Annotated in this window: 49 protein-coding genes and 2 pseudogenes (2 of these 51 running past the window's edge); 24 read left to right on the top strand and 27 right to left on the bottom strand. The window is 67.6% G+C overall.

What is annotated here, in order from left to right:
• The 4 genes from ACSQ3Y_RS24560 to ACSQ3Y_RS24545 form a co-directional block, all read left to right on the top strand.
• Positions 1 to 443, top strand: partial view of a class I SAM-dependent methyltransferase gene (locus ACSQ3Y_RS24560; RefSeq protein ID WP_436179177.1) — the 3' portion only. It extends 385 nt beyond the left edge of the window; the window shows 443 of its 828 coding nt (coding positions 386-828); its start codon lies beyond the left edge, outside the window; it ends in the stop codon at positions 441 to 443.
• Between the two features lie 34 nt (positions 444 to 477).
• Positions 478 to 927: a ribonuclease HI gene (gene rnhA / locus ACSQ3Y_RS24555; protein ID WP_427999908.1), complete on the top strand. Its 450-nt coding sequence runs from the start codon at positions 478 to 480 to the stop codon at positions 925 to 927.
• Positions 928 to 1,070: 143 nt separating this feature from the next.
• Positions 1,071 to 2,486, top strand: a complete 1,416-nt coding sequence (locus ACSQ3Y_RS24550) for an efflux RND transporter periplasmic adaptor subunit (protein ID WP_057205700.1) — start codon at positions 1,071 to 1,073, stop codon at positions 2,484 to 2,486.
• A 43-nt stretch (positions 2,487 to 2,529) separates the two neighbouring features.
• Positions 2,530 to 5,679, top strand: a complete 3,150-nt coding sequence (locus tag ACSQ3Y_RS24545) for an efflux RND transporter permease subunit (RefSeq protein WP_427999909.1) — start codon at positions 2,530 to 2,532, stop codon at positions 5,677 to 5,679.
• A gap of 12 nt (positions 5,680 to 5,691) precedes the next feature.
• Here the strand turns inward: ACSQ3Y_RS24545 and ACSQ3Y_RS24540 are convergent, their stop codons facing one another.
• Positions 5,692 to 7,104: a sigma-54 interaction domain-containing protein gene (locus ACSQ3Y_RS24540; RefSeq protein WP_436179176.1), complete on the bottom strand. Its 1,413-nt coding sequence runs from the start codon at positions 7,102 to 7,104 to the stop codon at positions 5,692 to 5,694.
• Positions 7,105 to 7,259: 155 nt separating this feature from the next.
• Here ACSQ3Y_RS24540 and ACSQ3Y_RS24535 point away from each other — a divergent pair, with 155 nt between their 5' ends.
• Both ACSQ3Y_RS24535 and ACSQ3Y_RS24530 read left to right on the top strand, forming a co-directional pair.
• Entirely contained in the window at positions 7,260 to 8,867 is a 1,608-nt protein-coding gene (locus ACSQ3Y_RS24535) for an AMP-binding protein (protein ID WP_436179175.1), read from the top strand.
• 37 nt (positions 8,868 to 8,904) lie between these two features.
• Positions 8,905 to 9,666: an enoyl-CoA hydratase/isomerase family protein gene (locus tag ACSQ3Y_RS24530; protein WP_436179174.1), complete on the top strand. Its 762-nt coding sequence runs from the start codon at positions 8,905 to 8,907 to the stop codon at positions 9,664 to 9,666.
• A 29-nt stretch (positions 9,667 to 9,695) separates the two neighbouring features.
• Here ACSQ3Y_RS24530 and ACSQ3Y_RS24525 read toward each other — a convergent pair whose 3' ends face one another.
• Genes ACSQ3Y_RS24525 through ACSQ3Y_RS24515 form a run of 3 tightly spaced genes read right to left on the bottom strand, consistent with a single transcriptional unit; the run spans position 9,696 to position 11,781 of the window.
• A complete protein-coding gene (locus ACSQ3Y_RS24525; RefSeq protein ID WP_057205710.1) occupies positions 9,696 to 10,337 on the bottom strand; it encodes a glutathione S-transferase family protein in 642 nt (213 codons plus the stop codon).
• Positions 10,338 to 10,372: 35 nt separating this feature from the next.
• Positions 10,373 to 11,251, bottom strand: a complete 879-nt coding sequence (locus ACSQ3Y_RS24520; protein ID WP_427999912.1) for a helix-turn-helix transcriptional regulator — start codon at positions 11,249 to 11,251, stop codon at positions 10,373 to 10,375.
• Positions 11,252 to 11,277: 26 nt separating this feature from the next.
• On the bottom strand, positions 11,278 to 11,781 hold the full coding sequence (locus ACSQ3Y_RS24515; protein ID WP_057205714.1) for a YbhB/YbcL family Raf kinase inhibitor-like protein: 504 nt from the start codon (positions 11,779 to 11,781) through the stop codon (positions 11,278 to 11,280).
• A gap of 243 nt (positions 11,782 to 12,024) precedes the next feature.
• On the opposite strand from ACSQ3Y_RS24515, the gene ACSQ3Y_RS24510 reads away from it, so the two are divergent.
• Positions 12,025 to 12,507 carry a VOC family protein gene (locus tag ACSQ3Y_RS24510; protein WP_200961171.1) on the top strand — a complete coding sequence of 161 codons (483 nt, stop codon included), beginning with the start codon at positions 12,025 to 12,027 and terminating at the stop codon, positions 12,505 to 12,507.
• Positions 12,508 to 12,704: 197 nt separating this feature from the next.
• Positions 12,705 to 13,955, top strand: coding sequence for an MFS transporter (locus tag ACSQ3Y_RS24505; RefSeq protein ID WP_235516245.1), 1,251 nt, complete (start codon positions 12,705 to 12,707; stop codon positions 13,953 to 13,955).
• On the opposite strand, the gene ACSQ3Y_RS24500 is transcribed toward ACSQ3Y_RS24505, so the two are convergent.
• Entirely contained in the window at positions 13,952 to 14,965 is a 1,014-nt protein-coding gene (locus tag ACSQ3Y_RS24500; protein ID WP_436179173.1) for a LacI family DNA-binding transcriptional regulator, read from the bottom strand. The two genes, ACSQ3Y_RS24505 and ACSQ3Y_RS24500, sit on opposite strands and share 4 nt — an antisense overlap.
• A gap of 421 nt (positions 14,966 to 15,386) precedes the next feature.
• On the opposite strand from ACSQ3Y_RS24500, the gene ACSQ3Y_RS24495 reads away from it, so the two are divergent.
• The 5 genes from ACSQ3Y_RS24495 to ACSQ3Y_RS24475 all read left to right on the top strand — a co-directional run bounded on the left by ACSQ3Y_RS24495 (position 15,387) and on the right by ACSQ3Y_RS24475 (position 21,212).
• Positions 15,387 to 16,346, top strand: coding sequence for a Bug family tripartite tricarboxylate transporter substrate binding protein (locus ACSQ3Y_RS24495; RefSeq protein ID WP_057269581.1), 960 nt, complete (start codon positions 15,387 to 15,389; stop codon positions 16,344 to 16,346).
• A 65-nt stretch (positions 16,347 to 16,411) separates the two neighbouring features.
• Positions 16,412 to 17,563 (top strand): L-talarate/galactarate dehydratase, encoded by a 1,152-nt coding sequence (locus tag ACSQ3Y_RS24490; RefSeq protein WP_436179172.1) that lies wholly within the window; start codon positions 16,412 to 16,414, stop codon positions 17,561 to 17,563.
• Positions 17,564 to 17,606: 43 nt separating this feature from the next.
• Positions 17,607 to 19,214, top strand: coding sequence for a galactarate dehydratase (gene garD, locus ACSQ3Y_RS24485; RefSeq protein ID WP_427999915.1), 1,608 nt, complete (start codon positions 17,607 to 17,609; stop codon positions 19,212 to 19,214).
• 67 nt (positions 19,215 to 19,281) lie between these two features.
• The gene (locus ACSQ3Y_RS24480) at positions 19,282 to 20,397 is read left to right on the top strand and encodes an SMP-30/gluconolactonase/LRE family protein (protein ID WP_427999916.1); all 1,116 of its coding nucleotides are present in this window, start codon (positions 19,282 to 19,284) and stop codon (positions 20,395 to 20,397) included.
• A gap of 44 nt (positions 20,398 to 20,441) precedes the next feature.
• On the top strand, positions 20,442 to 21,212 hold the full coding sequence (locus ACSQ3Y_RS24475) for an SDR family oxidoreductase (protein ID WP_427999917.1): 771 nt from the start codon (positions 20,442 to 20,444) through the stop codon (positions 21,210 to 21,212).
• A gap of 4 nt (positions 21,213 to 21,216) precedes the next feature.
• Here the strand turns inward: ACSQ3Y_RS24475 and ACSQ3Y_RS24470 are convergent, their stop codons facing one another.
• The gene (locus ACSQ3Y_RS24470) at positions 21,217 to 21,561 is read right to left on the bottom strand and encodes a metalloregulator ArsR/SmtB family transcription factor (protein WP_057205732.1); all 345 of its coding nucleotides are present in this window, start codon (positions 21,559 to 21,561) and stop codon (positions 21,217 to 21,219) included.
• A 94-nt stretch (positions 21,562 to 21,655) separates the two neighbouring features.
• On the opposite strand from ACSQ3Y_RS24470, the gene ACSQ3Y_RS24465 reads away from it, so the two are divergent.
• Together ACSQ3Y_RS24465 and ubiG are read left to right on the top strand one after the other, a co-directional pair.
• On the top strand, positions 21,656 to 22,036 hold the full coding sequence (locus ACSQ3Y_RS24465; protein ID WP_427999919.1) for a thiol-disulfide oxidoreductase DCC family protein: 381 nt from the start codon (positions 21,656 to 21,658) through the stop codon (positions 22,034 to 22,036).
• 47 nt (positions 22,037 to 22,083) lie between these two features.
• Positions 22,084 to 22,788, top strand: a complete 705-nt coding sequence (gene ubiG / locus ACSQ3Y_RS24460; protein WP_427999920.1) for a bifunctional 2-polyprenyl-6-hydroxyphenol methylase/3-demethylubiquinol 3-O-methyltransferase UbiG — start codon at positions 22,084 to 22,086, stop codon at positions 22,786 to 22,788.
• A gap of 6 nt (positions 22,789 to 22,794) precedes the next feature.
• Here ubiG and ACSQ3Y_RS24455 read toward each other — a convergent pair whose 3' ends face one another.
• The 8 genes from ACSQ3Y_RS24455 to ACSQ3Y_RS24420 form a co-directional block, all read right to left on the bottom strand.
• Positions 22,795 to 23,121 (bottom strand): thioredoxin family protein, encoded by a 327-nt coding sequence (locus ACSQ3Y_RS24455; protein ID WP_057269573.1) that lies wholly within the window; start codon positions 23,119 to 23,121, stop codon positions 22,795 to 22,797.
• Positions 23,122 to 23,210: 89 nt separating this feature from the next.
• Positions 23,211 to 24,500, bottom strand: a complete 1,290-nt coding sequence (moeA, locus tag ACSQ3Y_RS24450; protein ID WP_057269572.1) for a molybdopterin molybdotransferase MoeA — start codon at positions 24,498 to 24,500, stop codon at positions 23,211 to 23,213.
• A complete protein-coding gene (gene mobA / locus ACSQ3Y_RS24445; RefSeq protein WP_057269571.1) occupies positions 24,497 to 25,138 on the bottom strand; it encodes a molybdenum cofactor guanylyltransferase MobA in 642 nt (213 codons plus the stop codon). Before mobA ends, moeA begins: the two co-directional genes overlap by 4 nt.
• A 55-nt stretch (positions 25,139 to 25,193) precedes the next feature.
• Positions 25,194 to 26,330, bottom strand: coding sequence for a GTP 3',8-cyclase MoaA (gene moaA / locus ACSQ3Y_RS24440; RefSeq protein ID WP_057269672.1), 1,137 nt, complete (start codon positions 26,328 to 26,330; stop codon positions 25,194 to 25,196).
• Between the two features lie 63 nt (positions 26,331 to 26,393).
• Positions 26,394 to 27,155, bottom strand: coding sequence for an SDR family oxidoreductase (locus ACSQ3Y_RS24435; protein ID WP_427999921.1), 762 nt, complete (start codon positions 27,153 to 27,155; stop codon positions 26,394 to 26,396).
• 61 nt (positions 27,156 to 27,216) lie between these two features.
• Complete coding sequence (locus ACSQ3Y_RS24430; RefSeq protein WP_436179171.1) at positions 27,217 to 27,804, bottom strand: DUF2889 domain-containing protein; 588 nt, start codon at positions 27,802 to 27,804, stop codon at positions 27,217 to 27,219.
• A 51-nt stretch (positions 27,805 to 27,855) separates the two neighbouring features.
• Entirely contained in the window at positions 27,856 to 29,289 is a 1,434-nt protein-coding gene (locus ACSQ3Y_RS24425; protein ID WP_057205750.1) for an aldehyde dehydrogenase family protein, read from the bottom strand.
• Positions 29,290 to 29,381: 92 nt separating this feature from the next.
• On the bottom strand, positions 29,382 to 30,086 hold the full coding sequence (locus ACSQ3Y_RS24420) for a Crp/Fnr family transcriptional regulator (RefSeq protein ID WP_436179170.1): 705 nt from the start codon (positions 30,084 to 30,086) through the stop codon (positions 29,382 to 29,384).
• A gap of 100 nt (positions 30,087 to 30,186) precedes the next feature.
• Between ACSQ3Y_RS24420 and ACSQ3Y_RS24415 the strand changes: the two genes are divergently transcribed.
• Positions 30,187 to 30,714: a DUF962 domain-containing protein gene (locus ACSQ3Y_RS24415; RefSeq protein ID WP_057205755.1), complete on the top strand. Its 528-nt coding sequence runs from the start codon at positions 30,187 to 30,189 to the stop codon at positions 30,712 to 30,714.
• Between the two features lie 115 nt (positions 30,715 to 30,829).
• Positions 30,830 to 31,705: a bile acid:sodium symporter family protein gene (locus tag ACSQ3Y_RS24410; protein ID WP_436179169.1), complete on the top strand. Its 876-nt coding sequence runs from the start codon at positions 30,830 to 30,832 to the stop codon at positions 31,703 to 31,705.
• Here the strand turns inward: ACSQ3Y_RS24410 and ACSQ3Y_RS24405 are convergent.
• The 6 genes from ACSQ3Y_RS24405 to ACSQ3Y_RS24380 all read right to left on the bottom strand — a co-directional run bounded on the left by ACSQ3Y_RS24405 (position 31,700) and on the right by ACSQ3Y_RS24380 (position 39,765).
• The gene (locus ACSQ3Y_RS24405; RefSeq protein WP_436179168.1) at positions 31,700 to 33,991 is read right to left on the bottom strand and encodes a DUF1631 family protein; all 2,292 of its coding nucleotides are present in this window, start codon (positions 33,989 to 33,991) and stop codon (positions 31,700 to 31,702) included. The genes ACSQ3Y_RS24410 and ACSQ3Y_RS24405 overlap by 6 nt on opposite strands.
• A 65-nt stretch (positions 33,992 to 34,056) precedes the next feature.
• Positions 34,057 to 35,223 (bottom strand): ABC transporter permease, encoded by a 1,167-nt coding sequence (locus ACSQ3Y_RS24400; protein WP_436179167.1) that lies wholly within the window; start codon positions 35,221 to 35,223, stop codon positions 34,057 to 34,059.
• Entirely contained in the window at positions 35,223 to 36,398 is a 1,176-nt protein-coding gene (locus tag ACSQ3Y_RS24395; protein WP_436179166.1) for an ABC transporter permease, read from the bottom strand. Before ACSQ3Y_RS24395 ends, ACSQ3Y_RS24400 begins: the two co-directional genes overlap by 1 nt.
• A gap of 46 nt (positions 36,399 to 36,444) precedes the next feature.
• Entirely contained in the window at positions 36,445 to 37,467 is a 1,023-nt protein-coding gene (locus tag ACSQ3Y_RS24390; protein WP_436179165.1) for an HlyD family secretion protein, read from the bottom strand.
• 2 nt (positions 37,468 to 37,469) lie between these two features.
• Positions 37,470 to 38,921, bottom strand: coding sequence for a TolC family protein (locus tag ACSQ3Y_RS24385; RefSeq protein ID WP_436179164.1), 1,452 nt, complete (start codon positions 38,919 to 38,921; stop codon positions 37,470 to 37,472).
• A gap of 22 nt (positions 38,922 to 38,943) precedes the next feature.
• Positions 38,944 to 39,765, bottom strand: a complete 822-nt coding sequence (locus ACSQ3Y_RS24380; RefSeq protein WP_436179163.1) for a metal-dependent hydrolase — start codon at positions 39,763 to 39,765, stop codon at positions 38,944 to 38,946.
• 117 nt (positions 39,766 to 39,882) lie between these two features.
• On the opposite strand from ACSQ3Y_RS24380, the gene ACSQ3Y_RS24375 reads away from it, so the two are divergent.
• The gene (locus tag ACSQ3Y_RS24375; RefSeq protein ID WP_436179162.1) at positions 39,883 to 40,488 is read left to right on the top strand and encodes a TetR/AcrR family transcriptional regulator; all 606 of its coding nucleotides are present in this window, start codon (positions 39,883 to 39,885) and stop codon (positions 40,486 to 40,488) included.
• A gap of 7 nt (positions 40,489 to 40,495) precedes the next feature.
• Here ACSQ3Y_RS24375 and ACSQ3Y_RS24370 read toward each other — a convergent pair whose 3' ends face one another.
• Positions 40,496 to 40,882 (bottom strand): VOC family protein, encoded by a 387-nt coding sequence (locus ACSQ3Y_RS24370; RefSeq protein WP_057205772.1) that lies wholly within the window; start codon positions 40,880 to 40,882, stop codon positions 40,496 to 40,498.
• Positions 40,883 to 40,961: 79 nt separating this feature from the next.
• Positions 40,962 to 43,037, bottom strand: a complete 2,076-nt coding sequence (locus tag ACSQ3Y_RS24365) for a sodium-translocating pyrophosphatase (protein ID WP_179681242.1) — start codon at positions 43,035 to 43,037, stop codon at positions 40,962 to 40,964.
• Between the two features lie 276 nt (positions 43,038 to 43,313).
• On the opposite strand from ACSQ3Y_RS24365, the gene ppa reads away from it, so the two are divergent.
• Both ppa and ACSQ3Y_RS24355 read left to right on the top strand, forming a co-directional pair.
• Positions 43,314 to 43,856, top strand: coding sequence for an inorganic diphosphatase (gene ppa / locus ACSQ3Y_RS24360; protein WP_057205776.1), 543 nt, complete (start codon positions 43,314 to 43,316; stop codon positions 43,854 to 43,856).
• 191 nt (positions 43,857 to 44,047) lie between these two features.
• On the top strand, positions 44,048 to 45,871 hold the full coding sequence (locus ACSQ3Y_RS24355; protein WP_436179161.1) for a methyl-accepting chemotaxis protein: 1,824 nt from the start codon (positions 44,048 to 44,050) through the stop codon (positions 45,869 to 45,871).
• 88 nt (positions 45,872 to 45,959) lie between these two features.
• Here the strand turns inward: ACSQ3Y_RS24355 and ACSQ3Y_RS24350 are convergent, their stop codons facing one another.
• Complete coding sequence (locus tag ACSQ3Y_RS24350) at positions 45,960 to 46,772, bottom strand: alpha/beta fold hydrolase (protein ID WP_057205778.1); 813 nt, start codon at positions 46,770 to 46,772, stop codon at positions 45,960 to 45,962.
• Between the two features lie 298 nt (positions 46,773 to 47,070).
• On the opposite strand from ACSQ3Y_RS24350, the gene ACSQ3Y_RS24345 reads away from it, so the two are divergent.
• Together ACSQ3Y_RS24345 and ACSQ3Y_RS24340 are read left to right on the top strand one after the other, a co-directional pair.
• Complete coding sequence (locus ACSQ3Y_RS24345; protein WP_436179160.1) at positions 47,071 to 47,592, top strand: chemotaxis protein CheW; 522 nt, start codon at positions 47,071 to 47,073, stop codon at positions 47,590 to 47,592.
• Positions 47,593 to 47,670: 78 nt separating this feature from the next.
• Positions 47,671 to 49,458 carry a methyl-accepting chemotaxis protein gene (locus ACSQ3Y_RS24340; protein ID WP_436179159.1) on the top strand — a complete coding sequence of 596 codons (1,788 nt, stop codon included), beginning with the start codon at positions 47,671 to 47,673 and terminating at the stop codon, positions 49,456 to 49,458.
• 376 nt (positions 49,459 to 49,834) lie between these two features.
• Here ACSQ3Y_RS24340 and ACSQ3Y_RS24335 read toward each other — a convergent pair whose 3' ends face one another.
• The 4 genes from ACSQ3Y_RS24335 to ACSQ3Y_RS24320 all read right to left on the bottom strand — a co-directional run bounded on the left by ACSQ3Y_RS24335 (position 49,835) and on the right by ACSQ3Y_RS24320 (position 52,516).
• On the bottom strand, positions 49,835 to 50,056 hold the full coding sequence (locus ACSQ3Y_RS24335; protein WP_436176463.1) for a hypothetical protein: 222 nt from the start codon (positions 50,054 to 50,056) through the stop codon (positions 49,835 to 49,837).
• On the bottom strand, positions 50,043 to 51,686 hold the full coding sequence (gene tnpC, locus ACSQ3Y_RS24330; RefSeq protein ID WP_436179158.1) for an IS66 family transposase: 1,644 nt from the start codon (positions 51,684 to 51,686) through the stop codon (positions 50,043 to 50,045). The genes ACSQ3Y_RS24335 and tnpC overlap by 14 nt, the downstream gene beginning before the upstream one ends.
• Positions 51,687 to 51,788: 102 nt before the next feature.
• The gene (tnpB, locus tag ACSQ3Y_RS24325; RefSeq protein WP_055392902.1) at positions 51,789 to 52,127 is read right to left on the bottom strand and encodes an IS66 family insertion sequence element accessory protein TnpB; all 339 of its coding nucleotides are present in this window, start codon (positions 52,125 to 52,127) and stop codon (positions 51,789 to 51,791) included.
• Positions 52,124 to 52,516: a transposase gene (locus ACSQ3Y_RS24320; protein WP_436176461.1), complete on the bottom strand. Its 393-nt coding sequence runs from the start codon at positions 52,514 to 52,516 to the stop codon at positions 52,124 to 52,126. The genes tnpB and ACSQ3Y_RS24320 overlap by 4 nt, the downstream gene beginning before the upstream one ends.
• A 426-nt stretch (positions 52,517 to 52,942) precedes the next feature.
• Between ACSQ3Y_RS24320 and ACSQ3Y_RS24315 the strand changes: the two are divergent.
• Both ACSQ3Y_RS24315 and ACSQ3Y_RS24310 read left to right on the top strand, forming a co-directional pair.
• A pseudogene (locus tag ACSQ3Y_RS24315) lies at positions 52,943 to 54,652 on the top strand (methyl-accepting chemotaxis protein).
• A gap of 78 nt (positions 54,653 to 54,730) precedes the next feature.
• A pseudogene (locus ACSQ3Y_RS24310) lies at positions 54,731 to 55,367 on the top strand (methyl-accepting chemotaxis protein) (its annotated part continues 284 nt past the right edge of the window); the annotation flags it as partial.

Below are 55,367 nucleotides of genomic sequence, written 5' to 3'. Positions count from 1 at the left end.
GCGTGCTCGTACCCGAAGGGCGCGTGGTCATCAGCGGCCTGAACCCCATGAGCCTGTGGGGCCTGCGCCAGCGGCGTGCGCGGCTGTACGGCAGCTTTGGCCGCGGCTCGCTCTATCTGCCCGACGTGGGCGAGTTCATCGGCTACCGCCGCCTGCGCGACTGGTTGCGGTTGTTGAGCTTCGAGGTCGAATCGGCCCGGTTTGGCTGTTATTGTCCTGCGGTGCGCAGCAGCCAGTGGATCGAGCGCTTTGGCTGGCTGGACCCGCTGGGCGAGAAGTGGTGGCCGATTTTCGGCGCCGGGTACTTTCTGGTGGCCGTCAAGCGCGTGCACGGCATGCGCCTGCTGGAGCCCGCGTGGCGCACCGCGCGCCAGCGCAACGCAGCCACCGTGCCCGTGGCGCACCGCACCCCCTCGCCACCGGGCGCTACGCACCGGCGCTGATGACCATGAACATGAAGAAGAACAGGAATCCATTTTGAACGAGGTCGTGATTTACACCGACGGTGCCTGCAAGGGCAACCCCGGCCCTGGTGGCTGGGGCGTGCTGCTGCGCGCAGGCACATCGGAGAAGGAGCTGTTTGGCGGCGAGCTGGGCACCACCAACAACCGCATGGAGCTGCTGGCCGTGATCGAGGCGCTTGCTGCCTTGAAGCGCCCCTGCGCCGTCACCCTGTACCTGGACAGCGAGTACGTGCGCAAGGGCATCACCGAGTGGATCCACGGCTGGAAGGCCCGCGGCTGGCGCACCGCCAGCAAGGCCCCGGTGAAGAACGTGGAGCTGTGGCAGCGCCTGGACGCCCTGGTCGCCAGCGGCGGGCACCGCATCGACTGGCGCTGGGTCAAGGGCCACTCGGGCGACCCCGGCAACGAGCGCGCCGACCAACTGGCCAACAAGGGCGTGGACAAGGCGCTGGGCCGCAGCTGAGACCACGCGGAAGACTGGGGCGGCGGTTGACTGTCTCCAATCCCCCACCCCTGAAGTAGCCGGGGGCTGCAGATTTGGATACACACTGATACATTGGCAGATTGCCCGCGCCCGGGCTTCACCGATCTCACTGCTGCTGATCCATGGCGTCCAAAACCCGTTACATCGTTGTTGCTGTCGTCGGCATCGCTGCCGCATCGGGGGCCGCATGGTGGCTTCAGCGCCCTGCCGCGCCGCCCAAGACGGACAGCGCGTCTGCACCTGCGGGGGGCAATGGCCCCTCGGCTGGCGCGCGGGGGCCGGGCGGGCAGGGCGGCGCGGGCCGGGTGGTGGCGGTGGAGGCCGCGCCCGTGCGCCAGATGGCGCTGCGCGACGATGCCGAGGCCGTGGGCAGCCTGCGCTCGCGCCGCAGCGTGGTGCTGCGCCCCGAGGTCAGCGGGCGCATCACCCAGCTCAATTTCACCGACGGCCAGCGCGTGCGCCAGGGCCAGGTGCTGGTGCAGTTTGACGACCAGTTGCCCCGAGCCCAGGTGCAGCAAAGCCAGGCCGAGCTGTCCATCGCCCAGGCCAACCACAAGCGCAACCAGGAGCTGGTGGCGCAGGGCTTCATCAGCCAGCGCTCGGTCGACGAGAGCGCCGCCAACCTCGAAGTCGCCCAGGCCAAGCTCTCGCTGTCGCAGGCCACGGCCTCGCGGCTGCGCATCCTGGCGCCGTTCGACGGCATTGCCGGCATCCGCGGCGTGAACGTGGGCGACTACCTCAAGGACGGCGCCGACATCGTCAACGTGGAAGACCTGGACGCGGTGTACGTGGACTTCCGCCTGCCCGAGCGCCTGCAGGGCAAGGTGCGCACCGGCCAGACGGCGCGCGTGGTGTTCGACGCGCTGCCCGGCGTGCGTTACGCCGCCGTGGTCCAGGCCATCAACCCGCAGATCGACGCCGATGGCCGTGCCGTGGCCGTGCGTGGCTGCATCGACAACCGCCGCCTGCAGTTGCGCCCCGGCATGTTCGCGCGCGTGACCACGGTGTTCTCCGAACGTGCCAACGCCCGCGTGGTCCCTGAGGAGGCCATCGTGCCCGAGGGCAGTAACGCCTTCGTCTACAAGGTGATCGAAGGCAAGGAGCCCGGCACCCGCGTGGCCCAGCGCACCGCCGTGACGCTGGGGGCGCGCGCCCCTGGCCTGGTGGAGGTGGTGGACGGCCTGGCCGCCGACGACCTGGTCGTCACCGCAGGGCAGCAGCGTATCCAGCGCGACGGTACCGCCGTGCGCGTGGTGGTGCTGGGCCAGCCGGAGGCTGGCAAAGGCAAAGGCGCTGCCGCCGGGCCGGCACGCGCAACGTCGAGTGCGGCTTCGGAGGCTGCCCCCATGGCCGATGCGCCGGCGTCCGCCGCACTTTCCGTGGGCAAGCCCGCAACTGCGGCCCCCGTCACTGCACCGGCACCCGCTGCGGCGCCGGTCGCCGCCCTGGTGGAGCCACTGCCCGGCCCCAACCCCTGCCAGGTGGCAGGCACCTCTTCGGGCCGCTCGGCACCCATGGTGCCGGGCAAGCCCGCCTGAGCGGCCTGCAGCCCCCTTCACCGCACCCTGCTGACGTACTGCCATGCAACTCGCTGAACTCTCGATCCGCCGGCCGGTGCTGGCCACCGTGCTGTCGCTTTTGGTGTTGCTGGTCGGGGCGGTGAGCTTCACACGCCTGTCGGTGCGTGAATACCCCAAGATCGACGAGCCTGTGGTCACGGTCAGCGTGCGCTACGCGGGGGCCTCGGCCGAGGTGATCGAATCGCAGGTCACCAAGCCACTCGAAGACTCGATCGCCGGCATCGACGCGGTGGACGTCATCACCTCCATCAGCCGCGCCGAGCAAAGCCAGATCAGCGTGCGCTTTCGCCTGGAGAAAGACGCCGACAACGCCGCTGCCGAGGTGCGCGACCGCACCGCCCGCGTGCGCAACCGCTTGCCTGACGCGGTGGACGAGCCCGTGATCGCCAAGGTCGAGGCCGACGCCTCGCCCGTGATGTGGCTGGCCTTCAGCAGCGACACGCGCACGCCGCTGGAGATCAACGACCTGCTCAACCGCATCGTCAAGCCGCGCCTGCAGACCGTGACCGGCGTGGCCGACGTGCCCATCTACGGCGAGCGCCGCTACGCCATGCGTGTGTGGCTGGACCCCGAGCGCATGGCCGGCTACCGCCTGACCACGCAGGACGTGGAAGACGCCATCCGCCGCAACAACCTGGAGCTGCCCGCCGGCCGCATCGAGTCGCAGCAGCGCGAGTTCAGCGTCACCTCGCAGACCGACCTGGCCAGCCCGGCGCAGTTCGCAAGCGTGGTGATCCGCACCGTCAACGGCTTTCCGGTGCGCATCCGCGACGTGGCGCGGGTGGAGGAGGGCGCCGCCAGCGACCGCAGCCGCGTGCGCCTGAACGGGCGCGAGGCCATCTCCCTGGGCGTGATCCGCCAGGCCACGGCCAACCCGCTGGAGCTGTCGGCCGGCGTGCGCGCCATGCTGCCCACGCTCAAGGCCGACCTGCCGCCGGACATCGCCATCGACATCGCCAACGACAACTCGCTGTTCATCGACCGCTCGGTGAAGAGCGTCTACACCACCATCGCCGAGGCCGTGGTGCTGGTGGCGCTGGTGATCTTCGTCTTCCTGCGCACGGCGCGCGCCTCCATCATCCCCATCGTCACCATCCCGGTTAGCCTGGTGGGCAGCTTTGCGCTGATGTCGCTGGCGGGCTTCTCGATCAACACCCTCACCCTGCTGGCCCTGGTGCTGGCCATCGGCCTGGTGGTGGACGACGCCATCGTGATGCTGGAGAACATCTACCGGCACATCGAGGAGGGGCTCGATCCGTTCTCGGCCGCGATCAAGGGCGCACGCGAAATCGGCTTTGCCATCGTCGCAATGACGCTGACCCTGGTGGCCGTGTATGCGCCGCTGGCCTTCACGCCCGGCCGCACGGGTCGGCTGTTCGTCGAGTTCGCGCTGGCGCTGGCCGGCGCCGTGGTGGTCTCGGGCTTCGTGGCGCTCACGCTGTCGCCCATGATGTGCTCGCTGCTGCTCAAGCACAACCCGAAGCCCAACTGGTTCGACCGCTCCATGGAGCGCTTGCTCACGGCCCTCTCGGACGCCTATGGCCGCTTGCTGCGCTGGATCGTCACCGCGCGCTGGGGTGGGCGGGCGGGTGGCGTGCGCGGTGTTCTGTTCCAGGCGCGCTGGCTGGTGATCATTGCCATGGCGGTCAGCGGCGCCGCGCTGGTGCTGGTCTACCCGAGCATGCGCCAGGAGCTCTCGCCGCTCGAAGACCGCGGCACCATCCTGGTCAACGTCACCGCGCCCGATGGCGCCACCCTGGATTACACCAACCGCTATGCGCTGGAGCTCGAAAAGGTGGGCCGCGACTACCCCGAGTTCGACCGCATCTTCGCCAACATCGGCAACCCCACGGTGGCGCAAGGCAGTGTGATCTACCGCACGGTGGACTGGGAAAACCGCTCGCGCAGCACGCTCAACCTGGTGCGCGAGCTGCAGCCCAAGGTGGTCGGCCTGCCGGGCGTCAATGCCTTTTTGATCACGCCGCCCTCGCTGGGCCAGCCGTTCCGTGCGCGCCCGCTCACCTACGTGATCCAGACCTCCGACAGCTACGAGAACCTCAACGCCGTGGCCAACGCCGTGATGGCCGAGATCGCCAAGAACCCCGGCATCGTTTCCCCCGATGTGGACCTGCGCCTGAACAAGCCCGAGCTGCGCATCGCCGTCAACCGCGACCGCGCCGCCGACCTGGGCGTGAGCGTGGACGTGGTGGCCAAGGCCATCGAGACCATGCTGGGCGGGCGCACCGTCACGCGCTACAAGCGCGACTCCGAGCAGTACGACGTGATCGTGCAGACCCAGGCCAGCGGCCGCACCACGCCCGAGAACATCGACAGCATCTACGTGCGCGGCCGCAACGACGCAATGATCCCGCTCTCCAGCCTGGTCAACGTCAAGGAGAGCGTGAGTCCGCGCGAGCTCAACCACTTCGGCCAGCGGCGCTCGGTCACCATCACAGCCAACCTGTCGCCCGAGTATTCGCTGGGCGAGGCCCTGACCTTCATGGACAGCACCGCCGCCAAGGTGCTCAAGCCCGGCTACACCACCGATCTCAACGGCACCTCGCGCGAGTTCCGCAGCTCGCAGGGCGCGCTGGGCATCGTCTTCCTGCTGGCGCTGGTGTTCATCTTCCTGGTGCTGGCCGCGCAGTTCGAGAGCTTCATCGACCCGCTGGTGATCATGGTCTCGGTGCCGCTGTCCATGATCGGTGCGCTGCTGGCGCTCAAGTGGAGCGGGGGCTCGCTCAACGTGTATTCGCAGATCGGCCTGATCACGCTGGTGGGGCTGATCACCAAGCACGGGATTTTGATCGTGGAGTTCACCAACCAGCTGCGCGAGCAGGGCCTGGAGATGGTGGACGCGCTCGTCAAGGCCTCGGCCCAGCGCCTGCGCCCCATCCTCATGACCACGGGCGCCATGGTGCTCGGCGCCATCCCCCTGGCCCTGGCCTCGGGCGCCGGTGCCGAAACGCGCTCGCAGATCGGCTGGGTGATCGTGGGCGGCATGTCGCTGGGCACGCTGCTCACCATCTTCGTCGTGCCCACCATGTACACGCTATTCGCCCGCAAGGCCGTGCCCGGTGCCAACACGGCCGTGGCAGCCGAAGAACCTGCTGAGCCGCTGCACCCTCCGCACGATTATGTGGCGAAGTAGCCCGGGCGCTGACTACGACAGCGGCCGCTCCAGTGGGATGCCGTGCAGGCGCAGCTTGGCATACAGCGTGGGCTTGGCAATGCCCAGGGCCTGGGCCGCACGGGTCACGTTGAAGCGGTGGGCCTTGAGCGCGTGCACGATGGTCTCGCGCTCCGCCGCGCGCAGGCTGCGCACCTCGGTGTTGGGGCCTGGATCCGCAGGGGTCTGCGCGACCGGTGGCGCCGGCACCAGGCCCAGCACGCTGGCATCGAGCGTGCCGCCCTCGCTCAGGTTCACCAGCCGCTCCATCGCGTTCTCCAGCTCGCGCACATTGCCCGGCCAGGGGTGCTGCAGCAGCGCGGCCAGCACGGCGGGTGGCAGCGCATGCACGGGCTTGCCCAGCGCCGCGCCGTAGCGCGCCAGGAAATGTGTGGCCAGCAGCGCCACGTCGGCCGGGCGCTCGCGCAGCGGGGGCAGGGTCAGCGCAATCACATGGCAGCGGTAGTACAGGTCTTCGCGAAACTCCTTGCGCGCCACCATGGCATGCAGGTCGCGGTTGCTGGCCGTGACCACGCGCGCATCCACGCGCACGGCGCGCGTGCTGCCCAGGCGCACCACCTCGCGCTCTTGCAGCACACGCAAGAGCTTGGCCTGCACGTCGAGCGGCAACTCCGACACCTCGTCCAGAAAAATCGTGCCGCCACTGGCCGCCTCGAACTTGCCCGGCCGCCCCTCGCGCTGCGCCCCGGTGAAGGCACCCGGCGCATGGCCGAACAGCTCGCTTTCGATCAGGTCGCGCGGCAGTGCCGCGCAGTTCACCGCGATGAAGGGGCCCTCGCGCCGCGCACTCGCGTTGTGAATCGCCTGGGCCAGCACCTCCTTGCCCGTGCCGCTCTCGCCGCACAGCAGCACGTTGGCCTGGCCGGCCGCCGCCTTGCGCGCCGCGGCGATGGTGGCCCGCAGCGCCGGGCTCTGCCCGATCATGCTGTCGAAAGTATGGCGCGCCTGGCTGCCCGCCATCCGGTCCGCCAGGCGGTGCACGCCACTGATCTCGCGAAAGGTGTTGACCACCGACAGCACGCGCCCGTCCGCCGCCTTCACGGGCACCGCCGTGTCCAGCACATGCAGCTGAAAGCGCGGGGTGGAGATCACGCGCTCGCGGTCGGTGTAGCCCTCACCCGTCAGGAACACCTGCTCCACCATGGTGTCGAAGTCCAGCAGCGAGCCCAGCGTGCGCCCCTGTGCCAGGTGGCGCGGCAGCCGCAGTTGGCGCGCCGCCTCGGCATTGAGGTGGCGCACCACGCCGCCGGGTTCCAGCACCATCAGCCCATAGGGCACATGGTTCACCAGGGTCTGCAGCTCTTCGATGAGTTGGCCCTGGCGTTCCAGCAGGTCGTCGGGGCTGGTGGCGGCAGGGACGGGGGCAGGCGGTCGCTTGGTGGGCATGGCGTTGCAATATGAAACGTTCAACTATTGAACGGTCGTTGCAAATCATATCGCTCGCCGCCACGTCGATGCGAGGCGCTTGCAGGCAAACCCAGGCTGCAGCGTGTGGCACGGAGCTTGCCCTGTGAGCAGGGCCTTTCTATCCTGCAACAGCCATGGTCAACGCCCCTTCCTCCGCTACCCACGATCCCTTCGCCCCATCGCTTGGCGCCGAGCTGCGCCGCGCGGCTGCTGAGGTGCCACACCAGCCCTTCATCCGCATGGCGTCGGGTGAATGGACCTACCGCCAGATCGACGAGGAGAGCGATCGCCTGGCAGCCGGCCTGCATGCCCAGGGCGTACGCGCGGGCCACCATGTCAGCCTCATGCTGCCCAACTGCATCGAGATGGCCGTGCTCTGGTTCGCCCTGACCAAGCTGGGCTCGGTGGCCGCGCCGGTCAACACCTCTTTTCGCGGCCCGGTGCTGGCCGATGCGGTCAACCTGGTGGAAAGCCGCATGGCGGTGGTGCACGCCACGCTGCATGCCCAGTGGGCCGAGGTGCAGGGCCAACTGGCCACGGCCACCCAGGTCTTCGTGGTGGGGACCACCGATGGTGCCGGTGCCGCAGGCTGCCTACCCTACAGCCTGCTGCGCAGCGTGGAGCCCACAGAGCACACCCTGCCGCGCCCCGAAGTCGCTTGCGACGCACTGTGCCTGCTGCTCTACACCTCAGGCACCACGGGCCGATCCAAGGCGGCCATGATTGGGCATCGCTTCGTGCTCGCGCAGGCGCAGCTGTTCATAGAGGGGCTCGAGCTGCGCGCCGACGACGTGCTGTATTGCCCCTATCCGATGTTCCACCTGGATGCCACCGTCATGACCATCGTGCCCGCACTGCTGCTGCGCGGCGTGGCCGCCATCGGCGAGCGTTTCAGCGTATCGCGCTACTGGGACGAGGTGCGTGCCTTGCAGGCCACCGTGTTCGACTTCATGGGCGCCACGGTCACCATGCTGTGGAAGCAACCTCCGTCCCCGCGCGACCGCGACCACCGCGCCCGCCTGGGCTGGGGCGTGCCGCTGCCCACGTTCGCACCGCAGTTCGAAGAGCGCTTTGGCTGCCGCCTGGTGGAGCTGTACGGGTCCACCGAGGCCGGTGGGGTCATGTACACGCCGCTGCACGAACCACGCCGCATGGGTTCGTGCGGCAAGGTGGACCCTGCTTTCCGTGCACGGCTCGCAGACCCGCAGGGCTTCGAAGTTCCCGTGGGCCAGCCCGGCGAACTGCTCCTGCGCCCCGAGCAGCCCGGCCTGCTCATGCAGGGCTACTACGGCATGCCCGAGGCCACGCTCGCCGCCTTCAAGGACCTGTGGTTCCAAACCGGCGACCTGCTGCGCCAGGACGAAGAGGGGTACATGTACTTCGTGGGCCGCACCAAGGACATCGTGCGCCGCCGCGGCGAAAACATCTCCGCAGCCGAGGTCGAGATGGGCATCGAGACCCACCCCGACGTGCTCGAATGCGCCGTGTTCGGCGTGCCCAGCGACATGACCGAAGAGGAGGTCATGGCCTGCGTGGTGCTGCGCCCCGGCGCACGCCTGGCCCCCGCCGCGCTGGCCGCGCATTGCAGCCAGCACATGGCCCGCTTCATGGTGCCGCGCTACCTGCGCCTGCTGCCCGCCCTGCCCAAGACCCCCACCGACAAGGTCGAGAAATTCCGCCTGCAGGCCGAAGGCATTGCGCCGGGGACTTGGGACCGCGAAGCACAGCCCACCAACGGATGAACCCTGCAACATCACCAGAGAAAGAGAGACGACTTCCATGACTTTTGCCACCCACACCATCGAAGGCGCCGTCAGTGTCGTCACCCTGCAGCGCCCCGAGCGCCTGAACGCCATCAGCGGCACCCTGCTGGTGGACCTGCACACCGCCCTGCAGATTGCGCAGAACGAGCCCGCCACGCAATGCATCGTCTTCACCGGTACCGGCCGCGCCTTCTGCGCGGGCGACGACCTCAAGGAATTCGCCGAACAGTCCGAGAGCCCCGCCGCCATCGCCGAGCACTGCGAGCGCATCCAGCAGATCACGCGCGACATCATGTTCGGCCCCAAGCTCGTCATCGGCGCCGTGCACGGTTATGCCGTGGGCGGCGGCTTTGAATGGGTGCTCAACTGCGACTTGGTCGTGGCTGCTGACACCCTGGTCTGCTTCTTCCCCGAAATGGCGCTGGGACACTTCGTCACCGGCGGCGTCACCCACCTGCTGCCCCAGATCCTTGGCCACCAGCGCACCATGGAACTCATCGTGCTGGGCGAGCGCCAGAGCGCCGCGGACCTCAAGGCCCTGGGCCTCGTCAACCGCGTGGTGCCGGCCGACCAGATGCTCCCCACCGCCATGGCCCTCGCCGCAGAAGTGGCCACCCGCTCGGCCGGTGCCACTGCACGGCTCAAGCGCGTGCTGACATCGGGCCTGGGGCCGCGGATCGAAGAGGCGCTGGTGGCGGAGAGCAAGGCGGCGAATGCCTGCTTTGCGGATCTGGATACGGCACAGCGGATCGACGTGTTTGCGAAGGGGCGGTTGTGACGTTGCGCAAGCGCCGTTGAACCGCGCTGTCAGCCCAGCAACGGCACCAGATCCGGATCCCCCTTGGCCATCGCGCGTTGGTACGCCGGCCGCGCCCCGATGCGCTGCAGGTAGGCGCGGATGTTCGGGTACGGCGTTAGGTCCAGTGGCTGGAACAGCCTCATGGTGGTGAGCGAGAACACGCTCATCACATCCGCAGCCGTGAACTCCTGGCCTGCAAGGTAGGGCGCCTCGCCCAGGCGCGCTTCCACCAGCGCCAGCACCCGGTCCAGGCGCACCTGTGCGTTCTGCTGCACCGGGTGGTCCGCCGGCAACTGGGCTCGGTTGACCACCATCATGCGGCCCAGCACGGGCATCAGGTTGCCGTTGGAGAAGTGGAACCAGTACAGGAACGCCGCGTAGTCGGCATGCTCCGGCGAGAGCTTGAGGCGGCCGCCGCCGTGCGTGGCGATGATGTATTCGACGATGGCGGCCGACTCTGCCAGCAGCAGGTCGCCGTCTTCGATGACCGGCGCGGCGCCCAGCGGGTGCAGCGCCTTGAGTTCGGGCGGCGAGAGGCGCGTGACGGCGTCGCGCGTGTAGTGCACCAGTTCGTAGGGCAGGCCCAGCTCTTCGCAGAGCCAGACGATGCGTTCGGATTGGGAGTGGCCGAGGTGGTGGATCTTGAGCATGGGGTAGTGGTTGGTTAAGGGTTTGGGAAAAGGGATCAGTGAGCCCCGCGCTCATGGCCGCGCACGGCCGTGGGTGCAAAGCCAAAGCGCTGGCGAAACCGCACGGCAAAGCGCGAGGGTGATTCATAGCCCACCGACAGCGCGATGGACGATACCGGTTGCGCCGTGGCCTGCAGCAGCGTGAGCGCGGTAGCCATCCGCGCGTCCACGAGCAATTGGGTGAGCGATGCGCCTTCGGCGACCAGGCGGCGGCGCAGCGTGGCTTCGGACACGGCCAGTTCGCTGGCGATGCGGCCGGCGGTCCAGTCGGCGTTGAGCCGGCTCGCGATCAGCGCGCGCACCTTGACCGATACGCCGGGATTCGCTGGTGGGGCGTGCACGGCGATGCCGTGCTGCTCCAGCAGCCAGTGCAGCACCTCCAGCACCCGCTGGCGCGCGACGGAGGCGGGCAGGGCTTGGTCCGGCGCCAAGGATTGGGCGGCGCGTTCGAACGCGTTGGCCAGCGTTGGTGCCACCTGGGGCACCCGGCGCACCGATGCGCTCGCTGTGCCGGAGCGCTCGGCCTGCGCAGCACGGGCCAGGTAGTAGGGGTCTTCGAGCAAGGCGGTGTCGAACACCAGCCAGCGGGCCTCGTAGTGGTCCACCCCGCGGGGCACGGCGTTGGTGAAGTCCACCGTCTGCTGGCCGTCGATGACGATGGCCTGCCCGGGCGTGGCGCGTGCCGTGGCGCCGCGCTCGGCGCGCACGGTCTTGGTGCCTTGGTCGACCAGGATCAGCGCGGGTTGGTCCATGCGCATGCGCAGTATCTCCAGCCCGCGCCCCTGCAGCACGTGGGCCGCCATGCCCACGCCGGGCAAGGCGTGGATGCTGCGGGCCGGGGCTGCGCCGTCGGGTGCAGCGGGGCGTGTGCGCATGGGGCTGTGGTTCATCGATACCGCGATCAGCGTGCGCCCATGGCGGTGAAGCTGGCCTTGCCCACCGTGTGGGCGCCGGCCATGAAGGCCAGCAGCGCCGGGGTTGCCGTGGGCGGCAGGTCCAGCTGCGGCACGTCGAGCGCGGTCACGGTGATCACGTAGCGGTGCGCTTCGCCGGGCGGGGGCAGGGGCCCCACATAGCCGGGCACGCCCATATCGGTGTTGATTTCCACGGCGCCTGGGGGCAGGGCGCCGGTGCCTGCCACCCCGGCGCCGCGCGGCAAGGCGCGGGTGCTGGCCGGCAGGTTGGCCACGGCCCAGTGCCACCAGCCCGAGCCGGTGGGTGCGTCGGGGTCGTACAGGGTGACGATGAAGCTCTGCGCGCTGGCCGGCGCGCCCTGCCATTCGATCTGCGGCGACAGGTTGTCTCCCGGGCCGCCCATGGCGCTGGCGAACTGCGCGCGGGCCACGCGGCCATCGGCCATGTCGGGGCTGTGCACGGTGAATGGGGTGGCGGTGTTGAAAGGCATGTCGATTCCCGGTGGTTGGTGTGCGCAAAGTCTAGGTTCCGGGGTACTTTCAAAGGGTGCGGCGCCAATCGCATTCTGTGCCAATCCGATCAATTGCAAAGACGCGCAGTGTCGCGGTGGCGTCCTACAGGCACTGCCTTGCGGGTTGGCACCGAACGCGACACACTGGCCGGCGTTCGATCCGCGCAGGGGCTGCTTTGCTTCGTGTTCCTGCTTACACCCATCCATCTCAGGAGACACCGCATGCCCATGCCCAAGAACACCGTCTGCATCTGGTACGACAGCGAAGCCGAGGCCGCTGCCAACTTCTACGCCCAGACCTTCCCGGACAGCAAGGTGACCGCTGTGCACCAGGCACCATCGGATTTCCCGGGCGGCGGCAAGAAGGGCAATGTGCTGACGGTGGAATTCACCGTCGCCGGCATCCCCTGCATCGGCCTGAACGGCGGCCCGCAGTTCAAGCACAGCGAGGCCTTCTCGTTCCAGATCGCCACCGACGACCAGGCCGAGACCGACCGCCTGTGGAACGCCATCGTCGGCAACGGCGGGCAGGAGAGCCAGTGCGGCTGGTGCAAGGACCGCTGGGGCATCAACTGGCAGATCACCCCGCGTGTGCTGACCGATGCCATGGCCCAGGGTGGGGAGGTGGCCAAGCGTGCCTTCCAGGCCATGATGCCCATGAGAAAGATCGATGTCGCAGCGATAGAAAAGGCCGTTCGCGGCTGAGCCTGGCCGCGTGCAGGTCCGCCGGAGCATCGGGAAATATTTTTCTCCGGTGCGGTTGACGGGCAGCGAAACACCACGCCATAATCCGCCCCGCAGCTGCCAGCCAGCCTGTCGTAAGCGTTACCGTCATCCAACGCGTCCTTTGTCGAGAGGAGCCCAGTAAGGGCGTGTCTCGGCGTTTTAAAGGCGCGCTCTCCATGACGTCACGCATTTCGCATTCTTCTTCTCCATCCCCCTCCGCTTCTTCCGTAGTTCGCCCGCTCGGGTCCGTTTCTGCACCTGCGCCTGCCTTGTTCGCGGCGCTGGCACCGGTGGTGCTGGCGGTCTTCCTCGGTTTTCTGTCCATCAGCATTCCGCTCGGCGCCCTGGCGCTGGAGGTGCGCGACCACTTGGGCTTTGGCGCGGCCACCGTGGGCTGGGCCATCGGCCTGCAGTCGCTGGCCACCTTGCTCACGCGCCACCAGGCGGGCACGCTGTGCGACCAGCGCGGGCCGCGTTTTGCCGTGTTGCTGGGCCTGCCGCTCACGGCCTGCTCGGGGCTGGCGTATGTGCTGGCCAGTGTGCTGCCTTTGGGCGCTGCAACCAGCCTGGCCGTGCTGATCCTCGGCCGGCTGGTGGCGGGCCTCGGTGAAAGCCTGTTCCTCACCGGCCTCATGAGCTGGGGCATTGCGCGCGTGGGGTCGGCGCGCACGGGCTCCGTCATGTCCTGGGTGGGCATTGCCATCTATGCCGCGCTCGGCCTGGGCGCACCGCTGGGGCTGGCGGTGCAGCCATCCTTCGGCTTTGCCGGCGTGGGCGTGCTCGCGCTGATCACACCGCTGCTGGCCTGGGCCATTGCGCTGCGGCTGCCGGCCGTGCCCGCCTCGGGCGGGCAGCAGCGCGTGCCGTTCCACCGCGTGCTGGGCCTCATCTGGCGGCCGGGCCTGGTGCTGGCGCTGGCCACCGTGCCGTATGCAGCCATGGCTGCGTTCCTCACCCTCAACTACGCGGCCCACGGCTGGGCCCATGCGGGCACGGCGCTGCTGGGTTTCAGCGCGGCCTACATCCTCGTGCGCCTGGTGGGCTCGGGTCTGCCGGACCGCCTGGGTGCCACGGCTGTCGCCGTGTGTTCGCTGGCCTTCGAGGCCGTGGGCCAGGTGTTGATCTGGCAGGCGGTCAGCCCTGCCATGGCCGTGCTGGGCGCCACGCTCACCGGCCTGGGCTTCTCGCTCGTGTTCCCGGCCATGGGCGTGCTGGCCACGCGCTCGGTGCCGCCTGAGCAGCGCGGCCGTGCGGTGGGCAACTTCATCGCCTTTGCCGACATTGCGCTGGGCGTGACGGGGCCGGTGGTGGGCATGGCGACGCACTGGTTCGGCATCGGCACGGCCTTTCTTGTGGGGGCGGGAGCCACCTGCGTGGCGCTGGCCTTGCTGGCTGGCGTGCGCCTGGGGCGCAGCGCGGGCGGCTAAGCCGCGTCCACCGACGTGGAGCGCCGCTCGATCAGCCGAAACCCCAGGTCCACGATGGGCTGCGCCACCGCCTCGCCATTGCAGCGGGCCATGATGAGCTGCGCGGCCAGGCGGCCGATCTCGGGGCCATCCACATGCACGGTGCTGATCGACGGCAGCATGTGCGCGCCGAACTCGGCGTTGCCGAAGCCCACCACGGCCAGATCCTCGGGCACGCGCAGGCCGCGTGCCTGGGCCTCCACCAGCACGCCGTGGGCCAGGGTGTCTGAGCTGCAGCACACGGCTTGCAGGCCCGGTTCCTTGTCCAGCAACTCTGCCAGCGCGCGGCGGCCCAGGGCCAGGCTGCTGGGGGCGGGCACCACGGCGGTGGGTACTTCGTCACGTCCCAGGGTGGCCAGAAAGCCTTCGCGCCGCAGCATGGCGCGGTGGTCGCTGCCGGTGGCGATGCCCACCTTGTGCCATCCGCGCGAGAGGAAGTAGCCGGCCACGGCACCACCCACCTTGAGGTGCGAAAAACCGATCACCATGTCCACCGGCCGGTCGCTCAGGTCCCAGGTTTCCACCACGGGTATGCCGGATCGCCTGAGCCGGTCGCGTGCCTTTTGCGACTGCACCAGGCCGGTCATCACGATGCCGTCGGGCTGGCGGCTGATCATGGTGTTGAGCACGGCCTCTTCGCGCTCGGCGTCGTAGTTGGTCTGCCCCACGATGACCTGGTAGCCGCCCGCAGCCAGCGCCGAGGTGAGGGTCTGCACGGTGGGCAAGAACTGCGATACCGACAGCGCCGGCACGATGGCCGCCACCATGCGGCTGCGCTTGGACTTGAGTCCCCCCGCCAGCAGGTTGGGGATGTAGCCCGTGGCCTCCACGGCTTCGCGCACCTTGGCGATGGTCTTGTCCGACACCACGCCCGGGTTGCCCAGCGCGCGCGACGCAGTGATGAGCGACACGCCCGCGACCTTGGCCACGTCGTGCAGGGTGACGGGCTTGTGAGGGGAGGGGATGTTCATGGGGCGGGCGATGACAAGGGAGCGGTGAGTGGGGCCATACCCTACCAAAAATCCGGGGATGCCCGGCACTGGCAAGGTGGCGCGTAGTGCGATGACGACGGGTAGGGGCTCTCGCTGGCCGAGCCGATGGGGCGTGCGGGCAGTGGTTTGTGGCCCTGGCAGGCTTGTCTTCTTCGGGCAAACCCTGGTCTGAATCGGGTTGACGGCTCAAAATGACAACGATATCATTTGCGCCGGACTGCGGCAATCAGCAGCTGGTGGGTGCGACAAACCAACATACAAAAATCGCTGACCATGCTGCTCTGGCAGTGAAATGACAACGTTGTCATTTTGGACTGCGCCGTCAGACCGTTCCACCCAAGGCCGCAGCAACTGCGCGGGCAGGCCATCGGGACCATTTTCATAAAGAAGGAGACAACGCATGAAAAAGACACTCACCGCCCTGTGCATCGGCCTGGCGGCCCTGGCATCACACGCGCAGACCTGGCCCGACAAGTCGGTGACGCTGGTCGTGCCGTTCCCGCCCGGTGGCTCCACCGACCAAGTGGCGCGCGCCGTGGGCCCGCTGCTCACCAACAAGTTCAAGCAGTCCTTCCTGGTGGAGAACAAGGCCGGGGCCACGGGCACCATCGGCGCCACCTTCGTCAAGCGTGCTCCGGCTGATGGCTACACCTTCCTGGTCACGTCGCTCGGTCCGCTGGTCATCACGCCACACCTGCTCAAGGGCATGCAATACGACGCGCTCAAGGATTTCGACCTGATCACCGTGGCCGTGCAGTCGCCCAACGTGCTCGTCGTGCCCACCAATTCGCCGTTCAAGACGGTGGCCGACGTGATCGCCAGCCTCAAGGCCAACCCCGGCAAGCTGACCTTTGCCTCGGCGGGCAACGGCTCCAGCGACCACCTGACGGCCGAGCTGTTCTGGCAGCAGACGGGTACCACCGCCATCCATGTGCCCTACAAGGGTGGCGCCCCGGCGCACACCGACATCATGGGCGGGCAAGTGGATGCCTCGTTCCAGAACGTCAACTCGGTGGTGCAGTACATCAAAGGCGGCAAGATGCGCGCCCTGGCCGTCACCAGCGCCGCGCGCTCGCCCGTGCTGCCCGATGTGCCCACCCTGACCGAAGCCGGCGTGAAGAACGTCGAGGTCACCTCCTGGCAGGCCATCGTCGCGCCCAAGGGCCTGCCGCCCGCCGTGCGCGAAAAGGCCCATGCCGCGTTTGCCGAGGCGCTGAACGACCCGAAGGTGAAGGACCAGTTCGTCGGCATCGGCTTTGAGATGGTGGTTAGCACCCCGGCCCAGTTCGCGGACTTCCAGAAGAAGGAGTACGCGCGCTGGAAGACGGTGATCGAGACCGGAAAAATTTCTATTGATTGATGTCCCCACGCCCCAAGGCGCAGCCTTGGGGCTCCTGTTTTCCTGTTATCCCCCAGTTCCTGCCCATGACTGCCTCCACCCCCTCCGCCGCCAACGACTCCATCGCCTGGGTCCGCGTTTCCTCGTGCTACCTGCCGCTGGCCAACCCGATCAGCGACGCCAAGGTGCTGACCGGCCGCCAGAAGCCGATGACCGAGATCGCGATGCTGTTTGCCGAGATCGAAACCCGGGACGGCCACAAGGGCCTGGGGCTGAGCTATTCCAAGCGCGCTGGCGGGCCCGGGCAGTTTGCACACGCCAAGGAGATCGCGCCCGCGCTGATCGGCGAGGATCCGAGCGACATCTCGCGCCTGTGGACCAAGCTGTGCTGGGCCGGTGCCTCGGTCGGGCGCAGCGGCATGTCCACCCAGGCCATCGGCGCCTTCGATGTGGCGCTGTACGACCTCAAGGCCCGCCGTGCGGGGTTGTCGCTGTCCAAGCTCCTGGGTTCGCAGCGCGACTCGGTGCAGTGCTACAACACCTCGGGCGGATTTCTGCACACGCCCATCGACCAGTTGGTGGTGAACGCGGGCGCCTCCATCGAGCGCGGCATCGGCGGCATCAAGCTCAAGGTCGGCCAGCCCGACCGGGCGCTGGACATCACGCGCGTGGAGACCGTGCGCAAGCACCTGGGCGAGCACGTGCCGCTGATGGTGGACGCCAACCAGCAGTGGGACCGCCCCACGGCCCAGCGCATGTGCCGCATCTTCGAAGAGTTCAACCTGGTATGGATCGAGGAGCCGCTTGACGCCTACGACTTCGAGGGCCACGCCGCGTTGGCTGCGACCTTCGACACACCCATCGCCACGGGCGAGATGCTGACCAGCGCCGCCGAGCATGGCGAGCTGATCCGCCACCGCGCGGCCGACTACCTGATGCCCGATGCCCCGCGCGTGGGCGGCATCACGCCCTTCCTCAAGATCGCATCGCAGGCCGAGCACGCGGGCCTGAGCCTGGGCCCGCATTTCGCGATGGAACTGCACGTGCACCTGGCCGCCGTGTATGCCACCGAGCCCTGGGTGGAGCATTTCGACTGGCTGGAGCCGCTGTTCAACGAGCGCCTGGAGATCAAGGACGGCCGCATGCTCGTGCCCACGCGCCCCGGCCTGGGCCTGAGCCTGAGCGAGCAGGCGCGCGCCTGGACGCGCGAGACGGCAGAAGTCGGACAGCGCCCCTGATGCGCCTGCGGTAGATTGAGAAAAACAGCACCGAGAAAACCCCATGACCGATAGCACCGCATCCTCCACGACCCCGGCGCGGCCGCCCCTGCACATCAAGATGGACGAGCGCGACAACGTCGCCATCGTCGCCAACGACGGGGGGCTGCCTGCGGGCACGGTGTTCCCCTCGGGCCTGACGCTGGTGGACAAGGTGCCGCAGGCGCACAAGGTGGCGCTGGTGGACATTGCCGAAGGCGGCGAGGTGCGCCGCTACAACGTGCCCATCGGCTATGCCCTGAAACCCATCCCCGCGGGCAGTTGGGTGCACGAGCGCCTGCTGCGCATGCCCGAGGCGCGCGAGCTCGAAGGACTGCCCATCGCCACGGTGAAGCCCGATCCGCAGCCACCCCTGGAAGGCTACACCTTCGAGGGCTACCGCAATGCCGATGGCTCGGTGGGCACGCGCAACATCCTGGCCATCACGCAGACCGTGCAGTGCGTGGCCGGCGTGACCGACTTTGCCGTGCAGCGCATCAAGGCCGAGCTGCTGCCGCGCTTTCCGAACGTGGACGACGTGGTGGCGCTGGAGCACACCTACGGCTGCGGCGTGGCCATCGACGCGCCCGACGCCATCATCCCCATTCGCACGCTGCGCAACATCTCGCTCAACCCCAACTTCGGTGGCGAGGTGATGGTGGTCAGCCTGGGCTGCGAGAAGCTGCAGCCCGAGCGCCTGCTGCCGCCCGGCAGCATTCCGCTGGTGGACGAGCGCAACGTGGCCGACACGGGTACGAGCGCCGAAACGCCCCTGGACGTGGTCTGCCTGCAGGACGACGCGCACGTGGGCTTCATGTCCATGGTCGATTCCATCCTGCGCCAGGCCGAGCTGCACCTCAGGCGCCTGAACGCGCGCCGGCGCGAGACCGTGCCCGCCAGCGAACTCGTGGTGGGCGTGCAGTGCGGCGGCAGCGACGCGTTCTCGGGCGTCACGGCCAACCCGGCCGTGGGCTTTTGCACCGACCTGCTGGTGCGCGCGGGCGCCACGGTGATGTTCTCCGAAACGACCGAGGTACGCGACGGCATCGACCAGCTCACCTCCCGTGCCTCTACACCCGAGGTGGCCGAGGCCATGATCCGCGAGATGGCCTGGTACGACGCCTACCTGCAGCGCGGGCGCGTGGACCGCAGCGCCAACACCACGCCAGGCAACAAGAAGGGCGGCCTGTCCAACATCGTGGAAAAGGCCATGGGCTCCATCGTCAAGTCGGGCAGCTCGCCGATCTCGGGCGTGATCGCGCCGGGTGAGAAGCTCAAGCAGCGCGGCCTGATCTACGCGGCCACGCCCGCCAGCGACTTCATTTGCGGCACCCTGCAACTGGCTGCGGGCATGAACCTGCACGTGTTCACCACCGGCCGTGGAACGCCCTATGGCCTGGCCCAGGTGCCCGTCATCAAGGTGGCCACGCGCGACGACCTGGCGCGGCGCTGGCACGACCTGATGGACATCAACGCCGGAACGATTGCCACCGGCGAGAAGACGATTGCCGACGTGGGCTGGGAGATGTTCCAACTGATGCTGGACGTGGCCAGCGGCCGCAAGAAGACCTGGGCCGAGCAGTGGAAGCTGCACAACGCGCTGGTGCTCTTCAACCCCGCACCGGTCACCTGATTCCGCGGCCGAGGATCGGCCGCGTTCCGCTTTCTTTCATTCAAAACCACAACAGGAGACAAGAGAGATGACGACCCATCCACAAGGCATGCTGCCCGCTCGCCGCAAATTTCTGAAAACGGCGGCCGGCACTGGCGTAGCCGCCCTGAGCGGCCTGGCCGGCGCGCAGGCCTTCGACTTCAAACCCAACCAGCGCTACCCCGATCCCTCGGTGTTCATCCTGGACCCGAGCTTTGCCAAGTACCGCATCTACAGCAGCACCGTGGAGCAGCTGGGCACGGGCATGCGCTGGGCCGAGGGGCCGGCCTACTTCCCCGAGGGCGGCTACCTGCTGCTCAGCGACATCCCGAACAACCGGCTGATGAAGTACGACGAGAAGTCCGGGCAGTTCTCGGTGCACAAGACCAACGTCAACTACGCCAACGGCAATGTGTGCGACCGCCAGGGCCGGCTCATCAGCTGCGAGCATTCCGTGACTCGCCGGGTGACCCGCACCGAGAAGGATGGCCGCATCACCGTGCTGGCCGACCGCTTCGAGGGCAAGCGCCTGAATGCGCCCAACGACATCGTCGTCAAGTCGGACGACAGCGTCTGGTTCACCGACCCCACCTTCGGCATCGGCGGCGAATGGGAGGGCTCGCGCGCCACGCCTGAGCAGGCCACGACCAACGTCTACCGCATAGCGCCCGACGGCAAGCTCACGGCCGTGATCACCGACCTGGTGAACCCCAACGGCCTGGCGTTCTCACCCGACGAGAAGAAGCTCTACGTGGTGGAGTGGAAGGGCACGCCCAACCGCAGCATCTGGGCCTACGACGTGTCGGCCGATGGCGCCAGCGTCTCCAACAAGACCAAGCTGATCGATGCCGCCGGCCCTGGTGCCTTCGACGGCTTCAAGGTGGACCGCGACGGCAACCTGTGGTGCGGCTGGGGCTATACCGGCGCGCTGGCGGCCGAGCCTGCCGACATCGGCGGCGGCATGAAGGCGCACCTGCCCACGGGTCGCTCCGACGAGATGGACGGTGTGAAGGTCTTCAACCCTGACGGCAAGCCCATCGGCTTCATCCGCCTGCCCGAGCGCTGCGCCAACCTGGCCTTCGGCGGGCCCAAGCGCAACCGGCTGTACATGACCAGCAGCCATTCGCTGTACGCCTTGTACGTGGAGTCGCACGGCGCGGTGTAAGGTCGTACTGTCGCCATCGTTTCTATCTCACCAGGAGTATTTGCGTGTCCTCTCTTCCCGCCCAGAAAGTCGCTCTCGTCACCGGCGCCGGCAGCGGCATCGGCCGTGCCGTTGCCAAGGCGCTCGCGCACGACGGTTTCTTCGTCGTGGCCACCGGTCGCCGTGCCGAGCTGCTCGATTCGCTCGTCTCGGAGGTGCATGCCCAGGGCGGCAAGGCCCTGGCCGTCACGTCCGACGTGCGCGACCCCGCCAGCGTCGATGCGCTGTTCCAGGCGGTCGAGAAGGAGGGCGGCCGGCTCGATGTGCTGTTCAACAATGCCGGCATCGGCGCGCCCGCCGTGCCCATGGACGAGCTGCCCGTGGAGAATTGGCTGGATGTGGTGGACACCAACATCACCGGCGTGTTCCTGTGCGCGCGGGCGGCCTTCGGCCTCATGCGCCGCCAGTCGCCCCAGGGCGGGCGCATCATCAACAACGGCTCGATCTCGGCGCACACGCCGCGGCCCTTCAGCAGCCCCTACACGGCCAGCAAGCACGCCGTGCTGGGCCTCACCAAGTGCCTGGCACTCGATGGTCGCCCGTTCAACATCGTGGGCTGCCAGATCGACATCGGCAATGCGCTGACCGACCTGTCGACCCGCATGACCAAGGGCGAGGGCGTGCGCCAGGCCAACGGCACCATGGCCACAGAGCCCATGATGGACGTCAAGCACGTGGCCGAGGCTGTGAGCTACATGGCCGGCCTGCCGCTCTCCGCCAACGTGCTGAACATGACCGTGATGGCATCGAACATGCCTTTCGCAGGGCGCGGTTGAGGCCTTATTCGGCTGCCGGCTTGGGCTTGGCGCCCGCTGCCTTGGCCTTGCTCTGGGCCAGGGCGCGGCTTTCCTTCTTGAGCCCCGTGGACACGGGGCATACGCTCTGCATGAAGCCCGTGAGGGTGTGGGCCAGGTTGTCGCGCTGCAGGCTGTAGAAGACGAACTGCCCGCGCTTTTCCGAGGTGACGAGGCCAGCGTTCTCCAGCACCTTGAGGTGCTGCGACAGCGAGGGCTTGCTCATCTCGAAGCGCGTGGCGATCTCGCCCGCCGACAGCTCGGTTTCGGACAGGTAGGCCAGAATCTTGCGCCGGGGGGTGGACGCAAGCGCTTCGAAGATTTTTTCCACCCGCACATTCTAGCGAAAAGGTCTCGTGATTTATTTAATTAAATATTTAGGTATTTAACTAAATATTGATATGATGGCTGCAAAGGAAACGGCCATGAGCAATACCCCTAACCGCACCGCCACCGTCTACTACAACAGCGCCTGCCCCGTGTGCGATGCCGGCATCTGCGCCATGCGGGAGCGACTGGCCGCCGATGGGGGTGTGCAATGGGTGGACGTGCACCAGCACCCCGAGGTGCTCGATGCCCTGGGCCTGGACCTCGAAGCCGTGCGCGAGCGCCTGCACCTGGCCGACGGGCAGGGGCGCATGCAGGTGGGTGCCGATGCCCTGGCCGCCGCCCTGCGGCGTTTGCCGCGCTGGGGCTGGTTGGCCGCGCCGCTGCGCTGGTGGGGCCTGCGCCGTATCACCGACCTCTTCTACAACGCCTTTGCGCGCCGGCTCTACCGCTGGAACCGAGCCAAGGGCCACTGGTAACAGGCGCTGAGCCGATCGATCTTCCCCATTTTCAAAGGAGCAACACCATGGCACACACCAATTTCGACGCCGCCGAACTCGCCAAATTCCAGCAACTGGCCGACCGCTGGTGGGATCCGCAATCGGAGTTCCGTCCGCTGCACGAGATCAACCCGCTGCGCCTGCAGTGGATCGACGACGCCGTATCGCTCCCACGCAAGCGGGTGCTCGACGTGGGCTGCGGCGGTGGCATCCTGGCCGAGTCCATGGCCCGGCGCGGGGCCGATGTGCTGGGCATCGACCTGGCGGACAAGCCGCTCAAGGTGGCCACGCTGCATGCCCGCAAGACCGGGTCGAGTGTTGCCTACCGCGCCGTGTCGGCCGAGGAACTGGCGGCAGAGCAGCCCGGCAGCTACGACGTGGTGACCTGCATGGAGATGCTGGAGCACGTGCCCGACCCGCGCCTGGTGATCGAGGCCTGTGCGCGGCTGGTCAAGCCCGGTGGCTGGGTGTTCTTCTCCACGATCAACCGCACGCCCTTTGCGTGGCTGATCGCGGTGTTCGGTGCGGAGCGCGTGCTGCGGCTGTTGCCCGTGGGCACGCACGACTGGCGCAAGTTCATCCGCCCGCACGAGCTGGTGGCCGATGCGAAGGCGGCGGGCCTCACGCTCAAGGACTCGCGCGGGCTGGGCTACAACCCCTTCACCCGGGCGTTCAGGCTGCACCGCGCGCTGCGCGTGGGCTACCTGCTGGCAACGAAGAAGCAGGGTTGAAGGGAGTCAACCTGCAACGGCCTGCAGCGCCTGTTGCACATCGGCGGCCTGCTGCGGACGCACCAGGCGGTCCACTTCCTTGCCGTCCTTGAGGAAGACCAGGGTGGGCCAGAGCTTCACGCCGAAGGTGCGGCCCAGGCGCTGGCCGGGGCCGTCCTCGACCTTGACGTGGGCCACATCGGCACGGTCCTTCAAGGCCCCTTCGATCAGGGGCTGGGCGCGCTGGCAGTGGCCGCACCAGGGCGTGCCGAACTCGACGACGGTGGCGCCGGCCAATTGGTCCACTTCATCGCGCGAAGGGGGCTGTGCAAGGTGTTGGGCTGCGTAAGGCATGGCGATCTCGTTTCCATGAGAGGGGGGTGTTCAGTGCAGCGTAGTCCGCGTTGCCGCAGGCGTTGGGAAGTCCATGCCGCACCTGCGTGTCAGATCACGCCGTCAAAGACCATGACGTCCACGGGTTCGCCCACGGCCACGTCGCCCTGGCCGTGGTGCAGCACGATGAGGCCGTTGGCCTGCACCATGGAGCTGAGCACGCCCGAGCCCTGGTTGCCGGTGGTGCAGACCTGCAGGCTGCCATCGGGGGCCGTGCTCACGGTGCCGCGCTGGTACTCGGTGCGGCCGGGTTTCTTGCGCAGGGCCTCGGTGCTGGTGGCGCGCATGAGGGGGGCGGGCGCATGGGTGCTGCCCATCATGCGCAGCAGGGCCGGGCGCACGAAGGCCAGGAAGGTGACCATCACCGCCACCGGGTTGCCGGGCAGGCCGAACAGCACGGCGCCGCGGCCATCGGGCGTACCACTGGCCAAACGCCCCACGGCCATGGGGCGGCCGGGGCGCATGGCGATGCGCCAGAAGGCCACGTCGCCCAGTTGTTTCATCATGGTGCGCGTGTGGTCGGCCTCGCCCACGCTCACGCCGCCGCTGGTGACGATGGCATCGGCCTGCTGCGCCGCCTGGCGAAAGGCCGCCTCCAGCAGGGCGGGCTCGTCGCGCACCACACCGAGGTCGATCACCTCCACGCCCAGGCGCGTGAGCAGGCCGAACACGGTGTAGCGGTTGCTGTCGTACACCGCCCCTTCGCGCGGGGGCTCGCCCAGGCTCAGGATCTCGTCGCCGGTGGAAAAGTAGGCTACGCGCAGGCGGCGGTGCACCGTGACGGTGGGCAGGCCCAGGCTGGCCACCAGGCCCAGTGCGGCCGGCGTGAGCAGCTCGCCCTGCGCCAATGCCACGCTGCCCTGCATCAGGTCCTCACCTTTGAAGCGGCGGTTGTCGCCCAGGCGCAGCACATCGGCGGCGATGGTTATGGAGCCGTCCGCGCCGGTGGTGGTGAACTCCTGCGGCACCACCGTATCGAGGCCCGGCGGCATGATGGCCCCGGTCATGATCTTCACGCACTCGCCCGTGGCCACCGTGCCTGCCCAGGCCTTGCCGGCCAGGGCCGTGCCCACGGGGCGCAGCGTGAGCGGCTGGCCCGGCACGAGTTGGGTGCCGGCCAGCGCATAGCCATCCATGGCCGAGTTGTCGTGCGGCGGCACGCTCACAGGCGAGACGACGTCGCTGGCCAGCACGCGCCCCAGCGCATCGAAGATGCCAATGGTTTCGGTGCCCTGCACCGGCTGCACCAGGCGCGCGAGGAAGGCATTGGCATCGGCAACGCTCAGGGCCTTGGGATCGTAGCCCTGCAGTTCGGCGGCAATCTGGGCAAGGGTCTTCATGGGCGGTCGGATGGTGTGCCGGCCTCCAGCGCGTGCAGCTCGGCCAGGGTGTTGGCGTTGAAGAAGGCCTGCGGGTCGTCGCCCGGCGCGTTGAAAGGCACGATGGCGCAGGCATGCTGGCCGGTCCACGCATCGATCTTGCGGCCGCCGGCCTGGGTGAAGGCCACCAGGCTTTCGAGCAGGTCCACGCGCAGCAGGCAGAACACGGGCTGGGGGCGCACGGCCAGCTGGCCGCTGCCATCGTCCTCGGGGGCGGCGGCCATGGCGATGTCGGCACCCGCTTCGTCGGCCGCTGCGGCCAGGCGCGCCGCCAGGTCCAGCGGGAACAGGGGGGTGTCGCAGGGCACGGTCAGCATCCACGGGGTTTCGCAGCGCTCCAGCCCGGTCATGAAGCCGGCCAGTGGGCCGGCATAGTCAGCCAGCACGTCGGGCCACACCGGCGCGCCGAATGATTCGTAGGCTGCCAGGTTGCGGTTGGCGTTGACCATGGTGGCGCCGGTCTGCATCTGCAGCCGCATCAGCGTGTGCAGCGCCAGCGGCATGCCGCGAAAGCCCTGCAGGCCCTTGTCGACCCCGCCCATGCGGGAGCCGCGGCCCCCGGCCAGCACGAGGCCGGTGATGTCCTGGATGTCGATCATGGAGAGGGGTGGCCCGGTGTGCGTTGAAGAAAAAGAAAGGGCAGCAGCGCCTGCATCACCCGCCGATATAGCTCATCTCCACCCGGCGCGGCCCGGGCGTGGCATCCGCAGGCAGGCTGCTGCGCAGCTCCGAGTAGCGGTCGCTGCGGTTTTGCCAGATGGGGGCGATGGCCGAGGCGATGGCCTCGTCGCTCGCGCCGCCGCGCAGCAAGCTGCGCAGGTCATGGCCCTGGGTGGCGAACAGGCACAGGTACAGCTGGCCTTCGGTGGACAGGCGTGCGCGGTTGCAGTCGTGGCAAAAGGCCTGGGTCACGCTGCTGATGACGCCGATCTCGCCCAGCGCTGGGTCGTGCCGGCCGCTGGCATCGGCATAGCCCCAGCGCTCGGCGGTCTCGCCGGGGCTGGCGGGATCGAGCGGCACCAGCGGCAGGTGGGCGCGCAGGCGCTCGATGAGTTCGGCCGAAGGCAGCACTTCGTCCATGCGCCAGCCGTTGGTGGCCCCCACATCCATGTACTCGATGAAGCGCAGCGTGGTGCCCGTGCCGCGAAAGTGCCGCGCCATGGGCAGGATCTCGTGGTCGTTGGTGCCGCGCTTGACGACCATGTTGACCTTGATGTGCGACAGGCCCGCCGCATGGGCCGCCTCGATGCCTGCGAGCACGTCGGCCACCGGAAAGTCCACGTCGTTCATGCGCCGGAACACCGTGTCGTCCAGGCCGTCGAGGCTCACGGTCACGCGGTTCAGGCCCGCGTCCTTGAGCGCTCGGGCCTTGCGCACCAGCAGCGACCCGTTGGTGGTGAGCGTGAGGTCGGGGGGCGTGCCATCCACCGTGCGCAGCGCGGCCAGTTGCGCCACCAGGGCTTCGAGGTTCTTGCGCAGCAGGGGCTCGCCCCCCGTGAGGCGTATCTTGCGCACGCCGTGGGCCAGGAACAGCCGGGCCAGGCGCGTGATCTCCTCGAAGCTGAGCAACGCGCTGTGGGGCAGGTAGGGGTAGTCCTTGTCGAACACCTCCTTGGGCATGCAGTAGCTGCAGCGGAAGTTGCAGCGGTCCGTCACGCTGATGCGCAGGTCGCGCAAGGGACGCCCGCGTGTGTCCACCAGATGCCCCGTTGGAGCTTGTGCATGCAGCGGCACCACCGCCCGGAGGGCGGCGCTGCGCTGGTCCACCAGGGGGATCACACGTTCGGCCATGGGGGCATTTTGCCGCAGTTGCTGCATTGGGGATGCGGCCTCCCAACTTGCCCTTGTGGGGGCTTAGACGCAGCGGCCGCCGTCTACCTCGATGCACACGCCATTGATGAAGGACGCTTCATCACTGGCAAGGTAGAGCGCGGCGTTGGCCACGTCGAGCGCGGTGGAAAAGCGCCCCAGCGGGATGGTGGCCAGGAACTTGGCGCGGCGCGCATCGTCCACCGGGCCGCCCGCGAACTCGGCGGCCAGGCCGGTGTCGGGGTTGAACACGGGGTTGATGCAGTTCACGCGGATGTTGTCGGGGCCGAGCTCGGCCGCCATGGACTTGCTGGTGATGATCACGGCGCCCTTGGAGCCGTTGTACCAGGTCAGGCCTGGGCGTGGGCGCAGGCCGGCCGTGGAGGCGATGTTGATGATGCTGCCGCCTCCCACCTTGCGCAGCACCGGCACGGCGTGGATGGCCGAGAGGTAGATGCTCTTCATGTTGATGGCATAGACCTTGTCGAACTCGTCCTCGCTCACCTCCAGCATGGGGCGGTTGCGGTGCGTCCAGCCGGCGTTGTTGACCATCACGTCGAGCTGGCCGTACAGGCGCACGGCCTCATCGACCAGGGCCTTGACCTGGGCCGAATTCGTCACGTCGGCCTTGAAGAAGGCGGCCGTGCCGCCGGCCGCGGTGATCTCGGCCACCACGCGCTGGCCGCCGGCTTCGTTGATGTCGTTGACGATGACCTTGGCGCCCTCGGCCGCCAGGCGCTTGGCGATGCCTTCGCCAATGCCGTTGCCGGCGCCGGTGACGATGACGGACTTGTTCTGTGCACGCATGGAGTGTCTCCCTGTCTTTGGAAAATGGGGCGGTAAAAAATAAGGTGTGGAACTGCTGTGGTCAGCGTTCGGCGGGCGGTGCCGCCGTGTCGGGTTTGCTGATTGCAGCGGGCACGCGGCCGTAGAACTGCGGAAAGTGCTCCTTCACGCCGTTGCCGTCGAAGGCCCAGCCCGTGCACTGGTTCAGGTGGCGCGGCGGGTCGCCATTGGCAGGCGGTGCGAACACGGCGGTGACGGACTGGAAGGCGGCGGTGGCCAGGTTGAACAGCAGCTCGCGCAGGTGGGTGCAGCTGGCCACGCCACCCAGGTGCTTCTGGATGGCCTGGCGCCAGCCGCGGGTCATGCTGCAGCCCACCATCTGCTGCAGCGCGGCCTGGGCCAGCGGGCAGTCCTTGAGCGGGTGGGCATCCATGGCCACGTCGATGGCCTGCACCACGAGCTGGCGGTCCACCGTGACGCGCAGCAGCATGTGGTGGATGGGCTCGCCCGCGCGGCGCACGCCCTCGCCACGGTGCACCGGTGCATCGTAGGCCTTGCTGTCGTGCAGCTCGCCTTCGATGTCCCACAGGCCGTCGTCGCGTTCATAGCCCTGGTAGGTCACGTGCCGGACATGCCGGGCGGTGCGGGGGGCGGGGGGGCTCAGGGGCATGGAAAGAGGTCTTGCGCAAATCGGTGCCCGCCAGGTCGGCGAGCGCCGCAATCAACCGTGCTTGATCGCCACGGTCTTGAGGGTGGTGAAGCCGTACAGCGCCTCGAAGCCCTTTTCGCGGCCATAGCCGCTGGACTTCACGCCGCCGAATGGCAGCTCCACGCCGCCGCCGGCGCCGTAGTTGTTGATGAACACCTGGCCGCTGTGCACGCGCTTGGCCATGCGGAACTGGCGCGAGCCATCGCGCGTCCAGATGCCGGCCACCAGGCCGAACTGCGTGGCATTGGCCAGCTCCACCGCATGGTCCTCGTCCTGGAAGGCCATGGCCGAGAGCACGGGGCCGAAGACTTCCTCCTGCGCCAGGCGGTGCTGCACCGGCACATCCCGCAGCAGCGTGGGGGCCTGGTAGAAGCCGCCTTCGGGCGACTCGTCCACCACCACGCCCTGGGCCACCATGGGGATGCCAGCGACTTGCGCGTCAGACAGAAAGTCCCACACGCGCTGCTGCTGGGTCTGGCGGATCAGCGGGCCCACATCGAGGTCCATGGCCGCGGGGCCCACGCGCAGCTGTTCAAAGGCCTTGCCCAGGCGTTCGAGCAGCGGTTCGTAGATCAGCGAGTCGATCAGCACGCGCGAGCCGGCGCTGCAGGTCTGGCCCGCGTTCTGCACGATGGCGTTGATCACCACGGGCACGGCAGCGTCCAGGTCGGCATCGGCAAAGATGATCTGCGGGCTCTTGCCGCCGAGCTCCAGCGTCACCGGGCAGTGGCGCTCGGCCGCCACCTGCTGGATCAGCGTGCCGATCTTGGGGCTGCCGGTGAAGCTGATGTGGTCGATGCCCGGGTGGCGCGCCAGCGCGTCGCCCACCTCGTGGCCGTAGCCCGTGACGATGTTCAGCGCGCCGGACGGAAAGCCCACCTCGGCCGCCAGCTGCGCCACGCGGATCAGCGACAGGCAGGCGTCCTCGGCCGGCTTGACCACGCAGACGTTGCCGGCCGCCAGGGCACCGCCCACGCTGCGGCCAAAGATCTGCATCGGGTAGTTCCAGGGGATCACATGGCCCGTCACCCCATGCGGCTCGCGCCAGGTGAGCACGCTGTAGCCGTCCAGGTAGGGCAGGGTCTCGCCATGCAGCTTGTCGCAGGCGCCGGCATAGAACTCGAAGTAGCGGGCCAGCGCCAGCGTGTCGGCGCGGGCCTGCTTGGTGGGCTTGCCGCAGTCGCGCTGCTCCAGCGCCGTGAGCTCGTCGGCATGCTCGAGCACCTTGGCCGACAGGCGCTGCAGCAGGCGGCCCCGGTCGGCCGGTGCCATGCGCTGCCACACTGCGTTGTAGCACTGGCGCGCCGCATGCACCGCCGCGTCGATGTCATCGGCGTTGCTGCGCTGGATCTCGTCGAAGGGCTGGCCGTCGGACGGGTCGATCACGGCAAGCGTGCGGCCCGACGAGGACGGAACAGAGGCGTTGGCGATGTAGTTCAGTTGCATGCCGCCATTTTGCCCGGAAATGCAAAGTGTTCTTAGTATTTTGCTCCCAAATGCACTTGGGTGATAACCCGTATGTGCTGGGTGCTATTGATTCAGTAGCAAGTGGCGCGCAGGGCCGCCAGGTCCAGGATCTCCACCTCGCCGCGGTGCACGCGCACCAGGGCGCGGCTCTCCAGCTCCTTGAGGATCTGGTTCGTGGTCTGGCGCGAGATGGCCAGCATCAGCGACAGCTGCTCCTGCGATATGCCGATTACCCGGCGCGACTGGCCCTCGGCCGTCCACTGGCCATAGCCCTCGGCCATCATCACCAGGCGGCGCGCCAGGCGCTGGCCGGCGGGCAGCAGGGCCAGTTCCTCGATGGCCACGAAGGCGGTGCGCAGCTTGTCGGTGAGCAAGAGGGCCAGCGCATGCCAGTGCTGCGGGTGGGCGGTGAGCCAGGCCTGCAGGGGCTCGTGCGGTATCTGCAGCAGGGTGCTGGCTTCGGCCGCGTGGGCATCGTGCGTGCGGGCCGAATTGTCGAACACCGAGATCTCGCCGAACCAGTGCGGGGGCTCCAGCCGCGTGAGCATGGCGGCGCGCGCTTCGTCGGCGCGCCCGCCGGTGCCCGAGATGCTGATCGCGCCGCGCACCACGGCATACAGCCCGCAGGGTGCATCGCCACGCAGAAAGAGCACCTCGCCCGGCGCCAGCTGGCGCAAGTGGGCCATGGCCAGCAGGGGCTGGGCGAAGTCGGGCGGCAGGTGGGCAAACCAGCGGCCGGACTGGAGCACGGGAAGGTAGGCGGCAGGGTCGGTCATGCAGTCGGGGAAGGCAGGGTTTGTGTCGGCTCCCCGACAGACGGGGGGCGGGCGCCGCACGAGTATGGATGCTGCTCACAACAACAACCAGGAGACACCCATGAAAACCCTGATCGACCACCTGGCCCAGTACGCCGACTACCACCGCGACCCGCGCAACATCCACACCCATTTCGTGGGGGTGCCGATGATCATGTTCGCCGTGGTGATCCTGCTCTCGCGCCCCGTCTGGCTGCTGGGTGGTGTGCCTGTGGGGCCGGCGCTGGTGGCAGCCATCGCGGCCAGTGTTTTCTACTTCCGTCTCGACACGCGCTTCGGCCTGGTGATGGCCGCGCTGCAGGCCGCCATGCTGGCCGGCGGCCAATGGCTGGCGCTGCAAGGCACCACGCTGTGGCTGGCCACGGGCCTGGGCCTGTTCGCCGTGGGCTGGGTGATCCAGTTCGTGGGCCACTACTACGAGGGCCGCAAGCCCGCCTTCGTGGACGACCTGGCAGGCCTGATCGTGGGGCCGCTCTTCGTGGTGGCCGAGTTGGGCTTTCTGATGGGCCTGCGCAAGGAAGTGCAGCACGCCATCGAGCAGCGTAGCGGCCCGGTGCGCCTGCGCACGGGCCCAACTGCAGCGGCCTGAACCGGCGCATCTCCCCCTCTCTCCTCGTTCATCGACTTTTGTCCACGGCACCGCATGGCGGTGCCGTGGGCTTTGCCACAGGAGCGCGGCCAGCCCCTGGCCGCGTGAGCGCACCATGAGTTTCATTTTCATCCTGCCCACGCTGCTGTTCATTGCGCTGGGCCTCGTCATGTTCGGCCTGGGCCTGTCGCTCACCGTGGCGGACTTCAAGCGCCTGCTGCAGTACCCGCGCGCCGTGGTGCTGGCCCTGGTGCTCCAGGTGCTGGTGCTGCCCGCGGCCTGCTACGGCCTCATCGTGCTGCTGGGCGTGCCGCCGCTGTATGCCGTGGGGCTGATGCTGCTGGCGGCCTCGCCAGGCGGCGTGTCGGCCAACCTGTTCAGCCACCTGTTCGGCGGCAACGTGGCGATGAACATCTCGCTCACGGCCATCAACACGGTGCTGTCCATTGTGAGCCTGCCGCTCATCACCAACTGGGCCATCGCCACCTTCGCCAAAACGGGCCAGGTGGTGCCGCTGCAGTTCGGCAAGGTGCTTGAGGTGATCGTGATCGTGCTCATCCCTGTGGTCGTGGGCATGTGGGTGCACCGGCGCGCTCCGGCCTTCAGCGCGCGCATGGAAAAGCCGATGAAGCTCTTCAGCGCCGTGGTGCTCGCGTCGTTCGCGCTGATTGCCATTGCCAAGGAATGGGCGGCGCTGTCGTCCTCGTTTGCCGACATCGGCCCGGCCGTGCTGCTGTTCAATGCCCTGAGCCTCTGCGCGGGCTACTTCCTGCCGCGCGCTCTGGGCATGGACAAGTCCATGGCCACGGCCATCGGCTTCGAGATCGGCATCCACAACTCCACGCTGGCGATCTTCATCGCGCTGTCGGTGCTCAACAACTTCCAGCTCGCGCTGCCAGCCGCCATCTACTCGGTCAGCATGTACATCATGGCGCCGCTGTTCGGCATGCTGGTGCTGCGCAGGCCGGGGCAGAACACCCCGGGCTCATAACCTGCTTTCCACGCTGTTGCGCATGGCGGCCTGCGCCACGGCGTCCAGGGCGACATCCACCACGGGCTGCTGGCTGAGCACCTGCAGGCTGCCTTGCTGGATGCACCGGTCGAGCAGCCGCAGCGTCATCGATTGGGTGCGCCCGGAGGCGTTGGTGAAGAGGAAGAAGGTGCCCTGCGAGCCGACCCAGGACAGCTGGGTGCGCTCCCACTGGCCTGCCACCAGCAGGTTCACCCAACTGCCGACGGCCAGCGCAGGCCGGGTGGGCCCATCCACCGGCGTGGGTGCGGGCGGGGGCTCCAGGGCCCCGGGCTGGGACGGCTGCAAGTCGTCCATGAAGCCGGAATCCTGGGCTTCCGATGGCGCAAGCCACGGCTCCTCGTCCTCTTGCGTGAGCAGGGTTGGCGCCGGCTGCCCTGCAGGCTTCGGCCCGCCCTGGAAGGCCTGCTGGTGCAATTGCATCAACTGCTCGAAGACGGCTTCGGTCCTGTCAGCGGGGTAGTCGATCAATGCGAGGCCCTCGCGCAGCCGGGACAGCAGTTGAGGGATCAGGCGCGCGAGCTCACCGGTGTTCGTGCGGGTCAGTTCGGGCTGCGCGCTCCAGACCAGGGCGCCCACCAGCTCCTGGTAGCGGCCCGGGTCGGCGCTGCCGGTCCTGTCGGTCAGGCGCGCCTGGGCCATGACCTGGGCCCAGGGGCCGAGCAGGAAGTGGGCAATCTCGCCGGGGATGCTGTCGATCTGCGGCAGCAAGCGGATCTCGCCGGACAACCTGGCCGCCAGTAGGTGGCGCTGCTCCGCGTGCTCCAGCGCCTCGATGGCGCGCAGGCGCTCCTGTTCGCGCACCTGCTCGCCGTCTGCCCATTGCGCGTGCAACTGCTGGCGGACCTGCTCGAAGTCATCTGCCCCTTCGATGGTGGCCGAGGCCAGCGGGCCGGCAATGTCCATGAGGGAGCGCATGAATCGCTTGAAGCCGGGTGCCTCGGCCCCGTTGAAGGCCATGCTGTGGTCGGTGATGTCCTGCAGCAGGCGGCGCGCGGGGTGCTCCTTGTTGCTGAAGAATCGGGGGTCGGCCACCGCCAGCTGCATCAGGGCGGGTTCCAGGGCGCGCACGAACTGCTGCACAGGCCACAGCAGCCGGCTGTCGCGCGCGATGTTGTCCACCATCAGCGCGACCACCTCCATGCCCAGGGCGTCCCCCAGCCCTGCGGCGCGCCGCTGCCCTGGGCCGTCGCCCGGCTGGACGCGCTGGCTGCCCAGGCGCTCCATCATCTGGCCGACCTGGTTCATCTCCTGCAGCGCTTCGAAGGCGGCGGGCACGGTCATGGCGAAATCCGTGGCGGGCGGGTCGATCTGGGGAAGCTGTACCGGGCTGTCGAACTCGCGTGCAAAACGTTCGGCGAAGGGTTCATTGTCCGGCGCGGCCGCCGGGGACTGCTGCGGCGCGGGTTGCTCACTGAACTCGCCGAGCAGCAGGCGGCGCAGCCGGTCGAGCGTGAGCAGCGGGTCGCCGGAGCCTGCCGGTACCAGCATGTCCGTTTCGGCGCCGAAGCCGGGAGAGGTTTCGCCATTGCTTGGGGCAACGTACACATACTCGCCGTCGGCCTGGCGCATGGCGTAGCCCACGGGCCGCACACCGCCTTGCTTGAGCAGATCGATCTGCGCGAGGTAGAGGCCCTTGAGCTCCGTGCCCAGGGCCTTGGCCATGTGCGCCATCCAGTCGTTTCGCACCTGCGCGGTGGCCTGCATCTGCGACACCACGGCCTGCAGTGCCTGCAGGAAGACTTCCGGGCGCAGGGGGTTGTGCTCGGGCTGCACCCTCGGCAGTCCCTGTGCTGCGCACACCAGGGCGTCGAGGTCGGCCAGCGGCCCCTCCACGGCAGAAGCCAGCACCTGCCTGGCGCGGGCGCGCTCGACGCTTTCGGTGATCTGCGACTCGTCCATCAGTTCGAGCTGGTCGAAATGGATGGTGAACAGGGAGCGCGAGGGCTTTTCCTCCCCTGGCGCGGTGGTCTGCTGTTCAAGCGCCTTGCGCAGCGCGCCAGGGTAGCGCTCGCCCATCACGGAGGTGAGCCGCATCAGCTGCTGCTGCGCTTCGAGCATGCCCTGGTGCTCGCCCGGGGTGCGGGCCTGGTCCTGGCGCAGTTGCAAAGACATGCGCGTCGCCTCGGCGACGCGCTCCATCAGGTGCCTGGAATCCGCCAGCACGCCATCGACGATGCGCTGGTAGTGCGAGGCGTTGCCATCGCGGGGAGCATGGTCAGGCGGTGCGGAGTGTTTCAAGGCCATCTTTTCTGGGAGTACCGGAATGCCTGTGATGGTACGCGGGGTTGCAGCCCGGGTGATGAAGTTCCTCAGGCAGAAGGGCCGGGTACTGGCCGGGGCCTTGTCCAAGCCAGCAGCGCCACCGTGCACCCTGCAGATAGCGCCACCAGCGCACACAGCTGGGGCAAGGCCGCCGCGAGGGGCGCGCCCAGCTGGTTCAGGCGCAGCGAGGCCTGCACGCCCGAGGTGCTGGGCAGCAGCCAGCGCAGCCACTGCAGCGGCTCGGGCAGGGCCTCCACGGGCCACGAGAAGCCGGCCACGAAGGCGATCGGCAGGGTGGTGAACAGCAGCACCTGCAGTGCGCGCTCGCGGTTGCCCACCCACAGGCCGATCAGCGCGCCCAGGGCCGCGATGGCGGGCACATAGCAGGCCAGCAGCGCCAGGGCACCCAGCGGGTTGCCGCCGCGCGGGTAGTCGTGCAGCACAAAAATCCAGCCGAAGTAGAACAGGCCGCTGACCCAGCCCAGCGTGCACAGCGCCAGCAGCCGGCCCAGCCAGGTGCGGGCGCGGGCGCGGTGCCGGCCGGCCTCCACCCAGGTGCCGGTGAGCATGGCCGCACCCATGAGCAGCGTCTGCTGCAGGATCAGCAGGGCCACGGCGGGCACGACGAAGCTGCCGTAGCCTTCGGTGGGGTTGAACAGCGCCACCATCTGCAGCTGCACCGGGTTGCGGCTGGCCGCGGCCTGCTGCGCGCTCTGGCCCGCAGCCTGCAGCTTGCGCATCTCGATGCCGGCAGACACGGTGCCCACGGCCTCCGCAAAGCCGTACTGCACGGCCTTGTTGAGCAGCGCATACGCGCCATTGCCTTCGACGCGGACCAGGGCCTCCTCGCCGCGCACCACGCTGCGCTTGAGGTGGGCGGGGATCAGCGCATAGCCCTCCACCTCGCCGCGCCACAGCGCTTCCTGCGCCTCGCGTTCGCTGGCGGTCACCAGGCGCACCTCGATGCGCGGGTCGGCCTCGGCAAAGCGCGTGATCTGTCGCGACAGGCTGCTGCGGTCCATGTCCACCACGGCCACGGGCACACGGGTGAGCACCTCGTCGGCATAGAACCAGGGGTAGAAGAAGCCATAGAGCACGGGCGCGGCCACGAGCAGCAGCAGCACGCCCTTGTCGCGGCAGATGGTGGCCAGTGCCTGGAGCCAGGCGCTCAACAGGTTCGCAGGCTCGGCTAAGGTGTCATGTCGTGCGTCCATCACCTTCCTCCCCAGCTATCGGGCTTGCGCCGTGCCAGTTGCAGGGCGAGCGTGCAAACCAGCAGCAGCACGGCAGTGGCCGCCATCAGCGCCGCCACGGTGGAAACACTGGTGCGCAGCGGTGCGCCCATCTGCAACTGCTCGATTTGCAGGCGGATGTAGTGGGTGTAGGGCATGGCCTCGGCCCAGGCGCGTGCGCTGGCCGGCATGCCCGCCAGCGGAAAGGCCACGCCGCTGAATGCAAACGCCGGTGCCGCGAAGAAGCCGGCGCCCGACAGTGCCGTGCGCAGCGAGCGCGTGATGCCCGCCAGCGCCGCACCGGCGGCCACCGACACGGCCATCAACAGCGCCAGCCCCGCAGCCACCCAGGCCAGGTTGCCCGGCGGGTGCCAGCCGCGCCCCCAGGTGATGCCTGTCAGCGCCAGCAGCGCCACCAGTGTCAGCGAGGCCCAGGGCAGGGCCAGCTTGCCCACCAGGGCCGCACCCGTGCGCAGCACCCCACCACCCGCACCGAGCCATTCGCCCAGCGTGCGGTCGCGCAGCTCGCGGCCCACGGCCCAGGCGCCGGCCGTCATGGCCAGGATGTGCAGCAGCGCCGGGATCAGCGCCGCGCCCAGAAACTGCTCGTAGTTGGTGGACACGTTGAACAGCGCCAGCAATTGCGTGTGGATGGGCTCCATGTTCACGCGCACGGCCTGGGCCGGCTCGCCGCGCTTGTTGCGCGCGGCCATCTCGATGCCGGCCGACAGCGTGCCCACCACGGCGCGCACGTCGCGCTGCAGCACGCCCGAATGCGTGCCCAGTTGCGCGTTGTGCAGCAGCGTGACCTGGGCTGTGCGGCCCTGCTTCACGGTGCGCGAAAAGTCGCGCGGAATGGTGACGACGGCGTAGACGTCCACGCTGCGCAGCGCGCGCTCGGCCTCGGCTGTGTTGGTGTAGTGCTGCACCACCTGCAGGCCGGGCGTGGCGTCGAGCATGCGCACCACCTGGCGCGACAGGGCCGAGTGGTCGTCGTCCAGCACGCCCACGGGCAGGTGGCGCGGCAGGCCGGCCGAGAAGATCCAGCCCATGAGCAGCACCGCCAGCAGCGGCACCCAGGTGACCATGGCCAGGTCCCAGGGGCTGGCAAGCAGGCGCCGCGCCTCGCGGCGAAAGCTGTGGGCCAGGGTGCTCATGGCGCGGTGGCGGTCACGGGGCGGTGGTTGGGCGTTGCGCGCCCGCTCATTGCACCAGCACCGTCATGCCGGGGCGGGCGCCTTCGATGGGGGTGGCCGGGCGTGCGCGCACTTCGAAGGTGCGCACGTCGAAGCCCTGGCCGGCGCGCGTGGCGCGCCAGGTGGCGAAGTCGGGCAGGGCGGCCGTGTGGTAGACCTTGAAGCGCACGGGCTTGCCGGCGCTGCCGAGGGCCGGCAGCGTGGCCTCGAACTCCTGGCCGATGGCAAAGCGCTGCAGGCGGTCTTCGCGCACGTTCAGCGCCACCCACTGGTCGGCCAGGTCCACCACCGTGACCACGGCCACGCCCTGGGGCGACAGCTCGCCCGTGCGGGCCAGCACCTTGGCCACTTCGCCGGCCACGGGGCTCTTGAGCTCGGTCTCTGCCTGGGCGGCCTTGACCTCGGCGACCACACCGGCCACCTGGCGCGCCTGGGCGCTGGCGGCAGACCGGTCCTCGGGCCGGGCGCCGGCACGGGCCAGCTCGTACTGGGCCTTGGCGGCCAGGGCCTGGTCGCGCGCGGCCTTGTGGTTGGCCTCGGCCTCGTCGCGCTTCTGTGCGGCCACCAGGCCTTCGCGGGCCAGGCCGTCCACCCGGCGGTAGGACGATTCGGCCAGGTCGGCCGCCGTCACGGCGCGCTGCCAGGCCAGGCGGGCCATCTCCACCTCCTGCGGACGCGCGCCGTGCGCGGCCTTGTCGGCCACGGCCTGGGCGGCCTCCTGGGCGGCGGTGGCCTGGGCCAGCTTGGCCTGCACCTCGGGGCTGTTCATGCGGATCAGCGGGGCGCCCACGGCGATCTGGTCGCCTTCCTTGACCAGGATCTGCGCGATGCGCGCCGTGACCTTGGGGGCGATGTCGGCCTCGCGGGCCTCCATCTGGCCCTGGAACACCTCGGGGGCTGGCTGAGAGGCCTTCCACAGGCCGAAACCGACGAAGCCGCCCACGGCCACCAGGGCCACGGCGCCCAGCACCGCAGCCTTCCTGCTGCCCTTGCCACTGCTGTTTGCGTTGTTCTTGTTGCTGTCGCTCATGTTCATTCCACCTTCACATCGGCGCGTGCCATGTATTTGCCAAATTCATCGGAGAGGCCGCAGCTTTCGAGCAGCTCGGCCAGGGCCTTCACGTAGTCGTGGGCGGCCTGGGCCCGTTCGGTCTGCGCCTTGGCCTGGTTGACCTGGGCGTCGATCAGGTCCAGCGTGGTGCTCGTGCCTGCGCGCAGGCCCGAGGTGCGCAGGCGCAGCACCTCGTCGGCCACCTCCAGGCCGGGCTGCAGCCCGAAATAGGCGCGCCGCGCCTGCTCCAGCGCCTGCCAGCGCTTTTCCACCAGCAGGGCGATGTCGTTCTGCGCCTGGGCGCCGCTGCGCTCGGCCTGCTCGATCTGGCGCGAGGACGATGCGGCCAGCGCATCGCGGTCGATGGAGTCCCACAGCGTGAAGCGCACGCCGATGCCGGCCACCCAGTCGGCATCCCTGCCGCTCTTGAGCTGGCGCTGGCCGAAGGCGAAGACTTGCGGCTTGCGCAAAGCCTCCTGCGCCGCGTGCAGTTGCTCGGCCTGGTCCTTCTTCGCGGCCACCTTGGCCAGGCCCGGGTGGCGCTGCAGCGCGGCATCGACGAAGTGGGGCAGGGGCTCCACTGGCTGGCCGAGCACGAAGAGCGGGCTGGTGGGCGCCACGCGCTCGGTGGCCTTCACCGTGCGGGTCAGGGCGGTGGCGGCCAGATCGGCATCGTCGCGGGCCTTGCGCGCATTGCGGCGCGCCTCCTCCAGCGCGGCACGGGCCTGCAGGCGCTCCACGCGGGCGATCACGCCAGCGTCCAGCATCTTCTGCGCGGCGGCGTCGTGCTGCTCGATGGTGGCCAGGGCCGACTCGCGCAGCCGGGCCGCCTGCTCGGCGAGCTGGGCGCCGAAGTAGCGCTGCACCAGCACCGTGGTGACCTCGTGGCCGGTCTTGTCGGCATCGGCCTGCACCTCGGCGGCCTGTGCCTCCACCAGGCCGCGCGCGGCGTCGCTGGCACCGCCCATGTAGATCGGCCAGATGCCCGAGACCGAGGTGCTGGTGTCCGTCTTGTGGCGGTTCAGCGTGTAGCTGGCCGGCAGGTGCGGCAACTGGGCCAGCGAGCCCGCCAGCTGCGGCGGCAACTGCTGCAGCACGCCCGGCAGGGCCTGGTTCACGGGGTTGAGGTCGAGGTCCAGGTTGGCGTTGTAGGCGTACGCGGCGCCGCTGAGCGAGACCACCGGGCCGCCCAGCCGCGCCAGTGCCTGGCGGCGCAGCTGCGCGCTTTCCACCGCGTTGCGCGATGCGGCGAGCTGGTCGGAGCGTGCCGTGAGCTGCTCCAGTGCGGCCTGGAATGCCATGGGCTCAGCCTGGACTGGCAGCTGCATGGCGAGTGCGGCCAGCAGGGCGGCGGCCCGCAGTGAAGAAATACGCAGGCAAGGGAGGGGCTGGCCGGCCGCCGCATGCGGCCGGTGAGAGGGGCTCTGGGTCATGGTCTAAGGGGTGTGTTCGTGCTCAGCGTGCGCCCACGGGGATGTAGGCCTCGCGGTGGTCTGCCAGCCAGCGCTCGGAGAGGTCGCTGCCCTGCTGGCTGGGGTGGAAATCGCGCCGCAGGTAGTCGCGCCAGGGACGCCAGGTCTCGCGCACCAGGCCTCCCTGGCCGAACAGGGTGCGCGTCGCGCTGGCCCAGGTGCGCCAGCGCCACAGCGTGCCATCGCGGCGCAGGTTGCCCACGGTCTGGCGCAGCACGTCGCCCAGGAACACCAGGGTGATGCGCCGGAACCAGGTGATGCGCCAGGCATGGTCGCCGTCCAGCGCCTGGTAGATGTCGAAAGCCGTGCTCTTGTGCTCGGCCTCTTCGGCGCAGTGCCATTGCCACATCGTGGCAAGGCGCGGGTCGGCGCCCGCGAGGACCTCTGGGTGGCCCAGCAGCCAATCGGCCAGCAAGGCGGTGAAGTGCTCGTTGGCGGCGGTCACGGCCAGCGGGTGGCGCGGGTCGGCGCCCTCGAAGAGCTTCATGCGCTCGGCGGCACGCGGGCCCCATATGTTGACCAGGCCCTGCGTGTCGAGGTGGCCGTTGAACAGCGCGTGGATGCGCCGGTGCGTGGCCTCCTGCCCGATGAAGCCGCGCACCTCTTCTGCGTACAGCGCCTGCCGGTCGGCGGGCAGGGCCTTGTGGCCATTGCGCACCGCGTCGATGAAGAACTGCTCGCCCACGGGAAAGCTCATGGACAGCGCATTGAAGAGCGCCGTGCGAAAGGCGTCACCACCGCACCAGTGCCGCGCAAAAGGGGCCTCCAGGTCGATGAGCAGGCGGCGGACGACAAGTTCGGTCATGGCGGGCTCCAAGGGATGAAAAGGGTTGGTACTGAATGGTACCAAGTGCATATGATGCGACCCGGGTGTGGTACTGTCAAGTACCTTTTCGGATCTTTCCTGGAACCGTTCGCCACCATGACCGAAGCCTCGACCACCGCCAGCCCGTCCACCGTACACCGCTCCCGCCTGCTGGAGGGCATGGCGCACGCCGTGGCCGTGCGCGGCTATGCCGACACCACCATCGCCGACATCGTGCGCGAGGCCAGCGTCTCGCGCCGCACCTTCTACGAGAACTTCGCCGACAAGGCCGAGTGCCTGATCGCGCTGTACGAGGTCGCCAGCGGCAACGCCATCACGGTGCTGCGCAACGCCATCGATCCGCACAGCGACTGGCAGGCCCAGGTGGAGCAGGCCATGGGTGCCTACTTCGGTGTGCTCGAGCGCAACCCGGTGCTGCTGCGCACGCTCTTCGTGGAGATGCTGGGCCTGGGTGCCCCTGGCCTGGCCGCACGCCGCCGCGCCAACCAGCAACTGGCCGACCTGATGCTCGACGTGGTGAACAACCGCCCGGGCGAGCGCCTGCGCAAGGCCCCGCTCCAGCCCATGATGGCCATGGCCGTGGTGGGCGGCATCAACGAGATGGTGCTGCAGTCCATCGAGCAGGGGCGCGCCAACGACCTGCAGGAGCTGGTGGAGCCGGCCGCGATGCTGCTGCGCGCGGCGATCTCGGCGGAGTTCTGAGCGCTTCTCAGACCTCGTTGGCGATCTCGACCAGGTTCTCGTCCGGATCGTAGATATAGACCGAGCGCAGGCGGTGCTGTGCGCCCGTGGCGCCCACGGGCCCCTGCACCACGGCCACGCCCTCGGCGGCCAGATGCACAAGGACTTCGTCGAGCGGAGTGCGCGTGAGAAAACACAGGTCACCCGAGCCCGCCGTGGCGTGGCGCACGTTCGGGTCCACCACCGCGCCCACCTCGTGCAAGTTGATCTTCTGTTGGCCGAAATGCAGTGCGTAGCGCCCGGGCTTGAACTCGCGCGCCACCATGCCCAGCACGCGTTCGTAGAAGGCGATGGTGGCCGGGATGCTGGCGACGGTCAGGACCACATGGTCCAGCGATTGCACGGTGATGGGCATGGCAGTGCGGTGGGATGGCATGGAAAAAGAAAAGGCCCGCCGAAGCGGGCCGTGGCTGCAAGGCGGATGCCGCAGCGTATCAGCTCCCGTGGAATCGCACCACCAGCGGCACGATCAGCAGCGCCACGATGTTGATGATCTTGATCAGCGGGTTGATGGCCGGGCCGGCCGTGTCCTTGTAGGGGTCGCCCACGGTGTCGCCGGTCACGGCGGCCTTGTGCGCCTCGCTGCCCTTGCCGCCGTGGTGGCCGTCCTCGATGTACTTCTTGGCATTGTCCCAGGCGCCGCCGCCCGTGCACATGGAGATGGCGACGAACAGCCCGGTGACGATGGTTCCCATGAGCAGGCCGCCGAGCGCCTTGGGCCCCAGGAGCAGGCCCACCACGATGGGCACCACCACGGGCAGCAGGCTGGGGATCACCATTTCCTTGATGGCGGCGGTGGTCAGCATGTCAACCGCCTTGCCGTACTCGGGCTTGCCCGTGCCGTCCATGATGCCGGGGATGGTGCTGAACTGGCGGCGCACCTCCACCACCACCGCACCGGCCGCGCGGCCCACGGCCTCCATGGCCATGGCGCCGAACAGGTAGGGGATCAGTCCGCCGATGAACAGGCCCACGATGACCAGCGGGTCCGACAGGTCGAAACTGATGGCCTTGCCGTAGCTTTCGAGCTTGTGCGTGTAGTCGGCAAACAGCACCAGGGCCGCCAAGCCCGCCGAGCCGATGGCATAGCCCTTGGTCACGGCCTTGGTGGTGTTGCCCACGGCGTCCAGCGGATCGGTGACGTCGCGCACGCTGCTGGGCAGCTCGGCCATCTCGGCAATGCCGCCGGCGTTGTCAGTGATGGGGCCGTAGGCGTCCAGTGCCACGACGATGCCCGCCATGCTCAGCATGGACGTGGCCGCCACGGCAATGCCGTAGAGCCCGGCGAGCTGGTAGGACGCGAGAATGGCCAGGCAGACGAAAAGCACCGGCCAGGCGGTGGAGCGCATCGAGACCCCGAGGCCGGCGATGATGTTGGTGCCGTGGCCGGTGGTGGAGGCCTGTGCGATGTGCTGCACGGGCGAATACTGCGTGCCGGTGTAGAACTCGGTGATCCAGACCAGCGCGGCCGTGAGCACCAGCCCCGTGGCGCAGGCGCCGAACAGGCGCATCTGGCTGCCGCTGGCGCGGATGGCGTTGTCCGGCATGATCCACATGGTGACGAAGTAGAACGCGATCAGCGACAGAATGCCCGCGATCGCCAGGCCCTTGTAGAGCGCGGGCATCACGTTCTTCATGCCCGGCGAGGCCTTCACAAAGAAGCAGCCGATGATGGACGCCACGATGGACACGGCGCCCAGCGCCAGCGGGTACACCGCGGCGTTGACCGGCGCGGCCACCACCATCAGCGCGCCCAGCACCATGGTGGCGATCAGCGTCACGGCATAGGTTTCGAACAGGTCGGCCGCCATGCCGGCGCAGTCGCCCACGTTGTCGCCCACGTTGTCGGCGATCACGGCGGGGTTGCGCGGGTCGTCCTCAGGGATGCCGGCCTCCACCTTGCCCACCAGATCGGCGCCCACGTCGGCGCCCTTGGTGAAGATGCCGCCGCCCAAGCGCGCAAAGATCGAGATCAGCGAGGAGCCGAAGGCAAAGCCGATCAGCGGGTTGAGGGCCTCGGCCAGCATGGGCCCCGAGGTGATGCCCCGTGACAGCGCCCAGTAAAAGCCCGTGACGCCCAAGAGGCCCAGGCCCACCACCAGCATGCCGGTGATGGCGCCGCCGCGAAACGCGACGTCCAGCGCGGGGCCAATGCCTTGCGTGGCCGCCTGCGCGGTGCGCACGTTGGCGCGCACCGAAACGTTCATGCCGATGAAACCGCAGGCGCCCGAGAGAAAGGCCCCCAGCACGAAGCCGAGCGCGGAGGTCAGGTCCAGAAAGGCGCCGATGAGAATCGCCAGCACCACGCCGACGATGGCGATGGTCTTGTACTGGCGGGCCAGGTACGCCGCAGCACCTGCCTGTATGGCGGCGGCAATCTCCTGCATGCGCGCGTTGCCCGCATCCTTGGCAAGAATCCACCCACGGGCCCAGATGCCGTAGGCCACCGCAATCAATCCGCAAACCACTGCCAGTATCAGAGGGGACGTCAGCGCTGAGTTGTCAGCCATGCATTTCTCCTTGGTTTTTTCAGTTGCACGGAAGGAAACACAACGCAGGTCGGTGGTGCTTCCGCTGCGTTGCTTCCTCGTGCTCCTGTGGGGAGAACCTGCTCAAAATCGGGAGCAGCTTCTCAAGGAGTCGATTGGCCAACAGGCCCAATTTACAGGCAAACGCCGGTTTGCAAGCGGGCAGAAAGGGGCATGCGCCTAAAATCAGGGTTAATCCCGACGCTCTTGGTCCTGACCGGGCTCGCGGGTTATCGTTTCAAACCACACTCCACAGACATGTCCCTGAACCACGTACCCCCTGGCAAGAACGCCCCTGACGCTTTCAACGTCGTCATCGAGATCCCGATGAACGCCGACCCGATCAAGTACGAAGTGGACAAGGAATCGGGCGCGATCTTCGTGGACCGCTTCATGACCACGGCCATGCACTACCCCACCAACTACGGCTATGTGCCGCAGACGCTGTCGGGCGACGGCGACCCGGTGGACGTGCTGGTGATCACTCCCTACCCGCTGTTCCCCGGCGTGGTCGTGCCCTGCCGCCCCATCGGCATCCTGATGATGGAAGACGAAGCCGGCGTGGACGGCAAGGTGCTGGCCGTGCCCACCGACAAGGTGCTGCCCATCTACACCCACTGGCAGAAGGTGGAAGACGTGAACCCGATGCGCCTGAAGGCCATCAGCCACTTCTTCGAGCACTACAAGGACCTGGAAGCCGGCAAGTGGGTCAAGGTGCTGGGCTGGGAAGGCCTGGACGCCGCCAAGAAGGAAATCATGGACGGCATCGCCAGCTTCAAGGCCAAGAACAGCCAGGCCTGAGCGACTGGACCGGCTGCCTTGCCGGCGGCCCGCTGACCAAAAAGCATGCATGCCCTCGCGGGCTGCATGCTTTTTTCATGGAAACCCCGCACTGTGCAGTGCCCCGGCCGTTGCTAGACTGCGCAAAGCCAGGGTGTCGGTGCGCAATCCTGCGCCCGCCCTGGCACGAATGGCCGTGGCCAAGGGGTGCTATGAAGATTTCCGACGTGCGTATCGGGCTCAAGCTGGGGATCGGGTTCTTTGCGCTGGTGCTGCTCACGGCCCTGCTGGGCGCGGTCTCGCTGTTCCAGCTGTCACGCATTCACCACAACGCGCAGGAGATCGCCAGCAACCTGCTGCCCAGCGTGGGCTACACGGGCGAGCTCAGGGTGTTGATGAACCGCATGCGGCGCTCTGAGGCCGGCCTGACCACCGCACGCAGCAAGGCTGAAGTCCAGGCCTTCGCCGAGCAGATGAACGCGCGCGCCAAAGACCTGGAGCGTGTGGAGGCGCAGTACGAACCGTTGGTCAGTGCGGGCGAGGAGCGTGAGGCCTTCCAGACCTTTCGCACGCGCAAGGTCGCTTACTACAAGCTCCAGGCCAACCTGGTGGAGGTCGCCAAGGGGGTGGACTTCAGCTCCAGTGAAACCATGGAACTGAGCTCCGACGCCCTGTCCGGGCTGTTTGCCGGTGAATCCGAAACCGCATTCGTGGCCGCCGCTGAAACCCTGGGCCAGTTGCAGAAGATCAACTCCGCCATGGCCGACAAGGAGCAGGAGGAGGTGCAATCGGTCTTCCAGGCCGCCCGGGTCTGGGTGCTGGGCACGCTGGCCGCCTGCGTGGCGCTTGCGGTCGTGCTGGGCGTGTCCATCACGCGCTCGGTCACGCGCCCCGCGGGCCAGGCTGTGAGCGCTGCGCGCGCCATTGCCGAAGGCGATCTCACGGCGGCCATGCCGGCCCATGGCAAGGATGAAATGGGCCAGTTGCTATCGGCGTTGGAGGACATGCGCGCCAACCTGGCCCGCGTGGTCACCGGCGTGCGCGGCAACGCCGAAAGCGTGGCCTCGGCCAGCGCCCAGATTGCCTCGGGCAACAACGACCTGTCGGCGCGCACCGAGCAGCAGGCCTCGGCACTGGAAGAGACGGCCGCCTCGATGGAAGAGCTCGGCTCCACCGTGCGCCAGAACGCCGACAACGCACGCCAAGCCAACCAGCTCGCGCTGAGCGCCTCCACCGTGGCTGTGCAGGGCGGCGACGTGGTGGCCGAAGTGGTCGAGACCATGAAAGGCATCAACGCCAGCAGCAGCAAGATCGCCGACATCATCAGCGTCATCGACGGCATCGCCTTCCAGACCAACATCCTGGCGCTCAATGCAGCGGTGGAAGCCGCCCGGGCGGGCGAACAAGGCCGGGGCTTTGCCGTGGTGGCCAGCGAAGTGCGCAGCCTGGCCGGGCGCAGCGCCGAAGCGGCCAAGGAAATCAAGAGCCTGATCACCGCCAGCGTCGAGCGCGTGGAGCAAGGCACGCTGCTGGTGGACAAGGCCGGGGCCACCATGACCGAAGTGGTGGCCGCCATCCGGCGCGTCACGGACATCATGGGCGAGATCAGCGCCGCCAGCAGCGAGCAAAGCGCAGGCGTGGGCCAGGTGGGAGAAGCGGTCACGCAGATGGACCAGGCCACCCAGCAGAACGCAGCGCTGGTGGAAGAGATGGCCGCAGCAGCGAGCAGCCTGAACAGCCAGGCGGGCGAGCTGGTGAACGCGGTGGCGGTGTTCAGGCTGGCGGGCGATGGCAGCGGTGCCGCCAACCAGCGCAGCGCGGCCCCTGCAGCGGCCCCGGCGGTGCGCAAGCCGGTGGCCATGGCGGCACCGGCAGCGCGCGCGGCCGTAACCTCCAGGCCAGCGGCCAAGGCCCCGGTGGCCAGCCGGCTGGCGGCGCCCAAGGCCACCGCGGCGGCAAGCCCTGCGGCGGCAGCGGCACCCAAGGCGCCGGCCAAGGCAGCCGGGGGTGGGGATGATGACTGGGAAAGCTTCTGATGGCAGGCCGGCAGGCTGTCCCTGGGCCGTCCTCTCTTTCAACCCGCCGTCGGCGGGTTTTTCACGCCTGGACCGGTGCGGGCCGCGTTCAGCGTGGCCGGTGCGGATCCGGAAACACCAGCTGCAGCCCCGGCAGTGCAGGGCGTTTGAAGGCCTGCCATGCGGCTCCCGGCCCCTGCGGCTGGGCCAGCCGGTCGGCCACCACCCACCAGGCGCTCGGGTTCAGGCCGATGCCGAAATGGCTGGCCACCACCTCGATGTTCTCGGTGTGCGGGTTGTGCGCTGCGGGCGCCTGCAGGCTGCCACGCCAGGCCACCACACCATCGCTGCGCGAGTAGATGCTGGTGGTGGGCACGGGCGGGGCCTCGGGCAGGTTGTAGTTCTCGGTCTCGCGCTCGATGCTGCGGCCGCTGGCGAACTGGTAGATGCGCCAGGCATTGGTGGAGGTGTGGGGCCCGGCAAAGGGCGTGCCCAGTGTCACCACGCAGCGCACCAGGTCGGGCAGTTCCTTGGCCAGCTCGCGCGCATAGATGCCGCCCAGGCTCCAGCCCACCAGGCTCACCTTGCCGCCACTGCGCTGTGCGGCCTGCTGCAACTGCTGCTTGGCGTTGTCCAGCACGCCTTCGCGCGGGCCCAGGTTCAGCCCCTGTCCCCAGCCCTGGGTGTCATAGCTGCGCGATTCCAGGTAGCGGCGCAGCGGGGCCGTGGTGGCGTCCCCGGCCGTAAGCCCGGGGAAGACGATGACAGTATGCCCATCGCCCCGGGGCGCGCGCTGCAGTACCGGCCAGGCAGGCAGCACCGCCCCGAATTCCCAGGGCGCGCGCAGCTCCAGCGCCAGCAAAGGCAGGCCGGGGGCAGGCATGTGGTGGGGGTTCTTCTCTTTTTTGGTGAACAGCGTCATCAGGTCATTCCATGGGGCACAAGGCAACTGCCCGGCGGCGTCAGGGGCGGTGCGGCGGCGGGGGCGCCAGCTGTGCAGCGGCTTGCCATTTGACAGCCCGGGTAACGGTAACATTTTTTTGCGCCGGAACCCTCTTCGGGAGTGGAGGTAGCTCTCCAATGAGGCGGGGGCCGGGCTTGCAGCAGTCGGCATCTGGCCGTGTTTTTGTTATGAAATGTAAATTTTTGCTGCTATGCTTTTGGGAGTGCCTGCAATCCCTCAACCGGGTGCATGCTTTTCCATCCCGAAGACACCCGCCATGAACCAACCCCTTGCTGAAGCCTCGCCTGAAATCACTTCCCGCAATGCCCCGCCTGCCGGGCGTGCGCGGGAGTACCTCAGCTTTCGCCTCGGTGCGGAGGAGTACGGCATCGACATCCTTCGGGTGCAGGAAATCCGCTCCTACGAGCAGCCCACCCGCCTGGCCCATTCGCCGGATTTCATCAAGGGGGTGATCGACCTGCGCGGGCGCATCGTGCCCATCCTGGACCTGCGCATGAAGCTGCATTGTCCCGAGGCGAGCTACACCGACTTCACGGTGGTCATCATCCTGGACCTGGGGTCCTTGATGGTCGGTGCCGTGGTGGATGCCGTGGCCGACGTGGTCACCCTGGCCCCGGAACTCATCAAGCCCGTGCCGCAGTTTGAGCCCCAAGGCAACCTGGACCCTGCCTTTGTCACCGGCATTGCCAGCGTGGGTGAGCGCATGCTGATCCTGATGGACATCGAGGCGCTGCTGTGCAGTGCCGACATCGGGCTGGTGAAGGCTGCGGCGACCTGATACAAAGCCAGGCGGCGCAGAAGTCGGCAGTGGACGGGTGCGCTGTGGACCAGTCAGGTATTTTCTGGAAACGACACCATGAACAATCTCAAGATATCGACTCGCATGGCGGGCACCTTTGGCGCCCTTGTACTGCTGTTGCTCGCAGTCATCGCCACAGCGCTGTCGCAACTGACCGCGATTTATGGCAGTACGTCGGACATCACCGAAAATTGGCTGCCCAGTGTCGAGTTGGTGAATCGGCTCGACGCCCAACTGGCAGAAGCGCGGCTCAATGAATTCCGGCATCTGACCACCCAGGACCCTTCGGCCAAGGGTCAGGTGGAAAAAGCGATGGAGGGTATGCGCGCCGAGATCAAGGCGACAGAGGCCACCTACGAAGGCTTGATCGCCAGCGATGCGGAACGCAAGCTGTATGAAACCTATGTCCAGGCGCGCAAGGGTTATGGCGAGTCTGCCGTGAAGCTGCTGGAGCTGTCGCGCAAGAACGAGAGCGAGCAGGCTTTTGCGTTTTTGCAGGGCGAATCGCGCAAGTGGTACATGGAGTCGATTGATACCCTGAAGAAACTCGCGGCATTGAACGGCGCTGGTGCCAGGGCCGCTAGCGCCAGCGCCGCTTCGATCTACCTCAATGCGCGTTTCGTGATGTGGGCTGCAGCCGCGTTCGCGATCCTGCTGGCAGTCTTGGCGGCGGTGTGGCTCATCCGCTCCATCACCCGCCCCCTGGCCCAGGCGGTGCAGGCTGCCGACCGCGTCGCCGCCGGCGACCTCAGTGGCGACATCGTCGTGCAATCCCGCGATGAAACCGGCCACTTGCTCAGCGCCCTGCAGCGCATGCAGCAAAGCCTGGCGAATACCGTGACCACGGTGCGCGGCAACGCCGAAAGCGTGGCCTCGGCCAGCGCCCAGATTGCCTCGGGCAACAACGACCTGTCGGCGCGCACCGAGCAGCAGGCCTCGGCACTGGAAGAGACGGCCGCCTCGATGGAAGAGCTCGGCTCCACCGTGCGCCAGAACGCCGACAACGCACGCCAGGCCAACCAGTTGGCCCTGAGCGCCTCCACCGTGGCCGTACAGGGCGGCGACGTGGTGGCCGAAGTGGTCGAGACCATGAAAGGCATCAACGCCAGCAGCAGCAAGATCGCCGACATCATCAGCGTCATCGACGGCATCGCCTTCCAGACCAACATCCTGGCCCTGAATGCCGCAGTGGAAGCCGCCCGGGCGGGCGAACAAGGCCGGGGCTTTGCCGTGGTGGCCAGCGAAGTGCGCAGCCTGGCCGGGCGCAGCGCCGAAGCGGCCAAGGAAATCAAGAGCCTGATCACCGCCAGCGTGGAGCGGGTGGAGCAAGGCACGCTGCTGGTGGACAAGGCCGGGGCCACCATGACCGAAGTGGTGGCAGCCATCCGGCGCGTCACGGACATCATGGGCGAGATCAGCGCCGCCAGCAGCGAACAAAGCGCCGGCGTGGGCCAGGTGGGAGAAGCGGTCACGCAGATGGACCAGGCCACCCAGCAGAACGCAGCGCTGGTGGAAGAGATGGCAGCAGCGGCGAGCAGCCTGAACAGCCAGGCGGGCGAGCTGGTGAATGCGGTGGCGGTGTTCAGGCTGGCGGGCGATGGCAGCGGAGGCGGCAACTACCGCAGCGCGGGACCCGCACCGGCCCCAGCGGTGCGCAAGCCGATAGCCATGGCGGCACCGGCTGCACGCGCGGCGGTCACGTCCAGGCCAGCGGCCAAGGCACCTGCGGCCAGCCGGCTGGCGGCGCCCAAGGCCGCAGCGGCGGCAGGCCCTGCAGCGGCAGCGGCACCCAAGGCGCCGGCCAAGGCGGCTGGGGGTGGGGATGATGACTGGGAGAGCTTTTAACCATGGCTGCCAGTGCTATGGCCCTGTAAAGGACGCCGCTAGGAGTGTGCGCAGCAGAAGGAGCATCGGCTGCAACGCCCGATAAACCGGTCTCGCCGGGTATCACCTCCGGCGCCCAGGGGGCACCCTGGGCTTGTCGCTACTCTACCCAGCGATCCTCGGTTTTCGGGCGTTTCGCATCGATGCCTTCTGCCGCGCACGCTCCTAGCGACGAAGGGAGTTTGCCTGCCCCAGGCAAGACAACTAAGAGCACGGTGACTTAGCGTCCCGTGCTTTTTTCCTTGTCAGCGCACTGATCGCGATCATTGGTATCGAAAAATTGTAAGTTTCAGGGTAAGCGGCCAGCCATGCCATCTTGACGGCGACGCTGATCGCCTCAGTAGCCGTTGATCTCGTCAACCGCGTCCCCGCCGTCGTAGAACTTACCGATGGCTTTGTCCAGCCTCTTGAGCAACGCGTTCAGCGTCTCACCTTCCCGGCGAACCAGCATGGCCACACTGTTGTGGCCGTCAGCAGCTGTGGCTGCGCATTTGATCGGGTAGATCGCACCAAGGGTGATGTCGCCGCCGTCGTCGATGAGTGCTTCAATGTTCTTCATGCGACGGCATTTTGCCGTCTTCCGCAGGGCTCCAGCGATGCGGCAGCAACTCATCAATCCGGTGGTTCGGGTGCGCTTGCAGCCGCTCCAGCACGTCCTTGACGTAACCCCAGGGATCGTGCCCATGCAGCTTGGCTGACTGCACGAGGCTCATCACCATGGCGGCCCGCTGACCAGCCAGTTCGCTGCCACAGAAGAGCCACGCTTTGCGCCCCATCGCCCATGGGAGCATCATGCGCTCGACGTGGTTGTTGTCGATACTGACATCACCATCGTGCAGGAAGCGCCCCAGTGCCTCCCAGCGCTTGAGGCTGTAGTCCAGAGCAGCGGCGATGCCCCCACCGTCCGCCACCCGGGTTCTCTCCAGCCGCAGCCACACGTGCAACTCGTCCCACAGCGGCTGTGCGTGCAACTGGCGTAGTGCCAACCGATCCGCCGCTGTCATCTCCCGCGCTTGCTGCTCGATTCGGTACAGCGCGGCCATGCGCTGGATGGCCTGTGCAGCTACCGGGCTTGCATGAGCTTTGGCCAGTTCATCGAACTTGCGGCGCGCATGCGCCAGGCACCCAGCCTCTTTGCGTCCTTCTGTGCGCAACACCGCGTCGTACGCCTTGTAGTCGTCACAGGTGATGGTGCCGCACCAGCCTTGCAGGAACGCCATTGGATACTTTGCACCCCGACCTGCGCAGAAGTCGTAGATCACGCCAGGAGTGCAGTTGTGCTCGCCTCGGGCATACGCCCAGATGTAGGCCTTGGTGGTCTTGCCTGCCCCGGGGTCGAGCATCCTCACCGGTGTTTCATCGGCGTGCAGTACCTGCGCTCCCAGCACGAACGCACGATGCGCGTCATACAGCGGCTGCAGGCTGGCCCCAGCAGCTCCAGACCACGCAGCCAACGTCGAGCGCGGCGTGTGCACGCCAGCGCGGGCATTGATCTGTTCTTGCCGGTAGTACGGCAGATGGTCCACGAAGCGGCTGACCAGTGTGTGCGCGAGCAGCCCCGATGTCGGCATGCCCTTGTCGATGATCTGAGGCTCGACGGGCTCTTGCACCAGTAGCTGGCAGCACTTGCAGGCCCACTTGCCGCGCACGTGGCGCTGCACGAAGAATTCGGCTGGAACGATATCCAGCCGCTCGCTCACGTCTTCGCCAATACGCACCATTGCCCGACCGCACCCAGGCGATGTGCATGTGGTGTTCTCGGGTTCGTGGCGATGCTCGACGCGGCGCAGGTGCTCTGGCAGCGGTTGGCGACGCGGCTGGCGCTTGGTGCCTGCCGCAGGCGAGGTGCTCGGCTCGGATGTGCCCTGCAAGGCCAGCAGTTGGGCCTGCAGGCTGGCCTCATCCTCGGCCGCTGTCTCTTCGAACATCTGCCGCTGCCCGGCGTTCATGCGTTCGGTCTTGGCTCCGAACTTCCAGGCCTTCAGACGCGCCAGCTCGTGCGTGATGCGCTCCAGCTTGGTGTCCTTGAACTTGATCTCCTGGGCGTGCTCGGCTGCCTGCTTGTCGCGTGCCTGCAGCAGAGTGTTCATCGCCGCGATCCGGGCCAGCATCTCTGTGGCCAACTCGACCATGGCGCTCTGGCTCAGACCTTGGAGGTCCTGGGCTTTGAGCGCATTCACATCGAGCATGCGCCATTGTCCGAAGCTTGGCGATGGATGTCATCGGGGCATTCTCGAATTGCCCCGGGCGCGACCCTCACCGGCGCGCACGGGGCTATCCGTCACACACCATCACACGCGCGTGATGGTCTGCATGTGCGCGAGCCGCTGCCACGGCAGGCCCACGATCAGGGCTTCGAACTGGGCCTGCGTGAGTGCGGGTTGCTGCAGCGGCGCCCCATCGCTGGGCCAAGCGAAGCGTCCCTGGTTGAGCCGGCGCGTTGCGCACCATACGCCAAAGCCGTCATGCACCACCAGCTTCATCCGCGTGCCGCGCGCATTGGCAAAGAGGTAGCCGTGGTGGGCCTGCGCGGCGCCGAAGACTTGCACCACGCGGGCGATCAGGCGGTCGGCGCCGGCACGCATGTCCACGGGGTCCACTGCGAGCCACATGGCATCGATGCGCATCATCGAAGCAGCTCGCGCACCCAGGCCGCGCACTCGCTGGCGGCATCGATGGGCCATGTCATGGAGATCGAGGTATTGCCGCGACGCAGTTCAATGCGGATGTCAGCCGCAGCAGCCTTGGCGGGTAGCTGCATCGGCACGAAGGCTGTAGGTGTGTTTGCCCCCTGGCGCTTGGGCGCCGGCGGTGCATCTGGAACGACGCTACCGGGGCGCATCTCGGCAGACTGCACCCAGCGGCGCAGAAGGTTCGCGTTGATCCCATTGGCCATCGCCACCGCAGCCATCGAGATGCCTGGCTGCATGCATGACGCCACTGCGTTCGCTTTGAATTCGTCACTGTGCAAGCGTCGGCGCCGACGACCTTCGCCGCTTTGTTCAGGAGTAGTGTTCACGTGTCCACCTAGAGTTGAGGTGGACACGAGGCTCCTACGAGTACGCCATTGTTTCAAGATGCCATGGCTGGCCGCTTACGTTTCAGGAAGCAAATGATGCTATTGATAATTTTACGTTCCTGCAGACAAGCTGGTCTGGCTTAACTTGAAGACCGAGCGATCAGACGCGCGTGGTGGGCGCCAAAGACAGGTGCACACCGTGATCTCCCGCTTTGCACGTCTTAAGGCGGGGATAAGAGAGCGGACGTACTGTCATCACAGCATCGTGCTGTGCATGTGCTGTCCTTGAGCCGCTTGCTCAGGCGCATCAATTTTCCCCCCGAGTAATTGCATTTATATGATAAATGTGATTAAAATGGTTAAAACGAACTTTTAACCTTGCCTGGTCATCCCGACGAAGCGGTGCCAGTTCCCCCCCCGAAATTTATGAACCGTCTCAAAATTGGAACCCGGCTGGGCCTGGCTTTTGGCTTGGTGTTGATCGTTACAGCGCTGATCGCCTGGATTGGTATTTGGCGGCTTGCTGAGTTGAAGGGCGCAAGCGAGCGCATTGCCAACGTGGAGTTGGAGCGCAGCGCACTGGCACATGAATGGAAAGCGGCGATTGATGTGAACTGGGTGCGTGCATCGGCCTCGCTCAAGTCGGGCGACGCTGGTTACATCAGTACGTTGGGCAAGGACATGGCCGCCAGCTCTCAGCACGCTTCAGAGGTGCAGAAAAAGCTGGAAGCGCTGGTGGATGATGACAAGGGTAAACAGCTACTCGCAGAGGTCGCAAAAGCCCGTGCAGGCTATGTAGGTGCCCGTGCAAAGCTACTGGAGCGAAAAAAGGCAGGCGAGGATGTTTTTGCGCTGGTGGACAGCGAGTTACGTCCTCTGGCCGATCAGTATCTCAATTCGCTTTCTGCGGTGGCAAGGCACACCAGTGATCAACTGGATGAATTTGAACAACAGATCATCGCTGACACAGCGCGTAGCCAGTGGGCACTGGGTATTGCAGCGCTTGTCGTGGTTGCGCTGGGTGCAGTTTTCGCCGTATGGGCGACGCGCTCCATTACCGGTCCGGTGCTGCAGGCAGTGCGTGCAGCACAGGAGATCAGCGACGGCAATCTGACCGCTGCCATCCATGTGCACGGGCAGGATGAGATGGCGCAGTTGCTGCTGACGCTGTCGACCATGCAACAAAGTCTGTCGGGCATTGTGAGTCATGTGCGTGAAGGTTCGGAGAACGTCTCCACCGCGTCTTCCGAAATCGCGCAGGGCAACAACGATCTATCGGCGCGCACCGAGCAGCAGGCCAGTGCTCTGCAGCAGACAGCGGCTTCGATGGAAGAGCTCAACTCCACTGTTAAGCAGAACGCTGACAATGCGCGCCAGGCCAACCAACTAGCCCTCAGTGCATCCAAAGTGGCAGTGCATGGGGGCGAGGTCGTGAGCCAGGTGGTCAGCACCATGAAGGGCATCAACGAAAGCAGCAACAAGATCGCGGACATCATCAGTGTGATCGATGGGATCGCCTTCCAGACCAACATCCTCGCCTTGAATGCGGCGGTGGAGGCGGCGCGCGCCGGTGAGCAAGGCCGGGGCTTCGCGGTGGTTGCATCGGAAGTGCGCAGCCTTGCCAGCCGGTCGGCCGAGGCTGCCAAGCAGATCAAGACGCTGATCAGCGATAGCGTGCAACGTGTCAACCAGGGATCGGCGCTGGTGGATCAGGCGGGTTCCACCATGTCCGAGGTGGTTGGCGCGATCAAGCGGGTCACTGACCTGATGGGCGAGATCAGTGCCGCCAGCAGCGAGCAGAGCCAGGGAGTGTCGCAAGTGGGTGATGCCGTCACGCAGATGGACTAGGTCACTCAGCAGAACGCTGCCCTGGTTGAGGAGATGGCCGCTGCGGCTGGCAGCCTCAACAACCAGGCGCGGGACCTGGTGGAAACGGTCGCGTTCTTCCGCCTGCCTGATAGTGGGGCGTCGACGGCCCTGCGCGCCGTTATCCCTGGTGCTTTGAACTCCAGCCCCAAGCCGCTTTATAAGCCTGTGACTGCTCCACGAGTTGGCGGCTTCACGCCTGCAATAGCGAAACAGCCCCGTGCATCTGCAACTGCAGTTGTCGGCGACGCTGGTTGGGAACGCTTTTAGCCCCTCGTGCTGCTTTGCCCGCATGGGGGACCGATACCCATCGGCGTGTTCCTGTGCTCTGGGCGTGCGCAGCAAGGCGCCTCGAGCAACCACGACCTGTCCATCCGCACCGAGGAGCAGGCCAGTGCCCTGCAGCAAACGGCCGCCTCCATGGAGGAACTGAGCTCCACCGTGCGCCAGAACGCCGACAACGCGCGCCAGGCCAACCAGTTGGCCATGAGCGCCTCCACCGTGGCCGTGCAGGGTGGCGACGTGGTGTCCGAAGTGGTGGAGACCATGAAAGGCATCAACGACAGCAGCAAGAAGATTTCCGACATCATCGGCGTAATCGACGGCATTGCCTTCCAGACCAACATCCTGGCGCTCAATGCGGCCGTGGAAGCCGCCCGTGCGGGCGAGCAGGGCCGGGGCTTTGCCGTGGTGGCCAGCGAGGTGCGCAGCCTGGCCGGGCGCAGCGCAGACGCGGCCAAGGAGATCAAGAGCCTGATCCATGCGAGCGTGGAGCGGGTCGAGCAGGGCACCGCGCTGGTCGACAAGGCGGGCGCCACCATGACCGAGGTGGTGGCCTCGATCCGCCGTGTGACCGACATCATGGGCGAGATCAGCGCTGCCAGCACCGAGCAGAGCCAGGGTGTCTCCCAGGTCGGCGATGCCGTCACGCAGATGGACCAGGTCACGCAGCAGAACGCCGCCCTGGTCGAGGAAATGGCCGCCG

Origin of the sequence: Acidovorax sp. LjRoot66, assembly GCF_964253305.1 — a bacterium.
In the GTDB taxonomy this organism is placed as follows: domain Bacteria; phylum Pseudomonadota; class Gammaproteobacteria; order Burkholderiales; family Burkholderiaceae_C; genus Acidovorax.
Note: the sequence above shows the minus strand (reverse complement) of the source record. Positions and strands in the feature narration are given on the sequence as shown.

Bases quoted from the DNA above. Each gene is read 5' to 3' on its own strand.
- ACSQ3Y_RS24550 (WP_057205700.1), top strand. From the start codon at position 1,071: ATGGCGTCCAAAACCCGTTACATCGTTGTTGCTGTCGTCGGCATCGCT.
- ACSQ3Y_RS24545 (WP_427999909.1), top strand. From the start codon at position 2,530: ATGCAACTCGCTGAACTCTCGATCCGCCGGCCGGTGCTGGCCACCGTG.
- ACSQ3Y_RS24540 (WP_436179176.1), bottom strand. From the start codon at position 7,104: ATGCCCACCAAGCGACCGCCTGCCCCCGTCCCTGCCGCCACCAGCCCC.
- ACSQ3Y_RS24535 (WP_436179175.1), top strand. From the start codon at position 7,260: ATGGTCAACGCCCCTTCCTCCGCTACCCACGATCCCTTCGCCCCATCG.
- ACSQ3Y_RS24530 (WP_436179174.1), top strand. From the start codon at position 8,905: ATGACTTTTGCCACCCACACCATCGAAGGCGCCGTCAGTGTCGTCACC.
- ACSQ3Y_RS24525 (WP_057205710.1), bottom strand. From the start codon at position 10,337: ATGCTCAAGATCCACCACCTCGGCCACTCCCAATCCGAACGCATCGTC.
- ACSQ3Y_RS24520 (WP_427999912.1), bottom strand. From the start codon at position 11,251: ATGCGCACACGCCCCGCTGCACCCGACGGCGCAGCCCCGGCCCGCAGC.
- ACSQ3Y_RS24515 (WP_057205714.1), bottom strand. From the start codon at position 11,781: ATGCCTTTCAACACCGCCACCCCATTCACCGTGCACAGCCCCGACATG.
- ACSQ3Y_RS24510 (WP_200961171.1), top strand. From the start codon at position 12,025: ATGCCCATGCCCAAGAACACCGTCTGCATCTGGTACGACAGCGAAGCC.
- ACSQ3Y_RS24505 (WP_235516245.1), top strand. From the start codon at position 12,705: ATGACGTCACGCATTTCGCATTCTTCTTCTCCATCCCCCTCCGCTTCT.
- ACSQ3Y_RS24500 (WP_436179173.1), bottom strand. From the start codon at position 14,965: ATGAACATCCCCTCCCCTCACAAGCCCGTCACCCTGCACGACGTGGCC.
- ACSQ3Y_RS24495 (WP_057269581.1), top strand. From the start codon at position 15,387: ATGAAAAAGACACTCACCGCCCTGTGCATCGGCCTGGCGGCCCTGGCA.
- ACSQ3Y_RS24490 (WP_436179172.1), top strand. From the start codon at position 16,412: ATGACTGCCTCCACCCCCTCCGCCGCCAACGACTCCATCGCCTGGGTC.
- garD (WP_427999915.1), top strand. From the start codon at position 17,607: ATGACCGATAGCACCGCATCCTCCACGACCCCGGCGCGGCCGCCCCTG.
- ACSQ3Y_RS24480 (WP_427999916.1), top strand. From the start codon at position 19,282: ATGACGACCCATCCACAAGGCATGCTGCCCGCTCGCCGCAAATTTCTG.
- ACSQ3Y_RS24465 (WP_427999919.1), top strand. From the start codon at position 21,656: ATGAGCAATACCCCTAACCGCACCGCCACCGTCTACTACAACAGCGCC.
- ubiG (WP_427999920.1), top strand. From the start codon at position 22,084: ATGGCACACACCAATTTCGACGCCGCCGAACTCGCCAAATTCCAGCAA.
- ACSQ3Y_RS24455 (WP_057269573.1), bottom strand. From the start codon at position 23,121: ATGCCTTACGCAGCCCAACACCTTGCACAGCCCCCTTCGCGCGATGAA.
- moeA (WP_057269572.1), bottom strand. From the start codon at position 24,500: ATGAAGACCCTTGCCCAGATTGCCGCCGAACTGCAGGGCTACGATCCC.
- mobA (WP_057269571.1), bottom strand. From the start codon at position 25,138: ATGATCGACATCCAGGACATCACCGGCCTCGTGCTGGCCGGGGGCCGC.
- moaA (WP_057269672.1), bottom strand. From the start codon at position 26,330: ATGGCCGAACGTGTGATCCCCCTGGTGGACCAGCGCAGCGCCGCCCTC.
- ACSQ3Y_RS24435 (WP_427999921.1), bottom strand. From the start codon at position 27,155: ATGCGTGCACAGAACAAGTCCGTCATCGTCACCGGCGCCGGCAACGGC.
- ACSQ3Y_RS24430 (WP_436179171.1), bottom strand. From the start codon at position 27,804: ATGCCCCTGAGCCCCCCCGCCCCCCGCACCGCCCGGCATGTCCGGCAC.
- ACSQ3Y_RS24425 (WP_057205750.1), bottom strand. From the start codon at position 29,289: ATGCAACTGAACTACATCGCCAACGCCTCTGTTCCGTCCTCGTCGGGC.
- ACSQ3Y_RS24420 (WP_436179170.1), bottom strand. From the start codon at position 30,086: ATGACCGACCCTGCCGCCTACCTTCCCGTGCTCCAGTCCGGCCGCTGG.
- ACSQ3Y_RS24415 (WP_057205755.1), top strand. From the start codon at position 30,187: ATGAAAACCCTGATCGACCACCTGGCCCAGTACGCCGACTACCACCGC.
- ACSQ3Y_RS24410 (WP_436179169.1), top strand. From the start codon at position 30,830: ATGAGTTTCATTTTCATCCTGCCCACGCTGCTGTTCATTGCGCTGGGC.
- ACSQ3Y_RS24405 (WP_436179168.1), bottom strand. From the start codon at position 33,991: ATGGCCTTGAAACACTCCGCACCGCCTGACCATGCTCCCCGCGATGGC.
- ACSQ3Y_RS24400 (WP_436179167.1), bottom strand. From the start codon at position 35,223: ATGGACGCACGACATGACACCTTAGCCGAGCCTGCGAACCTGTTGAGC.
- ACSQ3Y_RS24395 (WP_436179166.1), bottom strand. From the start codon at position 36,398: ATGAGCACCCTGGCCCACAGCTTTCGCCGCGAGGCGCGGCGCCTGCTT.
- ACSQ3Y_RS24390 (WP_436179165.1), bottom strand. From the start codon at position 37,467: ATGAGCGACAGCAACAAGAACAACGCAAACAGCAGTGGCAAGGGCAGC.
- ACSQ3Y_RS24385 (WP_436179164.1), bottom strand. From the start codon at position 38,921: ATGACCCAGAGCCCCTCTCACCGGCCGCATGCGGCGGCCGGCCAGCCC.
- ACSQ3Y_RS24380 (WP_436179163.1), bottom strand. From the start codon at position 39,765: ATGACCGAACTTGTCGTCCGCCGCCTGCTCATCGACCTGGAGGCCCCT.
- ACSQ3Y_RS24375 (WP_436179162.1), top strand. From the start codon at position 39,883: ATGACCGAAGCCTCGACCACCGCCAGCCCGTCCACCGTACACCGCTCC.
- ACSQ3Y_RS24370 (WP_057205772.1), bottom strand. From the start codon at position 40,882: ATGCCCATCACCGTGCAATCGCTGGACCATGTGGTCCTGACCGTCGCC.
- ACSQ3Y_RS24365 (WP_179681242.1), bottom strand. From the start codon at position 43,037: ATGGCTGACAACTCAGCGCTGACGTCCCCTCTGATACTGGCAGTGGTT.
- ppa (WP_057205776.1), top strand. From the start codon at position 43,314: ATGTCCCTGAACCACGTACCCCCTGGCAAGAACGCCCCTGACGCTTTC.
- ACSQ3Y_RS24355 (WP_436179161.1), top strand. From the start codon at position 44,048: ATGAAGATTTCCGACGTGCGTATCGGGCTCAAGCTGGGGATCGGGTTC.
- ACSQ3Y_RS24350 (WP_057205778.1), bottom strand. From the start codon at position 46,772: ATGACGCTGTTCACCAAAAAAGAGAAGAACCCCCACCACATGCCTGCC.
- ACSQ3Y_RS24345 (WP_436179160.1), top strand. From the start codon at position 47,071: ATGAACCAACCCCTTGCTGAAGCCTCGCCTGAAATCACTTCCCGCAAT.
- ACSQ3Y_RS24340 (WP_436179159.1), top strand. From the start codon at position 47,671: ATGAACAATCTCAAGATATCGACTCGCATGGCGGGCACCTTTGGCGCC.
- ACSQ3Y_RS24335 (WP_436176463.1), bottom strand. From the start codon at position 50,056: ATGAAGAACATTGAAGCACTCATCGACGACGGCGGCGACATCACCCTT.
- tnpC (WP_436179158.1), bottom strand. From the start codon at position 51,686: ATGCTCGATGTGAATGCGCTCAAAGCCCAGGACCTCCAAGGTCTGAGC.
- tnpB (WP_055392902.1), bottom strand. From the start codon at position 52,127: ATGATGCGCATCGATGCCATGTGGCTCGCAGTGGACCCCGTGGACATG.